The 53354-nt window shown below is 49.4% G+C and carries 55 protein-coding genes, 1 tRNA gene and 1 riboswitch; of the genes, 15 read left to right on the top strand and 41 right to left on the bottom strand.

Annotated features, from left to right (window positions below):
* Nucleotides 1-216: 216 nt before the first annotated feature.
* From FYJ51_RS09080 to FYJ51_RS09040, 9 genes are all read right to left on the bottom strand, one after another.
* Complete coding sequence (locus tag FYJ51_RS09080) at nucleotides 217-1584, bottom strand: M56 family metallopeptidase (RefSeq protein ID WP_154505118.1); 1368 nt, start codon at nucleotides 1582-1584, stop codon at nucleotides 217-219.
* Nucleotides 1574-1948: a BlaI/MecI/CopY family transcriptional regulator gene (locus FYJ51_RS09075; RefSeq protein ID WP_154505116.1), complete on the bottom strand. Its 375-nt coding sequence runs from the start codon at nucleotides 1946-1948 to the stop codon at nucleotides 1574-1576. Before FYJ51_RS09075 ends, FYJ51_RS09080 begins: the two co-directional genes overlap by 11 nt.
* 134 nt (nucleotides 1949-2082) lie before the next feature.
* Complete coding sequence (gene rpsR, locus FYJ51_RS09070; RefSeq protein WP_105302767.1) at nucleotides 2083-2313, bottom strand: 30S ribosomal protein S18; 231 nt, start codon at nucleotides 2311-2313, stop codon at nucleotides 2083-2085.
* A gap of 21 nt (nucleotides 2314-2334) precedes the next feature.
* Nucleotides 2335-2865: a single-stranded DNA-binding protein gene (ssb, locus tag FYJ51_RS09065; RefSeq protein ID WP_154505114.1), complete on the bottom strand. Its 531-nt coding sequence runs from the start codon at nucleotides 2863-2865 to the stop codon at nucleotides 2335-2337.
* The gene (gene rpsF / locus FYJ51_RS09060; protein WP_154505112.1) at nucleotides 2865-3188 is read right to left on the bottom strand and encodes a 30S ribosomal protein S6; all 324 of its coding nucleotides are present in this window, start codon (nucleotides 3186-3188) and stop codon (nucleotides 2865-2867) included. Before rpsF ends, ssb begins: the two co-directional genes overlap by 1 nt.
* A gap of 213 nt (nucleotides 3189-3401) precedes the next feature.
* Nucleotides 3402-3857, bottom strand: a complete 456-nt coding sequence (locus FYJ51_RS09055) for a GyrI-like domain-containing protein (protein WP_154505110.1) — start codon at nucleotides 3855-3857, stop codon at nucleotides 3402-3404.
* A 2-nt stretch (nucleotides 3858-3859) separates the two neighbouring features.
* Nucleotides 3860-4123 carry a DUF1653 domain-containing protein gene (locus FYJ51_RS09050; protein ID WP_154505108.1) on the bottom strand — a complete coding sequence of 88 codons (264 nt, stop codon included), beginning with the start codon at nucleotides 4121-4123 and terminating at the stop codon, nucleotides 3860-3862.
* Nucleotides 4120-5289, bottom strand: a complete 1170-nt coding sequence (locus FYJ51_RS09045; RefSeq protein WP_154505106.1) for a pyridoxal phosphate-dependent aminotransferase — start codon at nucleotides 5287-5289, stop codon at nucleotides 4120-4122. The genes FYJ51_RS09050 and FYJ51_RS09045 overlap by 4 nt, the downstream gene beginning before the upstream one ends.
* Complete coding sequence (locus tag FYJ51_RS09040; RefSeq protein WP_154505104.1) at nucleotides 5282-5770, bottom strand: Lrp/AsnC family transcriptional regulator; 489 nt, start codon at nucleotides 5768-5770, stop codon at nucleotides 5282-5284. Before FYJ51_RS09040 ends, FYJ51_RS09045 begins: the two co-directional genes overlap by 8 nt.
* Nucleotides 5771-5929: 159 nt before the next feature.
* On the opposite strand from FYJ51_RS09040, the gene FYJ51_RS09035 reads away from it, so the two are divergent.
* Nucleotides 5930-6769 carry a patatin-like phospholipase family protein gene (locus tag FYJ51_RS09035; protein ID WP_154505102.1) on the top strand — a complete coding sequence of 280 codons (840 nt, stop codon included), beginning with the start codon at nucleotides 5930-5932 and terminating at the stop codon, nucleotides 6767-6769.
* 95 nt (nucleotides 6770-6864) lie between these two features.
* Here the strand turns inward: FYJ51_RS09035 and FYJ51_RS09030 are convergent, their stop codons facing one another.
* The 9 genes from FYJ51_RS09030 to FYJ51_RS08990 form a co-directional block, all read right to left on the bottom strand.
* Nucleotides 6865-7539: an ABC transporter ATP-binding protein gene (locus FYJ51_RS09030; protein WP_154505100.1), complete on the bottom strand. Its 675-nt coding sequence runs from the start codon at nucleotides 7537-7539 to the stop codon at nucleotides 6865-6867.
* 9 nt (nucleotides 7540-7548) lie between these two features.
* Complete coding sequence (locus tag FYJ51_RS09025; RefSeq protein WP_235897266.1) at nucleotides 7549-9108, bottom strand: ABC transporter permease; 1560 nt, start codon at nucleotides 9106-9108, stop codon at nucleotides 7549-7551.
* A 32-nt stretch (nucleotides 9109-9140) separates the two neighbouring features.
* Nucleotides 9141-11033 (bottom strand): Stk1 family PASTA domain-containing Ser/Thr kinase, encoded by a 1893-nt coding sequence (locus tag FYJ51_RS09020; protein ID WP_154505098.1) that lies wholly within the window; start codon nucleotides 11031-11033, stop codon nucleotides 9141-9143.
* Between the two features lie 165 nt (nucleotides 11034-11198).
* Nucleotides 11199-13175 carry an excinuclease ABC subunit UvrB gene (gene uvrB, locus FYJ51_RS09015; RefSeq protein WP_154505096.1) on the bottom strand — a complete coding sequence of 659 codons (1977 nt, stop codon included), beginning with the start codon at nucleotides 13173-13175 and terminating at the stop codon, nucleotides 11199-11201.
* Complete coding sequence (locus FYJ51_RS09010) at nucleotides 13168-14703, bottom strand: S41 family peptidase (RefSeq protein ID WP_105302758.1); 1536 nt, start codon at nucleotides 14701-14703, stop codon at nucleotides 13168-13170. Before FYJ51_RS09010 ends, uvrB begins: the two co-directional genes overlap by 8 nt.
* Nucleotides 14704-14810: 107 nt before the next feature.
* Entirely contained in the window at nucleotides 14811-16253 is a 1443-nt protein-coding gene (locus FYJ51_RS09005; RefSeq protein WP_154505094.1) for a murein hydrolase activator EnvC family protein, read from the bottom strand.
* Nucleotides 16253-17161 carry a permease-like cell division protein FtsX gene (gene ftsX / locus FYJ51_RS09000; RefSeq protein ID WP_154505092.1) on the bottom strand — a complete coding sequence of 303 codons (909 nt, stop codon included), beginning with the start codon at nucleotides 17159-17161 and terminating at the stop codon, nucleotides 16253-16255. Before ftsX ends, FYJ51_RS09005 begins: the two co-directional genes overlap by 1 nt.
* Nucleotides 17151-17843, bottom strand: coding sequence for a cell division ATP-binding protein FtsE (gene ftsE / locus FYJ51_RS08995; RefSeq protein ID WP_154505090.1), 693 nt, complete (start codon nucleotides 17841-17843; stop codon nucleotides 17151-17153). The genes ftsX and ftsE overlap by 11 nt, the downstream gene beginning before the upstream one ends.
* A 64-nt stretch (nucleotides 17844-17907) precedes the next feature.
* Nucleotides 17908-18771 (bottom strand): YitT family protein, encoded by an 864-nt coding sequence (locus FYJ51_RS08990; RefSeq protein WP_239928516.1) that lies wholly within the window; start codon nucleotides 18769-18771, stop codon nucleotides 17908-17910.
* A gap of 67 nt (nucleotides 18772-18838) precedes the next feature.
* On the opposite strand from FYJ51_RS08990, the gene FYJ51_RS08985 reads away from it, so the two are divergent.
* Nucleotides 18839-19306 carry a VanZ family protein gene (locus tag FYJ51_RS08985; protein ID WP_154505088.1) on the top strand — a complete coding sequence of 156 codons (468 nt, stop codon included), beginning with the start codon at nucleotides 18839-18841 and terminating at the stop codon, nucleotides 19304-19306.
* 80 nt (nucleotides 19307-19386) lie between these two features.
* Here the strand turns inward: FYJ51_RS08985 and ahpC are convergent, their stop codons facing one another.
* Complete coding sequence (gene ahpC / locus FYJ51_RS08980) at nucleotides 19387-19950, bottom strand: alkyl hydroperoxide reductase subunit C (protein WP_105302751.1); 564 nt, start codon at nucleotides 19948-19950, stop codon at nucleotides 19387-19389.
* 36 nt (nucleotides 19951-19986) lie between these two features.
* Complete coding sequence (locus FYJ51_RS08975; RefSeq protein ID WP_154505086.1) at nucleotides 19987-20430, bottom strand: Dps family protein; 444 nt, start codon at nucleotides 20428-20430, stop codon at nucleotides 19987-19989.
* 245 nt (nucleotides 20431-20675) lie between these two features.
* Between FYJ51_RS08975 and FYJ51_RS08970 the strand changes: the two genes are divergently transcribed.
* The gene (locus tag FYJ51_RS08970) at nucleotides 20676-21539 is read left to right on the top strand and encodes an AraC family transcriptional regulator (protein WP_205946270.1); all 864 of its coding nucleotides are present in this window, start codon (nucleotides 20676-20678) and stop codon (nucleotides 21537-21539) included.
* Nucleotides 21540-21671: 132 nt separating this feature from the next.
* Here the strand turns inward: FYJ51_RS08970 and ybaK are convergent, their stop codons facing one another.
* Genes ybaK through FYJ51_RS08950 form a run of 4 tightly spaced genes read right to left on the bottom strand, consistent with a single transcriptional unit; the run spans nucleotide 21672 to nucleotide 24979 of the window.
* Entirely contained in the window at nucleotides 21672-22163 is a 492-nt protein-coding gene (gene ybaK, locus FYJ51_RS08965) for a Cys-tRNA(Pro) deacylase (RefSeq protein WP_105302749.1), read from the bottom strand.
* Nucleotides 22164-22198: 35 nt separating this feature from the next.
* Nucleotides 22199-22999, bottom strand: a complete 801-nt coding sequence (locus FYJ51_RS08960; protein WP_154505082.1) for an ABC transporter ATP-binding protein — start codon at nucleotides 22997-22999, stop codon at nucleotides 22199-22201.
* A complete protein-coding gene (locus tag FYJ51_RS08955) occupies nucleotides 22993-23901 on the bottom strand; it encodes an ABC transporter permease (RefSeq protein WP_105302747.1) in 909 nt (302 codons plus the stop codon). Before FYJ51_RS08955 ends, FYJ51_RS08960 begins: the two co-directional genes overlap by 7 nt.
* Nucleotides 23902-23914: 13 nt before the next feature.
* Nucleotides 23915-24979 carry an ABC transporter substrate-binding protein gene (locus FYJ51_RS08950; RefSeq protein ID WP_205946269.1) on the bottom strand — a complete coding sequence of 355 codons (1065 nt, stop codon included), beginning with the start codon at nucleotides 24977-24979 and terminating at the stop codon, nucleotides 23915-23917.
* 586 nt (nucleotides 24980-25565) lie between these two features.
* Between FYJ51_RS08950 and mtnA the strand changes: the two genes are divergently transcribed.
* The gene (gene mtnA, locus FYJ51_RS08945; RefSeq protein WP_205946268.1) at nucleotides 25566-26636 is read left to right on the top strand and encodes an S-methyl-5-thioribose-1-phosphate isomerase; all 1071 of its coding nucleotides are present in this window, start codon (nucleotides 25566-25568) and stop codon (nucleotides 26634-26636) included.
* Between the two features lie 19 nt (nucleotides 26637-26655).
* On the top strand, nucleotides 26656-27387 hold the full coding sequence (gene deoD / locus FYJ51_RS08940) for a purine-nucleoside phosphorylase (protein ID WP_105302745.1): 732 nt from the start codon (nucleotides 26656-26658) through the stop codon (nucleotides 27385-27387).
* A gap of 164 nt (nucleotides 27388-27551) precedes the next feature.
* Here the strand turns inward: deoD and FYJ51_RS08935 are convergent, their stop codons facing one another.
* Genes FYJ51_RS08935 through FYJ51_RS08915 form a run of 5 tightly spaced genes read right to left on the bottom strand, consistent with a single transcriptional unit; the run spans nucleotide 27552 to nucleotide 30607 of the window.
* Nucleotides 27552-27980 carry an arsenate reductase/protein-tyrosine-phosphatase family protein gene (locus FYJ51_RS08935; RefSeq protein WP_154505078.1) on the bottom strand — a complete coding sequence of 143 codons (429 nt, stop codon included), beginning with the start codon at nucleotides 27978-27980 and terminating at the stop codon, nucleotides 27552-27554.
* A complete protein-coding gene (locus tag FYJ51_RS08930; protein ID WP_105302743.1) occupies nucleotides 27977-28204 on the bottom strand; it encodes a thioredoxin family protein in 228 nt (75 codons plus the stop codon). Before FYJ51_RS08930 ends, FYJ51_RS08935 begins: the two co-directional genes overlap by 4 nt.
* Before the next feature lie 4 nt (nucleotides 28205-28208).
* Nucleotides 28209-29267, bottom strand: a complete 1059-nt coding sequence (arsB, locus tag FYJ51_RS08925) for an ACR3 family arsenite efflux transporter (RefSeq protein WP_154505076.1) — start codon at nucleotides 29265-29267, stop codon at nucleotides 28209-28211.
* Nucleotides 29264-29596: an ArsR/SmtB family transcription factor gene (locus FYJ51_RS08920; RefSeq protein WP_154505074.1), complete on the bottom strand. Its 333-nt coding sequence runs from the start codon at nucleotides 29594-29596 to the stop codon at nucleotides 29264-29266. The genes arsB and FYJ51_RS08920 overlap by 4 nt, the downstream gene beginning before the upstream one ends.
* 12 nt (nucleotides 29597-29608) lie before the next feature.
* Nucleotides 29609-30607, bottom strand: coding sequence for a permease (locus tag FYJ51_RS08915; protein ID WP_154505072.1), 999 nt, complete (start codon nucleotides 30605-30607; stop codon nucleotides 29609-29611).
* A gap of 115 nt (nucleotides 30608-30722) precedes the next feature.
* On the opposite strand from FYJ51_RS08915, the gene FYJ51_RS08910 reads away from it, so the two are divergent.
* The 3 genes from FYJ51_RS08910 to pflB all read left to right on the top strand — a co-directional run bounded on the left by FYJ51_RS08910 (nucleotide 30723) and on the right by pflB (nucleotide 34579).
* Nucleotides 30723-31439: a Crp/Fnr family transcriptional regulator gene (locus FYJ51_RS08910; protein ID WP_154505070.1), complete on the top strand. Its 717-nt coding sequence runs from the start codon at nucleotides 30723-30725 to the stop codon at nucleotides 31437-31439.
* 99 nt (nucleotides 31440-31538) lie between these two features.
* Nucleotides 31539-32318 carry a pyruvate formate-lyase-activating protein gene (pflA, locus tag FYJ51_RS08905; RefSeq protein ID WP_154505068.1) on the top strand — a complete coding sequence of 260 codons (780 nt, stop codon included), beginning with the start codon at nucleotides 31539-31541 and terminating at the stop codon, nucleotides 32316-32318.
* A complete protein-coding gene (gene pflB / locus FYJ51_RS08900) occupies nucleotides 32315-34579 on the top strand; it encodes a formate C-acetyltransferase (RefSeq protein ID WP_154505066.1) in 2265 nt (754 codons plus the stop codon). Before pflA ends, pflB begins: the two co-directional genes overlap by 4 nt.
* A gap of 453 nt (nucleotides 34580-35032) precedes the next feature.
* On the opposite strand, the gene FYJ51_RS08895 is transcribed toward pflB, so the two are convergent.
* Entirely contained in the window at nucleotides 35033-36160 is a 1128-nt protein-coding gene (locus FYJ51_RS08895; protein ID WP_154505064.1) for an IS110 family RNA-guided transposase, read from the bottom strand.
* Between the two features lie 166 nt (nucleotides 36161-36326).
* Between FYJ51_RS08895 and FYJ51_RS08890 the strand changes: the two genes are divergently transcribed.
* Nucleotides 36327-37100, top strand: coding sequence for an AzlC family ABC transporter permease (locus FYJ51_RS08890; RefSeq protein WP_154505062.1), 774 nt, complete (start codon nucleotides 36327-36329; stop codon nucleotides 37098-37100).
* A complete protein-coding gene (locus FYJ51_RS08885; protein WP_205946267.1) occupies nucleotides 37097-37444 on the top strand; it encodes a branched-chain amino acid transporter permease in 348 nt (115 codons plus the stop codon). The genes FYJ51_RS08890 and FYJ51_RS08885 overlap by 4 nt, the downstream gene beginning before the upstream one ends.
* Nucleotides 37445-37529: 85 nt before the next feature.
* On the opposite strand, the gene FYJ51_RS08880 is transcribed toward FYJ51_RS08885, so the two are convergent.
* Nucleotides 37530-38567 carry a 3-deoxy-7-phosphoheptulonate synthase gene (locus FYJ51_RS08880; protein WP_154505060.1) on the bottom strand — a complete coding sequence of 346 codons (1038 nt, stop codon included), beginning with the start codon at nucleotides 38565-38567 and terminating at the stop codon, nucleotides 37530-37532.
* A gap of 166 nt (nucleotides 38568-38733) precedes the next feature.
* Here FYJ51_RS08880 and hydE point away from each other — a divergent pair, with 166 nt between their 5' ends.
* Entirely contained in the window at nucleotides 38734-39792 is a 1059-nt protein-coding gene (gene hydE, locus FYJ51_RS08875; protein ID WP_154505058.1) for a [FeFe] hydrogenase H-cluster radical SAM maturase HydE, read from the top strand.
* Nucleotides 39793-39895: 103 nt separating this feature from the next.
* Here the strand turns inward: hydE and ccsA are convergent, their stop codons facing one another.
* From ccsA to FYJ51_RS08840, 8 genes are all read right to left on the bottom strand, one after another.
* Nucleotides 39896-40681, bottom strand: coding sequence for a cytochrome c biogenesis protein CcsA (gene ccsA / locus FYJ51_RS08870; RefSeq protein WP_154505056.1), 786 nt, complete (start codon nucleotides 40679-40681; stop codon nucleotides 39896-39898).
* Complete coding sequence (locus FYJ51_RS08865) at nucleotides 40681-41931, bottom strand: cytochrome c biogenesis protein ResB (RefSeq protein WP_154505054.1); 1251 nt, start codon at nucleotides 41929-41931, stop codon at nucleotides 40681-40683. The genes ccsA and FYJ51_RS08865 overlap by 1 nt, the downstream gene beginning before the upstream one ends.
* A 106-nt stretch (nucleotides 41932-42037) precedes the next feature.
* Entirely contained in the window at nucleotides 42038-42385 is a 348-nt protein-coding gene (locus tag FYJ51_RS13740) for a group II intron maturase-specific domain-containing protein (RefSeq protein WP_235897267.1), read from the bottom strand.
* Nucleotides 42386-42447: 62 nt separating this feature from the next.
* Nucleotides 42448-43314 carry a group II intron reverse transcriptase/maturase gene (gene ltrA, locus FYJ51_RS08860; RefSeq protein WP_235897265.1) on the bottom strand — a complete coding sequence of 289 codons (867 nt, stop codon included), beginning with the start codon at nucleotides 43312-43314 and terminating at the stop codon, nucleotides 42448-42450.
* A gap of 565 nt (nucleotides 43315-43879) precedes the next feature.
* Nucleotides 43880-45169, bottom strand: a complete 1290-nt coding sequence (locus FYJ51_RS08855; protein WP_154505052.1) for an ammonia-forming cytochrome c nitrite reductase subunit c552 — start codon at nucleotides 45167-45169, stop codon at nucleotides 43880-43882.
* A 441-nt stretch (nucleotides 45170-45610) separates the two neighbouring features.
* Nucleotides 45611-45991 carry a hypothetical protein gene (locus FYJ51_RS08850; protein ID WP_154505050.1) on the bottom strand — a complete coding sequence of 127 codons (381 nt, stop codon included), beginning with the start codon at nucleotides 45989-45991 and terminating at the stop codon, nucleotides 45611-45613.
* 221 nt (nucleotides 45992-46212) lie between these two features.
* A complete protein-coding gene (locus FYJ51_RS08845; protein ID WP_105302729.1) occupies nucleotides 46213-46659 on the bottom strand; it encodes a GatB/YqeY domain-containing protein in 447 nt (148 codons plus the stop codon).
* Between the two features lie 2 nt (nucleotides 46660-46661).
* Complete coding sequence (locus FYJ51_RS08840) at nucleotides 46662-47885, bottom strand: FAD-dependent oxidoreductase (protein ID WP_154505048.1); 1224 nt, start codon at nucleotides 47883-47885, stop codon at nucleotides 46662-46664.
* A 319-nt stretch (nucleotides 47886-48204) separates the two neighbouring features.
* Here FYJ51_RS08840 and rpoE point away from each other — a divergent pair, with 319 nt between their 5' ends.
* Nucleotides 48205-48561: a DNA-directed RNA polymerase subunit delta gene (rpoE, locus tag FYJ51_RS08835; RefSeq protein ID WP_167836428.1), complete on the top strand. Its 357-nt coding sequence runs from the start codon at nucleotides 48205-48207 to the stop codon at nucleotides 48559-48561.
* Between the two features lie 79 nt (nucleotides 48562-48640).
* On the opposite strand, the gene FYJ51_RS08830 is transcribed toward rpoE, so the two are convergent.
* Complete coding sequence (locus tag FYJ51_RS08830; RefSeq protein WP_154505046.1) at nucleotides 48641-50005, bottom strand: NCS2 family permease; 1365 nt, start codon at nucleotides 50003-50005, stop codon at nucleotides 48641-48643.
* 78 nt (nucleotides 50006-50083) lie between these two features.
* A riboswitch (purine riboswitch) is annotated at nucleotides 50084-50183 on the bottom strand.
* A 70-nt stretch (nucleotides 50184-50253) separates the two neighbouring features.
* On the opposite strand from FYJ51_RS08830, the gene FYJ51_RS08825 reads away from it, so the two are divergent.
* The 3 genes from FYJ51_RS08825 to FYJ51_RS08815 all read left to right on the top strand — a co-directional run bounded on the left by FYJ51_RS08825 (nucleotide 50254) and on the right by FYJ51_RS08815 (nucleotide 52432).
* Entirely contained in the window at nucleotides 50254-51564 is a 1311-nt protein-coding gene (locus FYJ51_RS08825) for an ATP-grasp domain-containing protein (RefSeq protein WP_105302725.1), read from the top strand.
* The gene (locus FYJ51_RS08820) at nucleotides 51561-52316 is read left to right on the top strand and encodes an esterase family protein (protein ID WP_105302724.1); all 756 of its coding nucleotides are present in this window, start codon (nucleotides 51561-51563) and stop codon (nucleotides 52314-52316) included. Before FYJ51_RS08825 ends, FYJ51_RS08820 begins: the two co-directional genes overlap by 4 nt.
* A gap of 36 nt (nucleotides 52317-52352) precedes the next feature.
* Nucleotides 52353-52432 (top strand) — tRNA-Leu (locus FYJ51_RS08815).
* Nucleotides 52433-52671: 239 nt separating this feature from the next.
* Here the strand turns inward: FYJ51_RS08815 and FYJ51_RS08810 are convergent.
* A complete protein-coding gene (locus FYJ51_RS08810) occupies nucleotides 52672-53178 on the bottom strand; it encodes a hypothetical protein (RefSeq protein ID WP_154505044.1) in 507 nt (168 codons plus the stop codon).
* Between the last annotated feature and the right edge of the window lie 176 nt (nucleotides 53179-53354).

Below are 53354 nucleotides of genomic sequence, written 5' to 3'. Positions count from 1 at the left end.
ATCATTTCAGGCAGAAAATCCATAGAAAAGAGACCGGAATTACTTCAGAACCGGTCTCTCACTATTCCTTGTCACACACAGCTTGCGATAACTTCGTAAAACTTGCGTTCAGTTTTTCAATTCACCAGTTTCTCCAACAAAACCGACAATTTACAAATCATTTTCCTAGTAAGCAGTTCCGAAAACTAGCAACATTCTATTTTTCTATCCACTTAGTCATGAAGCCGGAATCAGATTCCGGTAGGAATCATAGACTGTCTGCTTTTCCAACGCAGTCAGTTTCTTTCCATAGGAATCCGGGGCAACCGATTCATATCGGACCAATTCTCCATTCTCTACCCATGCGGCCACCGGCATGGAGATAAGGCCTCTGGGATCTCCAGCCGGCCCGAGGTCATTACAGAGCTGATACCAATTCTGCATGAAATAAGAATCATCCGGGGCTAGGTCAATGAGTTTCTTATCATCCAGATATAGAACTGTGAGTCCCTGGTCTGCGGCAACCTGATTGAGAACCGGTACCGTCCCCTGGCAATATTCCAGATCCGGTCTTCCGATGTAAATCAAGCCAGTTTCCTGATTCTCAAAGAACTCGAGCAGCCCGTTGATATCCACTTCATTGAACTGATTTCTTCTGGCCCCGATTTCCCGATATGCAGACATATCTGCAGTCCCGGCAGGAACTGAAGCAGCAGGATTAGAAGCACATGCCGCAGTGCAGAGCACCACGATCAATGCGGCGGAAACTGCAATCCATTTTTCAGAACGGTGTTCATACTTCAGAACATGAATAATTCTGTTCTTTGAATCTTCCATGGAGAAGGAAGTTCTTCCCTGGCCTGCAGATGTTTCATTTCCAGCCGCAAAGCGAAGCAGAAGCTCTGCATAAGCCGGCGGCGTAACAGTACTATGCGAAAGAACATACTCATCGCAGCGGCTCTCCAGATCTTCGCTCATCAGCCGGAAAGCGATCCATACCATCGGATTGAACCAGTGCAGAATCACTGCCAGCCAGAAGAGAAGTTTAAACAATGGATCCAGATTCCGGATATGACAGCGCTCATGCAGAAGGATGGTTCCCTTCTCTTCTTCCGTAAGCCCGGAAGGAATATAAATCACCGGCTTGAGGATGCCATGCAGGAAAGGAGAAGAAATTGTCAGATCTTCCACGACATTCTCCTGATCTGCAGGCGGCAGTCTGCTCACCAGTTTCACTTCAGAAAGAATCGAATAACAAAGCAGCAATACTACCCCGACGATCCAGATGATGCTGACAATCCGGAAAAAGGAGATTCCCTGGGAAGAAACCGCAGACTCCGGAAGATCTACATAGTTGACCATCGAAGTATTCCCGCTCCCGGAGGGAAGCGTCATGGTTTCTGCAGGCGTGAAAGCAACCGCAGAAACCGGGCTCTTCCAGGAAAACGGACAGAGCAGCCGGAATAATACCGGAACCCAGAGGAAAACCGACCAGACCCGGCGTGATTTTCTGAGCAGAGCTCTTGCGCCAATCACCACAGCAATCGTCAATGAAGCAGTAATAGACATATTGAGGATGCAGCGAAACAGCACATCAACCATCATGTTCCTCCTTCCCCGGATAATCGGAAATCAGTTTCTTCAGTTCTTTCACTTCAGCTTCCGTCAAAGTATTTGCACGCATGAACGAAGTCAGGAATAGCGGAAGAGATCCGGAAAAATCATCCTGGATCACTTCCGAAGCCATCTCATCCAGATACTTCTGTCTGGAAATTGTCATCTCCAGACAGTGATCCAGAGACAAGAGCAGTTTCTTCTGACTCATTCTGCGGATCAGGGTGAATACGGTAGACTTCTTCCATCCAAACTTTTCAGCGCATAGACGAACAGTCTCCATAGAAGAAATCCCCGGATGTTCCCAGACAATCTCCGCAATCTTGATCTCTGCATTGCTTAATGAATGATTCATGGCGATACCCCTTCAGGTTTACTTAAGTAGCTCAAACTTAGAATAAATAACTATGCGTTCTATGTCAAGGTCTACTTGTGTAAATCTACGAAACACAAAAAACCAGACCTTGTTCAGGCCTGGCGATTGATTGGTCAGTCTCCGACGTATGGCAGCAGAGCCATCTGACGAGCACGCTTTACAGCGACAGCAAGCTGACGCTGATACTTAGCGCTGGTTCCCGTGACCCGACGCGGAATGATCTTGCCGTTGGCGGAAACGAACTTCTTCAGAAGCTCAACATCCTTATAGTCGATATAGGTGATGTTATTCTTGGTGAAATAGCATACCTTGCGGCCACCCATTCTCTGTTTCTTGAATGCCATGGTTTACTCTCCTTCTTTTTTTCAGAAAGGCAGATCGTCACTCGAAATATCGAGACTCGGACCTGTGTTGAAGCCATCCGAAGCGGACGGCTGCGCACCAGTATCGGCAGATCCATGGTTCATTCCGCCAGCGTACGGATCCTGCGGCTCGTTACCGTAGTTTCCGTATCCGTAGCTGCCGGAATCACTTCTGGACTGGCTTGCATTCTTTGACTCCAGGAGCTGCACACGTTCGCAGACTACTTCTGTGACGTATACCTTTCTTCCATCCTGAGCGGTATAGTTCCGCGTCTGAATAGAACCCTGGATTCCTACGAGCGAGCCCTTATGTGCATAACTTCCTAAGAAGTCCGCCTGCTGTCTCCATGCCACGCAGCTGATGAAATCAGCAGACGGCTGCTGCTGACCATTCTGATTCCCATTCTGAGAAGAGAATCTGCGATCGCAGGCAACCGTGAACGTAGCAACAGACAGACCGGACTGGGTCTTCCGCACTTCTGCATCTCTGGTCAGCCTCCCGACCAGAACGACACTGTTGATGCTGCCGGCCATTACTTAGCCTCCTTGGCAGCAGTTTTGTTTTCTTTTACTTCATCCATGTTGACGATCAGGAAACGCACAACGTTCGGATTGATACGCATCAGACGATCAAATTCCTTGACGCCGGCATTGTCTGCCTCAAAGTTCACTACGACGTAGTAACCTTTGGTCATATCGTCAATACGGTATGCGAAATCCCGCATGCCCCATTCGTTAACATTAACGACCTTGCCACCTTCTCTGGTGATAATTCCGTTAAGGCTTTCGATGAGAGCAGCGCGCTTGTCGTCCTCGACACCCGCATTGATGATGTACATGACTTCGTACTTGCTCATTCTAGCACCTCCTTCTGGACTAATGGCCTATACAGGCAAGGAGCAGATTAAAAAATCTAACTCACGGAGAGAATCATAACAGGTTCATGAAACTTCTGCAATCCTAATTTTTCAGGCAATCGGAGATTCTACGAACAGCCATGTTTCCATGCCTCGTTCTGAGTGTTCAGAGAAAGAAATCCGGTGAAGCAATGCTGATTTACCGAAAGCAGTTCATTTCTTCTGAAGAGGCAGCCAAAGCTCGCAGTAATACTGGCTCATATCCTCGACTGGCGGCATGTACATTTCCAGCATCAGACTCCCATTGGTCGGAAGATCCTTCTGATGTGCAGGCACCCAGCTGTTCCATACCTCGGAATTCACCTTCTGCAGCGAATCAGGCAGAGCCCCATGGACTGGGAAAATCACCCAGTCAGAAGAAGGAATCTCGGCTGCCTCCAGCTCATCATCCAGCTTCATCCAGGGCAGATAGACATCTGCGATCATATAGTGCATATGATCTTCGTGCATCATGCAGACGCCGAACATGCCCTTCAACTGCAGAGGATTCTTTCTGCGGCTGAAATCCTTCCAGAACTCCGGGCACACTGCATTGCACTGATCATACGGAATATCCATCCCGTATCCGATTACCGTAAATGCCTTTTTTGCATCAATCCAGCTCTCCATCTTTATCTGCCAGTATATTTTTCAAACCGGTATCTCTGCTTGATCTCCGGATATTTCTCATGATCCACTTCACTCAGAAACATTGCGAGGGGTCTTGCATAAAGTCTGCAGTCTCCGTAAAGGGCCTGGTAGATCATCAGCTTTTCTCCGGTTTCTGTCTGCTCTGCAACGCCCATGATCCGATACAGATAGGTCGAGCCTTCCGGGTGAAGCTCGCGCTTGAAATGCTTCACGATCTCTCCCGGCACAAACGAACGCTCTGTCATAACCCGAACTGCTTCAGGAAATTCTGGATATGCGCACAAGCCGACTTCAGTTCCTCCAGGCTGTATGCATACGAGATCCGGACAAATCCTTCTCCGCTCGGACCGAACGCATTGCCAGGAATCACGCAGACTTTTTCTTCCTGCAGCAGACGCACGCAGAAGTCATAGCTGGAAAGCCCGGTCGGCGTGATGTTCGCGAATACGTAGAACGCACCTTCCGGCATCGGCGTATGCAGGCCCATCTTGTTCAGCTGGCTGACCAGAAAGTTTCTTCTTGCCTTGAAGGACTCGCAATGCATCTCGATGTCATGATCAGAACGTTTCGAGATGGCTTCGATGGCCGCAAACTGCGCTGGGGTCGCCGGTCCCATCGTCGTGTACTGATGGATGGTCGTCATGGCATTGATCATCTCTTTGCTTGCAAGCGCATAGCCAAGCCTCCATCCGGTCATGGAATATGCCTTGGAGAAGCCCGAGACGATCATCATCTGGTCACGCATATCTTCGAATCTGGCCATGGAATACCGCTCGCCGCCATAGGTCAGTTCGAGATAGATCTCATCATTCAGAGTATAGATATGATGCTTCTTCAGGATCGGCACGATCTTCTCATAGTCAGCCTTCTCCATGATTCCGCCAGTCGGATTGCATGGATAGTTCAGAATGATCATCTTTGTCTTGTCGCTGATGCAGGCTTCCAGTGCCTCCGGAGTGACCTTGAATCCTTCGCTCTCCTTGAGCTTCAGATAGACCGGAACTCCTCCGGCCAGAAGAACAGCCGGCTCATATGCAATATAGCCAGGATCCAGAACGATGCACTCATCACCCGGATTCAGCACACAGCGGCAGGCAAGATCAATTGCTTCTGAGGCACCGCATGTTACCAGGACATTCTCGATCTCATAGCCTTCTGTCCCGAATCTTCTGCGGTAGTATTCCGGAATCCCTTTTCTTAACTGCTCCAGACCCTTGGAAGGCGGATAATACGTACGTCCTTTCTCAATGGCATAGATTCCTTCTTCACTGATATGCCACGGAGTCGGAAAATCCGGCTCACCGACTGACAGTGAAATGACACCCGGAGTCTGTCTTGCCAGGGAAAAGAATTTCCAGAGCAGCGATTCCGGCATGTCTTTGACTCGATCACTCAGATAGCTCTCACTCATGGACGATCTGCCTTTCATCCTTCAGCTGTTCTTCTTCCATCCTCATGCCTTCTACCTTGTATTTCTTCAGCATGAAGCAGGTCACCGTAGAAGTAACCCCTTCAATCGGAGCCAGCTTCTGTCCGACGAAATCACCGATCTCCCGCATCGTCTTGCCTTCGATCGTCACGAGGAATTCTGATTTCCCGCTCATGAGATAAAGACTCGTCACCTCATCAAAACGGGCAATGCGCTCGGCAATGGCATCATAGCCTACATCGCGCTCCGGCTTTGCGCTGACTTCAATGACGGCGCTGCAGCGCTCATCATTCGTCTTGTCCCAGTTGATCACCGTATGATAACCGCAGATTACCTTATTCTTTTCCAGCCGCTCTTTGGTCCGCAGAACATTCGCTTCCGTCTCATTTAATGCATCTGCAAGATCTGCAGCCGAAATCCGCGGATCATTTTCAAGCAGGTGCAGCATTGCCAGTTCATCCATAAAAAAGTCCTCCATCCGGATAATGCCTTTATTCTAGCATTCTCCCCTATGAAGAAACAGGAGAATTGATTTCAGGGTGCGCCTATACAGATCAGAACGAATGGAGTTTCCCTATTCCCGGATCAGATGATAGAATCCTTTCGAAAGAGGGGATTTCCGATGAACGGAATTGTTGACGTAGGGGGCGGCGAACGCGGCATCTTCGGGGCAGGCATCTTTGACTGGTGCCTGGACCATGGAGTCACGTTTGATTATCTCATTGGTGTTTCAGCAGGCAGTGCCAATGAAGCATCCTTCCTGGCCGGCCAGAAAGGAAGAAACTATCAGTTCTATACCAATTACAGTTTCCGGAAAGACTACATGAGCTTCCGAAACATGATCACCAAAGGAAGCTACATCGATCTGGAATACATCTACGGCGATGCTCTGACCAATTCAGCCGGCGAAAACCCGCTGAACTTCGGAGCAATCATGGACAGCGGAAAGACTTTCCGCATCGTAGCCACAGATGCCTTAACTGGCAAGCCGGTATACTTTGATTCTCATGACATGGTCCAGGACGACTATGGAGCCATTAAGTCAAGCAGCTGTGTTCCCGTTGCCTCAAAGCCTTATGCATGGAGAGGAGGGCTCTACTTCGATGGAGGACTCTCAGATCCGATTCCATTCCAGAAGGCACTGGATGCAGGGTGCGAGAAAGTCATCATCATTCTCACCAGGCCAAGACACTACTACCGGAAATCTGACAAAGATCAGAAGTTTGCATTCTTCATGAAGAAATGGCCGATGGCGGCGGATGCCCTGAAGAAGCGGGCAGAGACTTACAACCGCGAGCTTGATGAGGCCATCAATCTGGAACGGCAAGGAAAGATCCTGATCCTGGCCCCCGACAGCATCGAGGGCATGGACACCCTGACCAAGGACAAGCAGAAGATCATCGATCTCTACCGCAAAGGACAGAAAGAAGCTGAGAAGATTCCTGCATTTCTGAATCGCTGATTTCATGCATGCATGAACATTCCTGCAGAAAAAGAGAAGCTCTGTATCTGAGCGAGTAATTTACCAGTCAGAACAAAGCTTCTTTTCTTTTTTATTTACAGATCCTGAAGAACTCCGTTCTTCAGCAGCACTCTGTGATCGCTGAGCTTGGAGACTTCATTGGAGTGCGTTACTGCGATAATCGTCTTTCCGTATTTCTCGCTGAGCATCTGGAACAGCTTGATGATCTCCTGCTCGGTCTCCGTATCCAGGTTTCCAGTCGGCTCATCCGCAAAGATCAGATCCACGTTTGCCGCAATGGCTCTGGCAATCGCAATTCGCTGCTGTTCTCCGCCGGAAAGATGCGTGACAAGCCGATCTGCCTTGGTATTGGCAATGCCTACCATGTTCAGCAAGGCATATGCCATGTCTTTATGGTTCCCCGGAATATCATTATCCGTCTCCGTCATCGCCACCAGAATATTCTCAAGTCCCGTCAGATACGTGATCAGATTATAGGACTGGAACACGACGCCGATCTTGTTGCGGCGGTATTTATAGAGCCCCATCTGATCGATATCTTCATCTTGATAGTAGACATGTCCGCTTTCCTGCTTGTCCAGTCCTGCCATGATCGAAAGCAGAGTGGTCTTTCCGGATCCGGAAGGACCTAGGATCGTATAGAAGGTTCCTTCTTCAAAGCTGTAGGAAAGCTTCTTCAGGATCTCACGCTTGTAGCCGCCGTCAATGTAGCCATAGCAGAGATCTTCCAGTTTCAGTATCGTTCCCATAGTGCCCTCCTAGTTCTGCTCTAACAGAATCTGCTTCGGATTCAGACGCATGATCATGAAGGAAGGAATAATGATTGCAATTAGCACAACTCCCGTTCCAAGCAGATAGATCTTGCCGATCAGAAGCGGAGAAACTGAAACATGATACTGAGAAAGCAGATCTTCTTGGGTCACTTCCGTGAAATAATCGGTGCTGTCGCTGAAGTAATAGCCGCCATCATTGTCATCCGTCTCATACTGGGCATCCGAAGCAGTCTGATAATTCAGTACGGTCTCGCCGACCTTGCCGGCAAGCAGAGAACCAGATACCGAGGCAAGCCCGAATCCGATGACTGCAATCACGAACAGCTCCGCGAACAGCTGCAGCACGACCTTGGCCTTTGATACGCCGATCGATAAGAGCACGCCGATCTCGTATTCCCGCGTCTTCAGAGTCAGCGCGGTAACCAGAGAAATGATCACGACCGCATTGACGACCACGATCCAGACCACGATATTGGCAAAGAAGCTCAGGGTATCCAGAGGTCTTGCCATCTTCTTGAAGGTCTCATTGTTCGCATTGAGAATCGTATAAGGTGCCAGGCCGCTGCTATGGTCTTCCACGAACTGATCGACATGGAGCGGGTCATCGAGCAGATAGACGACCTTGGTCGGAACACTTGCGGAAGCTTTCAGGTCATCAAGATTGATTCCATCATAGTATTCCGGATGAACCTTTACCTGGATATCCATCAGTTTTTCAGTGTAAGCCGCATAGCTCGTCATCGGCATCAGCACGATATTCTTCGGTGATTCATACGGAGACATCCATTTATAATTCTCTGAGCTCGGATCCACATCATTCTTCGTGGTATAGATGCCGCAGATTTCCAGTTCCAGATTCAGATCATCCGCGCTCACGCCGCCATTGATGTAGTCCTGCTGCGAATAGGTATCCATCGTCGTCAGAGTAATCGTATCTCCGACCTTCAGATTATTCTGATCGGCAAGTTCCTGTGTGATCAGAACAACATTCTTCGCATCATCGATATCACTCTGTGTGAACATATTCCCGGAAACCACCTGGAACGTTCCTTCCGCCAGCTCGATCATGTTCGGATACATGTTCGCATAGATCATGATATTCGGATCTTTGTACTCTACCGTGTTGCCATTCTCATCGGTATAGGTAGAAATTCCCCGGTTCTCCTCGTTGCCGACCGGCACATTGTCAAATCCGACGCTGTAGGCAGTTGTATTGACCATGTAGTTGAACGCAATGACCCGCTCATCCTTGGACAGTTCCTGAGCAACTGCAGCATCAATGGTCGGTGAATTCTGATAAGCCTGATTGATCTCATCTTCATCCGTCAGCGTATTGATATAGCTGTAATAGCTATCATAATCGACTTCATAGCTCACGACAGCCCGCATGGATTTTCTGGTCAGGATCTTCGCATTTTCAGCCGCTTCCGAAATGCCAAGACCGAGAATCACCAGATTCCCGATCAGGAAGAACGTGATCATCAGAAGTATGGTTTTGGTTGGCTTGCGTCTAACATAAGCCCAGGCGCGTTTCAAAGCATTCAAAGTTCAGACCCTCCCTTCATCTCTGAAATGGTTCAGATTCCATGCGTATAAATTGTAATTACCTGCCCAGTCCGTACGGAAACACCGAAAGAACTCTCATCATTATAATGGAAGCTTCCATCAGGAAACTGAACCTTTATTGTGGCACCTTTATGTGTCTGGCTCCATTCTGAATCTGCATTGAAGTTATCATCATCCACTGCTTCAGTTTCATATGAAATCGCATTCGAATTGCAGAAATTCTCGAGTGTGGAAAGATCACTGATTACCTCAGGCGTAATGTTTGCACTGTTTATGATAATTGTAGTGCCTCCGCCAGACGAACTTCCGCCTCCTTCATTTCCACTGTCCGGAATAACCGTTGGCGTCGGGGTTGCGACGGTCTTCGGTCCAGTCGATACCTGATATGCAATGCGTGCATTCAGAGACAGCGGACGATCACAGCCATTGCCAGCACTGCTGGTTCCATAGCTGCAGGAATATTTGACAATCTGTCCTGGCGTCGGGAATTCATCGCTGGTCGTCGGCTGAAAGTCAGCTCCATATTCGCCAGCCTGGATGTTCGCTCCTTTGGAATTCACATCATCTACCCATGCTTTAAGTTCCAGATAATCCTTGCCAAGCCACTGGCGGCTGTTAGTCTGCAGGATCGGAAGATACAGAGACACCGTCAGTTCCAGAACCGTGCCGCTGTCTACGACAGAACCGGCATCGATGGACTGGGAGATGACAGAACCTGCGGGCGCATCATTATAGATAGACTTGGTGACTACCGTGACATCATTGTTCTTATCCGCAGTCCATGCATCAAGCTGTTCCTTCGTATAGCCCACCAGATTCGGAACGGTCACACCTTTGCCTTTGGAAACCACAAAGGTGATCGTCCCGCCTTCTTCCAGGGACTGACCAGCCTCCGGGGACTGGGAAATGACTAATCCGGAATCCACCTTGTCAGAATAAGTCTCCTGCTTGTTGACGGTAAGCTTCTTGGACGCAGCCCAGCCGTTCGCTCCTGCGAATTCCTTATTCACCCAGCTCTCGACCGTAACCTGTCCAGCCGGCGCAGCACCTTTGGAACAGATGATATTCAAGGTCGTTCCCCTGGTAAAGGAAGATTCATCCGCATTCTTCAGATCATAGGAAATCACTGCACCGCTTTCCACTGTCGTGCTGTACTGTGTGGTAACCTTGGTCTTCAGAAGCTTATTTTCATTGATCCAGTCTGTGATCTCGCTCTGAGTCATATTCCTGATATCCGGAAATGCCACAGCCTCATCCGGATCCGGTCCAAGCGAGAGCGTGAAGGTCACCGGCGTATCCTTGCGGATCTTTGTCCCAGCCGGGACACTCTGAGAAAGAATCAGGTCTTTATCTACATCCATGCTGTATTCCGGCGTAGCAGTTGCGACAACCCCGGCGTCCATCTTGTTCTGCTTTGCCCACGTGGAAACCGCATTGAGATCCTTGCCGGTAAAATCCTGCATCACGATATGCGGAGCAAACCCGAACCAGTAGACCAGGAATACGACTGCTGCGACAGCAATCCCAATCAATGCCTTTCCTCCAGCTGAGAGATGCCGCTTCGGCTTCTCGACCTTCACCCGCTCTTCTTCGGCGAAGGAATCCGGAGAATCCGGATCGCCATACGCTTCTTGCGCATCAAAATCGGTATTCTCATTCAGCGCATCCGAAAACGTCTTCAGCGTCTTCGGCTCTTCCATCTTCACCGTTTCATCGAGGTCCGTTTCCCGCTTTTTCTTTGTCACCGGCGCCGAATAATCTTCTTCCCGGTCGTACTCTGTTTCTTTTACCGCACGCTTCTTCGGGACAAAATCATCTACGGTATCTATTTTCACATTTCGGCCGTGCTTCTTTGCGTCTACTTCTTTTGCAAGCTCAGCCATGAAATCTTTTTTCTCTGCCATGTATCTTTCCCTCTGTTTGTTCTATTTTATGATGCGGCCGATTCTGCCGCAACTCAGCAAAGCCTGGTCAAGAAAAGCTGAATTTCTCGGAAAAAGGCTTATTCAAGCGTTTTTTTCTGCAATTCAGCTTCCGGATCTTAAACGAAATTTAAGAAAGCACCAGGCTCAGTCTTCTGCTTTCAGCTCGAAGATCATATCGCGCAGCTCAGCTGCCCGTTCGAAGTCGAGGGACTTGGCTGCTTCCTTCATCTCTGCTTCCATATCAGCAATCAGAGATTCCTTGTCCTTCTTCCCGAGCTTGTTCTTCTTTTTCAGGTACTTCGCGGCCATTTCCTTGGTTTCCTTGCCGCGGATCGCTTCCTCGACCGGCTTGATGACCGTCTTAGGGGTGATGCCATGTTCTTTGTTATACGCTTCCTGGATGGCACGTCTGCGGTTTGTTTCATCAATCGCATGTTTCATGGAATCGGTCATGACATCCCCGTACATGATGACTTCACCATTCGCATTGCGGGCTGCCCGGCCGATCGTCTGAATCAAGGAACGTTCCGAACGCAGGAAGCCTTCCTTGTCCGCATCGAGAATGCAGACAAGCGATACTTCCGGAATATCAAGACCCTCTCTTAACAGGTTGATGCCGACAATCACATCGATCTTTCCAAGTCTGAGATTCCTGATCACTTCCGAACGCTCCAGCGTCTTGGTCTCATGGTGGAGATACGCAACCTTATAGGAACGATCTTTCAGATACTGCGTCAGGTCTTCTGCCATCCGAACAGTCAATGTCGTGATGAGCACACGCTCATTGCGGGCAACGCGCGCATCAATCTGATCGCAGATATCATCCACCTGTCCCCTGGTCGGCTTTACGGTGATCTTCGGATCCAGCAGTCCGGTCGGACGGATGATCTGCTCCACCACTTCATGATTCACATGATCCAGTTCATAATCACCAGGCGTAGCACTGCAGTAAATCACCTGATTGATCATGGACTCCCATTCATCAAACTTCATCGGCCTGTTTTCCAGAGCCGAAGGAAGCCGGAACCCATAATCGACCAGTACCTGCTTGCGCTGATGATCGCCATTGTACATGCCCCGTACCTGCGGCAGAGACACATGCGACTCATCCACGAACAGCAGGAAGTCTTTCGGAAAATAATCAAACAGATTCCATGGCCGCTGGCCAGGAACTCTGCCATCAATATGCATCGAATAGTTCTCAATGCCGGAGCAGTATCCATTCTCTCGCAGTGCTTCCAGATCAAATCTCGTTCTTTGCTCCAGACGCTCTGCTTCCAGAAGCTTGCCTTCTGACTTGAAGTACTTCAGCCGTTCTTCCAGCTCTGCCTCAATATCATTGCAGGCCCGCTCCATCGTCTCCTTGGAGCGCGCATAGCCCGAAGCCGGGAAGATATTGTAGAACTGATAAGCCTGCTGGGTATGACCCGTGACCGGGTCTACTTCGGCAATCCGGTCAATCTCATCTCCGAACATCTCGATGCGGATATTGAACTGATCCGTATAGCTCGGCGTGACCTCAATGACATCTCCCCTGACCCGCAAGGTTCCGCGCAGCTGGTCCTGATCATTGCGGCGGTACTGCAGATTGATGAACTTGCGCAGCAGGGTATTTCGATCATAGGTCTCTCCGACCCGGATCGTGAAGAACATATCCTTGTACTGCTTCGGATCCGATGCTGCATAGATGCAGGCAACCGATGCCACGACGATCGTATCTCTGCGCTCGAGCAGGGAGTTCAGCGCAGACTCGCGGAACATATCAAGTTCTTCATTGATTGCCGCAGTCTTCTCGATATACATATCGGTCTTCGGCATATAGGCCTCCGGCTGATAGTAATCGAAGTTGGAGACAAAGTATTCAACCCGGTTATGCGGAAACAGTTCCTTGAACTCGCTGTACAGCTGTCCTGCCAGGGTCTTGTTATGGGAAAAGACCAGAGTCGGACGATTGACTCTGGCAATCACATTTGCCATCGTGAAGGTCTTGCCGGTTCCGGTAGCACCTTCCAGCACCTGTTCTTTCTTTCCTTCTTTCAGCCCCTCGACCAGCCGATCAATTGCCTGCGGCTGATCTCCAGTCGGCTTGAAAGGCGATACGAGTTCAAACTGATCAGCCATTGAGAATCTCCTTTGCCCTTGCCAGCTGCGGATCATGGTCTTCATTCGTCTGCCAGTCCAGCACGACTGCGGAAATCAGTCCTTCATAAAGATCCTTGTTCAGAACACCGGTTTCTTCCATGTCCTGATCCTGCTGATACTTCAGAATCGCATTCTGCGTCGATTCATCAAAATACCCATCCGTCCGATCGACATCGTATCCAAGATACTGCAGCAGCATCTGTGCTTCCTTCGTATAATCAGAAACCGAATCCAGCGCATACGAATCGCCTTCATCCATTGCCGTATAGCTTGTATACAGCACCTCCGGAAGCTTCACTTCCTCATCCGGAGCGATGCCGGTGCCATTGACCCAGACTCCCTCTGGAGACATCCATTTCGAATCCGTATATTTCAGAGCGCTGCCATCATCGAAATACTTCGTGATCTGCACGGTGCCTTTGCCATAGGTCGTCTCGCCGACAATGGTCACATCATCTCTTTGTTCCTTCATGGCCAGCGTGAATGCTTCAGCAGCTGATGCCGTATTGCCATTCACTAACAGTACAATCGGACCGAAGGACGTGTACTGACCCTGATCCGTATACGTCTTGACCACCGTGCCATCCGAATACTCCCGCTGCAGGATCAGCGTATTCTCCGGCAGAAAATAGCTCAGAACCCCTTTCAGGGCATCGAGATATCCGCCCCCGTCATCTCTTAAGTCAATGATCAGGCTGGTCACGCTATTTTCTTCAAACTCATCGAGATAGGACTTCAGTTCATCCGCAGTTCCTTCCCCGAACTGCAGAATCTGCAGATAGCCATATCCCTCATCCGTGATCTTTCCATCTATCGTATTGGAAACCTCTGCCCGGGTGATCTCCATCGTGACCAGATCATCCCCGCGCTTGAATACCATCGTGACCTTGGTATTCTCTTCGCCCTGCACCAGGGCGACAATCTCATCGGAAGTCATGCCTTCCACTTTCGTGCCATCCACGGAATAGATGATATCTCCCGCCTGCACGCCAGCTGATTCTGCCGGAGAATTGCGGATGACCTTTGTGACCAGCGGAATGCCGTTGCTGTTGGTGAACTGCACACCGATCCCGACAAAGTTCCGGTTGATCGACTGCGTGAACTGCGTGATTTCATCTGCAGACATGTATTCCGTATGCAGATCTTCGTCATTGGTCGTGATGCCCTTCAATGCCTGATCCGTGAGTCTCGTATCCAGATCCTCAATTGAATCCGCAAAGAACCAGCTGTTCTCCATCAGGTTCATGACCACATTGATCTTCTCTGAAGAATCTGCCTTCCCAGCCGTGGAAAGAAGCGATCTCAGGCCAGTCGTATTGGGCAGCGGAATCAGACTGCCAAGCAGCCACCCGATCAGGAACACTGCAATCGAAAGGACCAGAAGCCATGTCTTCAATGTCTTATTCTGCTTCTTCAGTTTCTTATTTTCTGCCTGATCATTCTTCGGATGTTTCTCCGTCGATAAGTGCATGATCTCAGGCTCTTTCTCGTTCTTTTCTTCTCCCATGACGTTCCTCACACTGTTCCTATTCTATACTTTCCCCTCGGACGGAGAAAAGCAGAATGAACGATCCCGAAAAACAAAGTACCGGAATTCCCGGTACCCTGATGAATTTATCCGCCGAACACCGATTCCGGCTTCACGCGGCATGGTGCGCCGACTCCGTTCTCACATAGACGGTTGAGCGCCGCTGTACCCCAGCCGCAGCCGAAGGCCAGATCGCCATTCCAGTTCTGCGCATAGCTTGCAAACTGATCTGCGCTGCCAAGATAGAACACTTCAATATGGCAATGCGGTCCCGTGCTGTTGCCCGAAGAACCAAGCAGACCGATCTGCTGACCAGCTGTGACAATGGTTCCCTTGGCAAGCGGAGAACCCGCCAGGAGATGCAGATACTTGATCGCATACAGATTACCATTGACCTTCGTCAATAGATAAACCTGGTTGCCGCCGCCCCAGCTGCCGCCGTATTGCGATCCGCATCCATTGCCGAGATTGCCGTATCCGCAGCCATTTGCGCTGTTGATCACGACGCCATTGCCGACTGCCACAACCGAAGAACCAAGTGCCCCTGAGAAGTCCGCACCTAAATGCACACCGCCGCTGGCATAGTGCCACGTGCCGGCATTCGGATTGATCGAAACACCCGGAACCGGATACGTCCAGCCAGCCGAAGCAGCCACTTCGCTGAGGGCCTGGGAAATCTCTGCCATCTGCGCACGGATTGCCTCGATATCTGCCGCAATCCGGTTGCCCTCTGCTTCGAGATCAGCACTCTGCTGCTGATACTCTTCTTCAACTACCTGAGCCTGATACTTCAATGTCAGGATCTGGTTCTGCTTATTCACGACTTCCTGCTTGGCCGCATCGAGATCTGCTTTCTGCTGCTCCAGATCCGCTTTATCAGAATCAAGCTGAGCCTTATCCGTATTCAGCTGATCGATCTGGTCGGCCAGGTCTTCCATCGTCTTATTGTCATATTCCGTGATTGCGCTGAGACCATTGGCAATCCGGACAAGCTCATCAAACGTCTTCGCGCCCATCAGCACATCAAGATACTGATTCAGGCGCATCGTCTGCTGCTGATACGCCATGCGCTCCTTGATCTTGCTTTCAGCCTGATCAATTTCTTCCTGATTAGCCTCAATTTCTGCTTCCAGCTTTTCGATCTCTGCTTCCTTGACCGCAATCTGGCCATTCATATCCGCAATCTGCGCATTCAGCGTGGCAATATCATCATTCAGTGCATCTGCCTGATTCTGATAATCCTGAACCAGCGACGCATAATAGGTAATATTCTCTGCAATCTCAGCCCGCTGACTTTCAATCTCCTTGATCCGGTCAGATAGCTCTGAGCTGTGTTCGGACTGATACTGCAGGTATGCCGCGCAGGCCGTCTGATGCTCAGAACCGGAACTCGTGCACAGATCTCCCCAGTATTCCGTATCCGAATACGGATGATCCGGATCTCCGCTGTCTTCCCCCTCTGCCAGTACTGTCAGCGGCATATCCATCACCAGCCATGCCGAAAGCAGTATTCTGAACAGTTTCTTCATCAGCGCTTCCACCTCAGATACTTCGTCACGGAGAAGAACGAACCGATGAGACCGACAATCATACCAATCAGTAACAGAGCCACATTGACCTGCCAGATCAGATTATCCGGCGGAATCAGCGAGAACATCTGCGTGATCACATATCCCCCGGTGAACTGATACAGATACCGATAGCCGTAATACGTCAGCACCATCGGCACAATCGAGCCAAGCGCTCCGATGATGATACCTTCCACCACAAACGGGGAACGGATGAAGTTATTCGTTGCACCGACATTGCGCATGATCGCAATCTCATCCGCCCGGGCAAGAATCGTGAGCTTGATCGTATTCTGGATTAAGAAGATTGCCAGAATAGATAGTGCTAATGCCAGAATCAGTCCGCCATAGCGAATCGTCCTCAGCACGCTGACCAGCTGGGTCGCACTCATGCCGCCGAAGTTGACGGCCGAGACACCTTCAATCTGAGAAATCTGATCCGCAACTTCCTGGAGCTTCGTGCCATCGCTGATCTCAACATAGAACGCATCATGGAACGGATTCTCATCGCCTTCAAACGGGGTCATGATCTCCCTGGTCTTCTCATCCGTGAAGTTATCCTGATAATACTGATATTCCTGATCCTTCGTGTAATACGTCACGCTCGTCACTTCCGGAATATCCTGGATCGCCAGGCTGATCCGGTCTTCCTGATCGGCAGACTCATAGTCATAGTCCACCATGACCGAGATCTGAATCGACTGTTCCAGTCCGGAAGTCAGCTGATTCATATTCACGGTGAACAGCATGAACAGACTGATGATCACCAATGTAATTGTAACCGCAGAAGCCGCAGAGAAAGACATCGCTCCATGTCTGCCAACCCCGCGGAATCCTTCCTTGATCGGGCGGAAGATTCTACTGATCATGCTGAACATACCCTCCTTCCGCAAGGTCTGCGACAATATGGCCATGTTCCAGAACAACCGTGCGCTTGCGGTACTTGTTCACGATCGTGAGATCATGCGTAACCATCAAGATCGTTGTCCCGTATTCCCGGTTGATCTTGGCAAGCAAGCCCATGATTTCATCGGACATCGCCGGATCCAGATTTCCGGTCGGCTCATCTGCAATCAGCACTTTCGGCCTGTTTGCAATCGCCCGGGCAATCGCCACACGCTGCTGCTGGCCGCCGGACAGCTCATGCGGGAAACTGTTTCCCTTGTCATCCAGTCCGACCAGGTTCATGACTGACCGCACTCTGCGCCGGATCAGCCTCTTATCCATATTAATGACTTCCAGGGCATACGAAATATTCTCGAATACCGTCTTCGTCVGCAATAATCTGAAGTCCTGGAATACGACTCCGATATTGCGTCGGTAGATCGGAACCTTCGAATGCCGGAGCTTTCCGACATCGATGCCGACCACCCGGACCGTTCCTTTGGTCGGAATTTCTTCTCCGTCCAGCAACTTGATCAGCGTGGACTTGCCGGAACCAGTCGGTCCGATGATATAGACGAATTCGCCCTGGTCAACTTTGAGATTGATATCATAAAGCGCATTTACGCCGTTTTTATATTTCTTGTAGACATGCGAGCACTCGATCATCCGTCCTCCTCCTGTCGAAAGATGTCAATTCATTATAAGGCAGGACCATGCTCTGCGCAAAGAATCACAGGTGGAAACTTGGATACGTGAATCCCTCTCCATGCATGTCCGTCGCATCCGTCGTGATCACGAACGCTTTCTTATCATACTGATTGATAATCTCCAGCAGCTTGGAATACTGCTGATGAGAAACCACGCATAGGAGCACAACCCGATCATCTCCCTGATATGTCCCCTTGGCATTGAAGATCGTCGAGCCTCTTTCCAGCTCATCCGAAATTGCCTGGGAAATTTCCTTCCAGTGATCGCTGATGATCTGCACAGATTTGGAAACCGTACCTTCGCCATAGCTCAGGACCCGGTTGATTGCCCACGAAGTCGCAAATACCGAAACAAGACCGATCAGAACCGCACTGAGTCCATACGTGAACCAGCCCAGCAGTACCGTCAGTCCATCCGTAATCAATACTAACGTGCTGACCGGAATATCGGTAAATTTATGCACGATCAGCGGCGGCACATCCATGCCGCCCGTGCTTGCTCCGGTCCGCATGACCAGACCTACCCCGATGCCGCCAAGCAGGCCAGCGTAGAAAGAAGCTAATACCGGATCGATTTCCGGAATCGGAACTACTCTGGCGAGCAGGCTGTTGAATACCGGATAGCATAAGGAAGAAAGGAACGTCTTCAGAAAAAACTCCCGTCCCAGCGTCAGGGATCCCACTTCCAGAAGCACCAAGGTCAGAATATTGGCAATCAGAGTCGGCGACATCCGGGTCAGCGGCTGCACCGCAACGGCAATACCAGCAACCCCTCCCGAAAGAATATCAAAAGGCAGGATGAACATTTCTACGGAAAGACACAGCAGAAACGTCCCTGCGACGACGAGTACGATATCCTTGATTTCCTTGCGAGCCGGCTTCTTCACGACTTCAGATTATAACATGGGCATGTAAACTGTGGTATCATACGGGAACACCTGAAGGAGGGAGAACTTGAAACCTAGAAAACACTGGTGGATCTGGATACTGGTCGGCATTTACATCTGGCTGATCTTCCGCAATTCTCTGATGGTCGCTTCAGTCAGCGATGCGTTTTCTTCCAGAGTCACGCATGAACTGATGAATATCCTCCAGCATTTCGGTCTCTATGCCGATTTCAGCACGTTCCATCACTATGTGCGCAAGCTTGCTCACTTCACGGAGTTCGCCGGCCTTGGTTTTCTGGTCGTTCTTGCCATGCACATCTGCCCGCTGTTTCATCACCGATCGCTGAACTTTCTGCTGTTTCTGTTCTCGGTTCCGTTTGCGGACGAGATGATTCAGCTCCATGTGGCTGGCAGAAGCAGCCAGTTCACGGATATGCTGATTGACTGCAGCGGCTGTCTCTTCGGAGGCTTTCTCTGCTATGTGCTGTTTCTGATCCTGAAAGATCTGTTTCATCACCAGAAGCACCAATCATGAGCGAAAAAGGAATGCATTGTCCTGATTTCAGGATTCTGCATTCCTTTTCCTTATAGGGAAGTGGTTCTCTGAAAGAGCACTCAGATCGCGCCGACGAGATCAATGCCCGGCTTCAGGGTCTTAGCACCCGGTCTCCACTTTGCAGGGCATACCTCATTGCCATTCTCACGGACAAACTGGCAAGCCTCTACCTTGCGGAGCAGTTCATCCGCATTTCTGCCGACACTGCCGCAGCTGACTTCATAGGAAACGATCTTTCCATCCGGATCGATGATGAAGGTTCCTCTTTCAGCCAGACCATCTGCTTCAATCAGGACCTCGAAGTCCCTGGCAAGAGCCTGCGTCGGATCGCCGATCATCGGGAATGTGATCTTGGAGATCGCTTCAGAGTGATCATGCCATGCCTTGTGCACGAAGTGCGTGTCACAGGAAACGGAATAGACTTCGCAGCCGATCTTCTTGAACTCTTCATAGTTGTTCTGAAGATCTTCCAGCTCGGTCGGGCAGACAAATGTGAAGTCAGCCGGATAGAAGAAGAATACGCTCCACTTTCCGAGCAGATCATCCTTCGTTACGGTCTTGAATGTTTCATCGGCATAAGCCTGTACGCTGAACGGTGATACTTCTTTGTTGATTAAAGACATGTTTTTCCTCTCTCTTTCTATCATCGCACTGACTTCTCAAGCCATCAGGGACTGGGAAATCATCCAGATTGCTTTGCTGAAGGACTCAATCAGGTCGTCCATCTTCGCGGATACCAGAGCATTTCCTTCTTCTTCAGCTGTGCTCTTAACACCTTCTGCAAGCTTTTCCAGCAGTGCGTAGTCATCTCTGACCTTCGGGAGCAGATCATCTGCCTTGATATAGACACCCTCTGCTTCCGAAACTTTCGAAAGTTCCAGGAATTCCTTCAGGGTGGATACCGGAGCGCCGCCGATCATCAGCAGCGTCTCTGCGACTTCATCAATCTCTTCGCTGACTTCATCGTAATAAGATTCCAGCTGTGCATGGACTGTGAAGAATGCATGTCCCTTCACATACCAGTGGTAGGACTGAAGCTTGTGGTAGAACACTTCGAGACTGCTGAGCAGCTCATTCATAGATACATTCAATTCGTTTTTCATTTCTTATATCTCCTTCCAGGAACTTTATCTGTTCCTTTGTTGTCTTGTGACATTTACATAATATTCTCCGCAGGAACTTGTTAATAGCAAATTAGAACCAATTTTATTGCATTATTTACCTGATTATAAGATCCACAACTGACTATTAGTATAATCAACAAGATTTCATGAGTATTTTTAGGTTATTTTCGTAATTTTATTGCATTTTCTTTTGCGTTTCTATGTTTTCGTGTCAGAATATAAATATGAAAAAGAATGCAGAAGAAAACTACTCCTTCGGGAACCTTCCGGTTTTCCTGGAGAACAAAGAAATATGCTCTGCTGATCCTCATCAGGAATTGGCTCACTGGCACGATATGCTGGAACTGATTCAGGTAGAGAGCGGCGAGATGCACTGCCATGTCAATGACTCGGACTTCCTTCTGAAGAAAGGAGATATCTGCATTATCAATCAGGAACAAGTCCATCGAGTCTACAGCACGGAAGAAGAGAAGCCTTGTTCTGCGCACACGCTGACCGTGAACCCGATGATGCTGTCATCCATCCATGATCTCTATAATGAGCTGATTCTGCCGGTCATCAGCGACGGCGACTTCACTCATATCCGCATGAACGGCAGAAACAGCCATGCACGCATGATCTCGGACCTCATGGACGAGCTGAGGCAGCTCGCAGAAGAAAAACCTGCAGGCTATGAGCTGCAGGCATTGGCATATGTTTCCATGATTCTGAGACAGGTCTATCTTGTTCATATGAATGAACCGATCGAACAGGACCATGATGAAGACCTCCGTCTTCAGAAGAAGATGACAACCTATATCTATGAACACTACGCCGACCGCATCGGTCTGAATGACATCGCTTCCTCTGCCGGCATCAGCCGCTCCAAGTGTGCGGCTGTCTTCAGCAAGTATACGGAGACCTCTCCGATTGACTTTCTGAATTCCTATCGTCTTGAGATGTCCGCAGCCATGCTGAAGAATACAAACGATTCAATCTCTTCAATCGCATTTTCCTGCGGCTTCAGCCAGCAGAGCTACTTTAACCGGATGTTCTTGAGAGAATACGGCATGACTCCGAAAGAATACCGGAAGTCTTCGCGTGCATAAGAAGTTACTCGGTTCTGACCGAGTCGGACGGAACCGAGTAATCTGTTCGTGATATCTCCAGAATACAAAAAAGTCTCAGCAAGCCCTTACGGATCTGCTGAGATTTTTGTCTGGCATTCTATTAAGAAAGGATCACTCGTCTCTGGCAATTGCCGCAGTGGTTCCGGAAGTGATCCGGATCAGATCATTCGGGTCAAGTTCTACCTGAGTGCCGATCTTTCCTCCGGATACCAGTACCGTATCAAATAGGATGATCGTCTCATCATAGAAGGTTCTGAACTGCTTCTTCATTCCGATCGGACTGCAGCCGCCATGAATATAGCCGGTGGTCTTCAGAAGATCTTTCTGCGGAATCATCTCCACGCTCTTGACTCCTGCCGCAGCAGCACATGCCTTGAGATCAAGTTTCTGCTTCACCGGAACCACAAATACATAGAAGTTCCTGTCATTGCCTTCCGTGACCAGAGTCTTGAATACCTGATCCGGATCTTCGCCGCATTTCAGAGCTACCGAGACACCGTCAATCTTTCCGTCTTCCACTTCATAGGTATGTTCGGTATACGCAATGTGCTCCGCATCCAGAATGCGCATCACATTGGTTTTCACTTTCTTGTCCTTTGCCATATCAGCCTCCGGAAATGATTATGCATCTCTCCGGTTCAATCGGAAAGCAGAATGCGATCATTATCCAGATCAGTCCCGGATTTTTCCCGGAACATGTGAACCAGTTCCTCAACGGTGAGATGACTCCGTTCTTCTCCCTTCAGATCAAGAAGAATCTTTCCATCTTTCATCATCAGCGTCCGGTTTCCGACTGACAGTGCCTGATGCATGTTATGTGTCACCATCAGACAGGTTGTATGATTCTTCGCAACGGTTTCTTCCGTCAGCTTCATGATCTGCTCTGCCGCCTGGGGATCCAGGGCAGCCGTATGCTCATCGAGCAGCAGCAGTTTCGGCGGAACAATCGTCGCCATCAGAAGCGTCAGCGACTGCCTCTGCCCGCCGGACAAGGTTCCGACCGGAGTATTCATGCGGTCTTCAAGGCCATTGTCTAACAGCTTCAGCTGTTCCCGGAATTCTGCTTCGTCCTTCTTCGAGATTCTGGAAAATGCTCTGGTATGTTCTCCGGCACGCAGATAAGCCAGAGCCAGGTTCTCCTCGATTGTCATATTCGGAGCAGTTCCTTTGAGGGGATCCTGGAACAGTCTGCCGATATATTTCGATCTCCGGTATTCCGGCAGGAACGTGATATTCTCTCCATCCAGAATGATGGAACCGGAGTCTACCAGAAACGTACCGCAGATCGCATTGAATAAGGTGGACTTGCCAGCACCGTTGGATCCGACGATCGTGATGAAATCACCATCGTCTACGGTCAGGCTGAACTGATCCAGTGCCTTCTTCTCATTGACCGTGCCGGGATTGAATGTCTTGGAAATCCGATCGATCTTCAGCATGATCTGCGTCCTTCCTTTCTCGCTCTTGCCGAGATTGCCATGTTGTCCTTGATTGCCGGAGCAGCGATGGCAAGGGCTACGATGATTGCAGTCATGAGCTTCAGACCCTCAATCGGAATGATTCTGGTCTGCAGGACAATGGCATAGATGAAGCGGTAGACGATATTTCCGACCAGACATGCAAGAATGTTTCTCGTCAGGGACTTTCTTCCTTTGATGACGCCTTCGCCGATGATCAGGCAGGCAAGTCCGATGGTGACAATGCCGGTACCGGCATTGATATCCGCACTGCGCTGCAGCTGTCCGGCCAGGCCTCCGGAGAGAGCGGTCAGGCTGTTTGCAATGCAGAGACCGACCGTGATCGTGAAGCGGGGATTGATGGAACTGGCCCGTACCATATCTGGGTTATCGCCGGTTGCACGGATGCTGAGACCGAGTCTGGTCGTCAGGAACCAGCGCAGAACTGCCATGCAAAGGAATGCAATTGCACCGCTGAAGATGATCGTGTACCAGCTGCCGCCGATTCCAGTCTGCCGGAATAAGGAATAGACCGTATCCGACTTCAGCAGGCTGACATTGCTGGACCAGCCCATGGCCATGAGGTTGATGGTATACAGACCGGTATTAGTCACAATACCGGCAAGAATCGACGGAACCCCGAGCCTGGTCTGCAGAAATGCCGTCACAAAGCCGGCGCACGCCCCGGCCGCAAGGGCCAGGAAGAGACCGGCAAACGGATGCCCGTTCGCAGCCGAGCTGACGCAAACCGCCATCCCGAGCACGAAGCAGCCATCCGTTGTAAGATCCGCAATATTCAGAATGCGATAGCTCAGGAACAGGGCCAGGGCTACCAGAGAGTAGATGCACCCGAGTTCCAGTGCAGTCTGAATGATGTGAAGCATGCCTTTTCCTCCGTCAGTCTTCTGTTGTAGTTACCTCAACGATTTCTCCGAAATCACTGAACATCGAATAGTCTGCGTTCAGAGTTGCTGCAGTCTCCGTGTTGACCGTGATGATTCCGCCCGGCATCACTTCATAAGACTGGTAGTAATCGCCGAGCGATTCCATGCCTTCGGTCATTGCCTTGAAGGCAAGATCTGCTGTCTCTGTGCCAAGATCCGTGTAGTTGACACCGCAGGTAGCGAATGCACCATTGCGGACAAAGGAATCAGCACCGGTATAGTGAGGGATGCCAGCTTCCGCAAGCGTCGGAGCAATTGCAAGTTCTGCTGCCATGACTACATTATCCGTCGGGGTGAAGACAGCGTCTACACCATCAGCGACCAGCGAGGAAACAGCCTGGATGACTTCATCATTCGTATTGCCGGTTGCTTCGACATATTCGATTCCCTTTTCATCCAGATAAGCCTTAGCTTCTTCAATCGGCTTCACGGAGTTCGTCTCAGACTTCGAATAGAGCAGGCCGATCTTCTTCGCATCCGGGTTCTGGGCAAAGATCATATCCATGATCTGGGTGGTATTCAATGCATCAGAAGTACCAGATACATAATCGATGCCAGTGAGTTCTGCACTGTCTGGATCAGAGATTGCCGCGAAGATGACCGGAGTCTTGGTTTCTTCTGCAGCAGCGGTCATGGTCTGAGCCGCCAGGGTTGCAATCGGAATGATGCAGTCAACGCCATCCGCGATAACCTGAGACCCAATCTGCTGAAGCGTGGTCTGATCATTCTGTCCGGAATATACATCGCCATATTCAATCGTCACGCCATTTTCTTCAGCAAGCTTATCGAGCTCTGCAGTGATCGCATTTGCAATCTCATCGAGGGATGCATGGTCAAGCTGTTTGACGACTGCGACTTTATATGTCTTAGGCTCTGCAGAAGAAGCAGCAGTTTCTGCGGCTGCGGATGCCGCAGCGGCTGTGCTTGCAGTGGCAGCGGCAGATCCGCTGCTGCATGCCGCCAGGCTTCCTGCCATCAGTGCTGCTAATGCGGTCTTCATCATTGCTGTGTACTTCATATTTCTTTCCTCATCTTTCCTTCGTCTGAGCGGCAGATGTGCAGCTGCCTTGCCGGAGCAGCTGTTTAAGAAAAAAAAGACTCTCGTCCCTATATGGGACAGGAGTCTTTGACAACTTCTGCGATACCACCCAACTTGATGTCTATACCTGACATCCTCTCGCTTACGTACCATCATACGCATCTGATTGATAACGGGATCGAATCCCGTCCTTCGTACTCGGAACTTGCGTTCCTTTCAGTCGGCCCTCATGGAGTCCATTCCTTCAGCTTCCGCCTGTTCCGATTCCACCACCCGGAACTCTCTTCGAAGTTTCAGTCTGAGCTACTCGTCTCCGTCTTCGGTTTCTTGGTATACCCGTATTTTCCGCATTCCGATTCCTGAAGTCAACATGGATTTTCTTCTTTTTCCAGAAAATCTGACACTCTTACATTGATTCTGTGAAAATATTTTCACCTAATTTCTGATTCTTCTGAATCCGAATGCCTGCCTGGCAAACAGATATTATGGCGTTTCTGTCGCGTTTCCTTCATTGACCCTTTCTGATCCCGGTCCTAGAATGAATTCAGTAAAAGGAGATTTGAACATGGAAATCAGTGATGCTGTGCGTAACGATGAAGTCGTAAGACTCTCAGAAGATGAACGCAVCGTGATCATACTGGATCAGACCCAGCTTCCTAATCGCACCATAGACCTCACCCTGACGAACGAACAGGAGATGTGGGATGCCATCAAGCTGCTGCAGGTCAGAGGGGCACCAGTCATCGGCGTCTTTGCAGGATATGCCATGTATGTACTTGCCCTCAATGATCCTTCTGACAGCTATGAATCCTTCTCTGAAGCATTCCATCGTCAGAAAGAATATCTGAATACGTCCCGTCCCACTGCCGTCAATCTGTCCTGGGCTCTGAATCGTCAGGAAGCACTGGTCAGAGAAAATGCAGACAAATCCGTATCTGAGATCGTTTCGCTGCTGAAGAAAGAAGCGCTTGCCATTCATCAGGAACAGCTTGATATCACGAAGAAGCTGGCAGAATACAGTCTTACCCTGATCAAAGATGGCGATGGTCTATTGACTCATTGCAATGCCGGAAGACTGGCATGCCTTGGTTACGGAACCGCAACAGCTCCGATGTATCTGGCTCATGAGAAAGGCTGGAATATCCATGTCTATTCCGATGAAACAAGACCGCTGCTGCAGGGTGCTCGCCTCACTTCTTATGAACTGGCAAAAGCAGGCGTAGACGTCACAGCCATATGCGACAATATGGCAAGCATCGTCATGAAGCAGGGAAAGATCAGTGCGGTATTCGTCGGCTGCGACCGGGTTGCGGCTAATGGCGACTTTGCCAACAAGATCGGAACAAGCGGCGTAGCCATTCTTGCCAAGCATTACGGCATTCCGTTCTATACGGTAGCCCCTTCTTCCACGATTGATTTCAATACACCGACCGGCAATGATATCAGGATCGAGCAACGTGATCCGGATGAAATCCGTTCCATGTGGTACAAGGAACCGATGGTACTTCCGGAAGTGAAGTGCTACAACCCGGCATTTGATGTCACCGATCATGAACTGCTCACCGCAATCATCACCGAACGCGGGATTGTCTATCCGCCATTTGATATGAATATGAAGAAACTGTTCCAGGACTGAACAAGAAAAGGAGAACGAAATGACAGTTTACAAGGAAAGTATCAGTGCCTGCATCGGACAGAAGGCAGAGATTGCCAAGGTTGTCCTGATGCCGGGTGATCCGCTCCGCGCCAAGAAGGTAGCAGACACCTACCTCAGCGACGTGGTCTGCTTCAATGATGTGCGCAACATGCTCGGCTATACCGGAACCTATAAGGGAAAGAAGATTTCCGTTATGGGGCATGGCATGGGTATCCCTTCTGTCGGTCTCTATACGCATGAGCTCTTCACGCAGTTCGGGGTCGAATCGATCATTCGCATCGGCTCTGCTGGTGCACTGGCAATGGATGTCAATACTTCTGATATCGTCATCGCCGAAGCATGCACGACAAACTCCAACTACGGCAATCAGTACGGCATCGGTCAGTTCGCTCCATGTGCAGACTTCGACCTGCTCGAGACTGCAGTGAATAAAGCAAGAGCTAAGGGATGCAACTTCAAGGTCGGAAAGATCTTCAGCTCTGACTTCTTCTACAATCCGAAAGCAGGAGAGATCAATGAGAAGCTCAGAGACTATGGACATCTGGCAATCGAGATGGAGTCTGCCGGTCTTTATTGGGAGGCTGCTGTCAACCGCAAGCGTGCGCTGACTATTCTTTCCATCAGCGATCACCTGTTCAAGAAACAGGCACTTACCTCTGAACAGATTCGTGATTCCTTCACAGACATGATGGAGATCGCTCTGGATACTGCCTGGGAATTTGCGGAATAAGCATAGGAAGCCGGAAGGCTTCTTTTTTAATCGGCCGTGAAAACCCATGAGCCTCAGCTATCAGGTTAAAGGCCGCTGTGATCGCATCAAAGGCTTTACAGCTCGCATGAGCCGCCACTAAATCAAACTTTTCAAGAATCCCACGTGCTTTATCCGTGGAAGTGTCAACGCTTTTCGTTACGATACTCCTGCAGAAGCGGAGATTCCTGCAGAAGATGCTGCAGCTCTTTCTGAATTTTGGCAATCGATCTGAGAAACGCCTCATCCTCCATTCCGGACGGATCCAGGATTTCCCAGGCATAGCGTTCCCGGCAGGGAAGATTCGGACATTGCACGCCGCAGCCCATCGTTACCACTATATCGATTGCAGGAAGTTCAGATAGCATCTTGGGATACTGGCCGGCATGAATCAGATCAATTCCGAACATTTCCTTCATCAGCCGTATCGCATCCGGATTGATTCCGCCGGAAATATTGGTTCCGGCAGAGCAGCTGTCCAGAACCTCGGGAGCCATCTGTCTTGCCAGTGCTTCCGCAATCTGGCTGCGGCAGGAATTATGCACGCAGATAAAAGCAATCCTCGGTTTGTTCATAGCAAGGCTTCTATTTCCTTCGCACTCAGGACTCTGCCGGCAGACACGGTCTTTCCGTCGATCATCAGCGCAGGCGTGCTCATGATTCCATAAGACGCAATGCGTGCGAAGTCGGTAATGTACTCAATCTCGGCATCGATTCCTTTCTGAGCCGCTGCAGCTTTCGCATTTGCAAGCAATGTCTCGCACTTGCGGCAGCCTCCTCCCAGTACTTTGATATTCATCGGTTTATCTTCCTCCTTCCGAATTGATTGGAAACCAGCTCCTGGTCCCATTTGCAATCTTTACCAGTGTCAGCATCACCGGCACTTCTGTAAGCACTCCGACTGTCGCCGCCAGCGCTGCCGGACTTGCTGTTCCGAACAGCGCAATCGCAACCGCTACAGCAAGCTCAAAGAAATTGGATGCTCCGATCATTCCAGCAGGCGCAGCGATATCAAACGGAAGCCTGGCCACCCAGGAAGCACCATAAGCAAGGAAAAAGATCAGGAACGTCTGCAGGATCAGCGGCACTGCGATCAGTACGATATGCAGCGGATTGCTGAGAATCACTTCTGCCTGTGAAGCAAAAATCAGAATCAGCGTCAGGAGCAGACCAATGGTGGATGCTGAATCAAACCGGTGAAGGAATACCTGTTCCAGATATTCCTTCCCCTTCTTTTTCATCACTCTGACCCGAGTCAGAAAGCCTGCACCGAGCGGTATGACCACAAACAGGAAGGTGCTGAGGAACAGCGTGCTATAAGGAACCGATACTTCCGAAACCCCGAGCAGGAACTTTACGATCGGCACAAATGCAGCCAGAATGATCAGATCATTTGTTGCGACCTGCACGACTGTATAGGCAGGATTTCCATCGGTCAGCCTGCTCCAGACAAAGACCATGGCAGTACACGGTGCCGCTCCAAGCAGCACCATACCAGCAAGATACTGTCCGGCCAGTTCCCGTGGAATCAGGCTGCCGAACACTCCGAAAAGAAACAAGCGGGCAAGGCCATACATGGTAAAAGGCTTGATCAGCCAGTTTGTCACCCAGGTAATCAATAATCCTTTCGGATTCCTGCCTGCTTCACGGATGCTCTGAAAATCCACCTTGATCATCATCGGATAGATCATGATCCAGATCAGGACCGCGATCGGAAGAGATATTCCCGCAATCTGCATCCTGCCAAGGGCCCTTGGAACACCAGGCAGAAAATGTCCGATGACGACGCCAAGCACCATGCAGAACAGCACCCACCAGGAAAGATGCCGCTGAAAATTGCTGATTCCTTCTTGTTTTTTCATTTATTCTTCTTTCTAATGCCTGCATCTGAGCAGGCTGCTGCTTTCTGACTGCAGGACGGCCCGCAGTTCAGACGATCAATATAGTTCCGGAATGCGATCAGCGTATCGCAATTCAGAGCATAATAAGTGTTCTTCCATTCTTTTCTTGTTCTGACAAGACCGCACTCTGCCAGGATCTTCATATGATGTGAAAGAGTCGGCTGGGTAATCTGAAAATGCTCCAGAATCCGGCAGGCGCATAATTCCCCATCTGTCAGCAATTCCACGATCCGGATCCGGATCGGATCACCAAGGGCTTTGCAGATCATTGCGGCATCCGCTGCATTCATACGCTTCTCCTTTCATAAAAACATGGACTGCATCAGATTGAATCCATATCCAACCAGGATGATCCCGAGGACGCATAGTACCAGAAAGACCGCCAGCAGTTTCGGCTTTACTGCCTTGCGCAGCAAGATCAATGATGGCAGGCTCAGGGTCGTAACCGCCATCATGAAGCTCAGCACCGTGCCAAGCTGCGCACCCTTGGAAAGCAATGCTTCGGCCACTGGGATGGTTCCGAAGATATCCGCATACATCGGAACTCCCGCCAGCGTGGCAATGATTACGCTGAATGAATTCCCACTTCCCAGCACCTTCTCAATTGCCTGCTGAGGAATCCAGTTATGAATTGCGGCTCCGATCCCGACACCTGCCAGAATATACGGAAACACTTTCCGGAACGTGAAAGTCATCTGTTCTTCTGCGTACTGAATACGCTCCTTCACATTCAGCGTCTTCAGATTTCCGTAAGACGAAGCCCGGGCATTGCGCACCAGGTCTTCGATCTGATCCTCCAGATGCATATGCTCGATGATCGTTCCTGCTGCAATTGCGATCAGCAATCCTGCAATCACATAGACAAGCGCGATCCTGGTTCCGAATATTCCCATCAGGAGAACCAGACTGCCGAGATCCACCATAGGCGAAGAAATCAGGAATGAGAACGTCACCCCAATCGGCAGACCAGCACTGGTGAACCCCATGAAGATCGGAATCGAAGAACAGGAGCAGAATGGAGTTACCGTTCCAAGCAGAGCTCCGATGCAGTTTGCCTGGATGCCATGGAAACGGCCCATGATCTTCTGACTGCGTTCAGGCGGAAAATAGCTTTGAATCAGAGAGATCAGAAAGATCAGAATACAGAGCAGCAGCGAGATCTTGATCACATCGTAGAGAAAGAACTGAATGCTCGCCGCAAATCTATCAGAAAGATCTGCCCCCATTGCGGCAAGCATTTTCCCGATCAGACAATTCAGCCAATGCATCCCGAAGATCTCATTCTGAATGAATTCACCCATATATGTCCCTTCATCACATTGATGTTCATCTATCTGAATAATACTCATCACATTCGTGAATGTCAATCTGATTATCCATCTACCTCATAGCCAGAAACTCTGCTAGGATGGAATCATGAAAGATCATTGTTCCGCCGGTTCCTGCCCCTACCGCAAAGATGATACGCTCTGCACGTCAAAAATCCGTCTGTTCCGCTCTTTGCCCGTCGAAGCCCAGGAACAGCTGATTGCACATTCCATTCCTAGCGCCCATCCTAAAGGCACTATTCTGCTCCAGGAAGGGCAGCAGATCGACTCCATCCTCATCATCCGCAAAGGCAGGCTGAAGACATGCCGTCTGGAAGCGAATGGCGAAGAACACGTGCTGGACATTCTTCATGATGGTCAGGCAATCTGGCATGACATGTTTCTGAAAGACCCGGTCTATCACTATTCCGTTGTATGTCTGACTGATGTCTCGATCTGCGAGATCAGACGGGAAGAATTCCTGGAACTGCTGAAACAGCAGCCGGAGACGGCAATGAGTCTCATTCAGATGCTGAGCACAGAACTTGCCGAAGCAAAGGAAAAGATTCTGCTCCTTTCCATCCGGGATCCGGAAGTCCGGCTGGCAGGCTTCCTGCTAGACCGTGATACGCGCTGCATCGGCCCCTATATCAGCATGCGCCTGGACGATATCGCCGCTTCGATCAGCCTGCGGCCGGAAACGGTATCGAGAAACATTACGAAACTGGAAAAGAAAGGTCTGATCAGACGAATCGGCCAGGGAAAGATCCAGGTCATCGACCGGCCTACGCTTCAGCTTCTGTTTCAGAGTTCATCCGGAGAATAATGCTTCAAATTTGATTTCAATCAAGGAACACAGCACCCGCTGCGCGTATTCTCTCTCTTGTGAGAAGAAACCGCAGCGGGTTTCTTTCGGAGGAATGACATGATTCAGGGAAGAATACATTCCGTGGAAAGCTTCGGTTCTGCAGATGGGCCAGGCGTGAGGTTTCTGATCTTTCTGAAGGGCTGCAGCCTCCGGTGCCGGTACTGTCATAATCCGGATACCTGGAGTCCCGACAGCAAGGATCTGCGCACTGCCGATGAACTGCTCGATCAGGCAGAACGATACCGTCCTTACTGGGGAAAAGAAGGCGGCATCACCGTGAGCGGCGGCGAGCCATTGCTCCAGATTGATTTCCTGATTGATCTCTTCCGCAAGGCAAAGCAGAGAAACATCTCAACGTGCATCGATACTGCCGGTCAGCCTTTTGCCAGAACGGAACCATTCTTCAGCAAGTTTGAGGAGCTCATGGAATACACCGATCTATTGCTGGTGGATATCAAGCACATCGATCCTCTCCAGCATCGTCTGTTAACCGGAAGATCGAATGAGAACATCCTGGACATGCTGAAGTATCTCGATGAGATTCAGAAACCAGTCTGGATCCGGCATGTATTAGTGCCAGGCATCACAGATGATGATACATGGCTGTATCAGACCAGGGCATTCCTTTCTTCTCTTCACAACGTAGAGCGGATTGATGTGCTGCCCTATCACACCCTGGGCATTCATAAATATGAAGCCCTCGGAATTCCTTACTCGCTGAATGGAGTAAATCCTCCAACCAGAGAACGCATTGAAAACGCAGAGAGGATTCTGAATGGCCGGCAGACCATCATGAATCCCGATCAGAACTATACAGAAAGAAGGCATACCTTATGAGCAATGCATGGAGATCATTTCAGGGAACACACTGGAAGAATGACGTCAATGTCCGCGACTTCATTCAGAACAATTACAAGCCATATGACGGAGATGAATCCTTCCTCAAAGGACCGACTGAACGCACAGACAAGCTCTGGGCTAAAGTACAGGAACTGCAGAAAGAAGAACGCGCAAAAAACGGCGTCCTCGACTGCGAGACGGAAGTTGTCTCCGGTCTGACTGCCTACGGACCAGGCTATATCGATGAGTCCATGAAAGACCTGGAACAGGTCGTAGGACTGCAGACTGATAAACCGCTCAAGCGTGCCTTCATGCCATATGGCGGCATCAAGATGGCAGAAGAAGCAGCTGAGACTTATGGCTATCATGTGAATGAGAAGTTCCACAAGATCTTCACTGAATACCACAAGACCCATAACCAGGGTGTCTTCGATGCCTATACCCCTGAGATGAAGGCAGCGCGTCACAGTCACATCATCACCGGTCTTCCAGATACCTATGGCCGAGGCAGAATTGTCGGCGACTACCGCCGCGTTGCCCTGTATGGCATCGATTTTCTGATCCGCGAGAAGCAGAACGATTTTGCCAACTGCGGCGATGGTACGATGACTGATGACATCATCCGTCAGAGAGAAGAACTGGCCGATCAGATCAGAGCTCTGAAAGACATGAAGAAGATGGCAGAGATCTACGGCTTCGATATTTCCAAGCCAGCTGAAAATGCCAAGGAAGCAATACAGTGGCTGTACTTCGGATATCTGGCTGCTATCAAGACGCAGAATGGCGCTGCCATGTCGGTCGGCAGAATTTCCACCTTCCTTGATATCTATATTCAGAGAGATCTGGACGAAGGAGCGCTCACGGAAGAAGAAGCACAGGAACTCATCGACCATCTTGTTCTGAAGTTCCGCATGGTCAAGTTTGCCCGTATTCCAAGCTACAACGCGCTGTTCTCCGGCGATCCGGTATGGGCAACCCTGGAAGTTGCAGGACTTGGCATGGATGGCCGGTCCATGGTCACGAAGAATGACTTCCGTTTCCTGCATACCCTGGAAAACATGGGTCCTGCTCCGGAACCGAACCTGACCGTTCTCTACAGTTCCCGTCTGCCGGCTTCTTTCCGGAAATATGCGGCAAAGATCTCGATCCGCACGTCTTCGATCCAGTATGAGAATGATGATGTCATGCGGCCGATCTGGGGTGATGATTACAGCATCTGCTGCTGCGTCAGCGCCACCGAAACCGGCAAGGAGATGCAGTTCTTCGGAGCCCGGGCAAATCTTGCCAAGTGCCTCTTATATGCGATCAATGGCGGCAAGGACGAGAAATTCCTGGACAAGAATGGAAATCATATGCAGGTCGVACCGGAATATGCCCCGATTACTTCTGAATACCTCGATTATGACGAAGTGATGCATAAGTATGATCTGATGATGGACTGGCTGGCAGGGCTCTATGTCAACATTCTGAACCTGATCCAGTACATGCATGACAAGTACTATTACGAAGCAGCAGAGATGGCACTGATTGATACGGATGTACGCCGCACCTTCGCAACCGGTATTGCCGGATTCTCTCATGTCGTCGATTCCCTTTCCGCCATCAAGTATGCAAAAGTCAGAGTCATCCGTGATGAATCAGGTCTGGCCGTGGACTACAAAGTTGAAGGAGACTTCCCGCGCTATGGCAACGATGATGAACGAGCCGATGAGATTGCAGTCTGGCTGCTGAAGACCTTCATCACGAAGATCCGGAAACACCACACCTACCGCAACAGCGAAGCAACAACTTCCATTCTCACGATCACCAGCAATGTCGTCTATGGCAAGGCTACCGGTGCGCTGCCGGATGGAAGAGCGGCATATGAACCTTTCTCTCCAGGTGCAAACCCTGCATACGGAGCAGAGAAGAACGGACTGCTCGCTTCCCTCAACAGTGTCGCGAAGCTTCCGTATGAATATGCCCTTGATGGCATCTCCAATACGCAGACGATCAGCCCTTCTGCATTAGGCAATGATGAAGATCAGCGCACGGCAAATCTCGTGAATGTCCTGGATGGCTACTTCAATCAGGGAGCCCATCATCTCAATGTCAATGTCTTCGGCATTGAGAAACTCAAGGATGCCATGGAACATCCGGAGAAACCGGAATATGCAAACTTCACGATCCGGGTATCCGGCTATGCCGTCAAGTTCATCGATCTGACGAGAGAGCAGCAGCTCGATGTCATCGCAAGAAACGCTCATCAGAATCTGTGAGTACCTTACTGGCGCAGTTCGCTGCGCCTTTTCTTTTCCATAGACATCCCCATATTGCAGGGCTGTTATGTAAAAGCCAATGTCAAGTGTTAGTTTCTGATTTGTATCATTTTCCCTTTGCTGTTGAAGGCATGAGGAAAGAGTCTCGGATTTTCAACAGTTCGCGGTATTTAGCCATTCTGTTATACGTGTATCAGGGACAAATGCTCTCCCACCCCACAGGCCAATGGTTTCGCCGCCAGCTCTGCTTTCTATAATCGTGGATCACCAAGGAACAGTGCCATCATAAACGGGTCGCAGATAGCTGAACCGTCCAGTTCAAATCCGAGCTGCTCCTTCCTGATGCCTTCAAGCTAATTCTGATCTTCCTCTTTGTTTTTAGGTCATTCAATGATTTCCTGATCTGAAGTGCTCAACGCAAGTCTTGACTGCCTGACAATCGATAGAATCATTTTAAGCAAGAACAGTATGAATATTGCCTGTCATCATTCCCCATATAAAGCATGCCAGCTCACGTGCTATGGCTACCGTTGCTTTGTTATGGTTCTTTCGATTGTGAAGCACAAGACGCATGTATCTCTTCCGGAGGCGTTCATTCGCTCTGTCCGCATATGCAATGACTTCAGGAGCGTTGCCTTCCTGCCGCTTCTTCAGTGCTTCACTTTTGCCAGATGATGCCCTTGAGAAAGATTGTGCACATTCGACAAGTAGTTTTCTCAAAAAGGTGTTTCCCTGCTTGGTTATTCCCGTTTGGTTCTGATCCCCGCTGCTGCTGAGTTCTCCTGCAACCAGACCCAGAAACGCTGCAAAGTTCTTTGCTTTAACGAATCTGGTGAAATCTCCGATTTCTACAATCACAGCCAGTGCAGTCAGCACTTTCACTGACTTAAAGCAGATCAGCTTATGAACTGCTTCCCGGTATTTATCCGATTCAGCGATTTCTTCAATGCGCTTGTTCATCTGCTCAATGCGATCAGAAACTGTTTCATATGACAGCAGGTAAGAATCCAGCGTTTCCTTGTTAACTCCCTCCAGAGAAAGCTCCTTGAGCCATTTCATGTGCTTCTTTGTCCAGTAATTCTTACCATCCGTAAATTTATATCCGTGTCTGGTAGTAAAGGCACAGATCTGCTGTTTGATCACTTTGAGCTGCTTCTTGTGATCCTGCTGCATACGGATGAAATCACGTACTGATTCATCTTCTTCATCGGGGGTATAGACTTCGCTGTATTCATGATTCTTCAGCGATCTGGCAATCGCTTCAGCATCCCGCTTGTCTGTTTTCTTCCTGCGCCGTCTGTTGATTTCTGTTCCGGTAATCGAAGCAGGGGCAAGGATCTTTACGGTAAGACCCTTCTCCTCAAGATCACGCTTCAGTTTAAACCCGAGGCAGCCCGCTTCATATCCGACAATGATCTCTGTATCATTTCCAATCTTTTTCCTGATCCCCTTGCAGTAGTTTACGATGTTGGAAACAGAAGGAGAATAGGCGTTGGTGTTCACAGGTGCTGCTGATCCTTCAAGATAAGTTGAGAGAGTGTAGTTTGTAGTGTGTGCATCAATTCCAACGTATGCTATCATGTAAAGGCCTTCCTTTCTTGGATGAGGCAACTTCCCCCATCTTTTTAATTAAGCCAATAACAAGTATGCGGGATGATCCTCGAACACACAAGTTAATGGAGGGCTTTTACATATTGTCTAAAATGATCGCAATGCGGATCTTCTGCAGATATAGGAAAAGAAACCTATGCGCGAACTGAAAGAAGCATTTCCGAAAACGATCCCTGTGCTTGCAGGGTATATCTTTCTCGGCATCACTTACGGAATCCTTGCCGTAACCAGCGGCCTGCCCGCCTGGGTACCGGTGCTCACTGCTCTTGTCGTCTATACCGGATCAATGGAATTCCTGCTTGTCAGCATTCTCTTAGCGCCATTCAATCCATTCTCCGTGCTTGCGACCACACTGATGGTCGGCGCCAGACATATCTTCTACGGACTTGCGATGCTGTCAAAATACCGCGGAACCGGAAAAGCGAAGTTCTATCTGATCTACACGACCAGCGATGAAACCTTTGCCCTGAATTGCGATGCGAAGATTCCGGAAAGAATGGATAAGACAAAGCATTACTTCTGGGTCTCATTCCTGGATCAGATGTACTGGGTTGCAGGATCTGCCCTGGGTGCTTTCTTCGGCAGCTATATCACGGTCAGCACCGAAGGTCTCGACTTCGTGATGACCGCAATGTTCATCTGCATCTTCCTGAGCCAGTGGCTAAGAGACCGTGATCTCCTCATTCAGAAATACAGGAAGAAGATTCCATGGAAACAGATTCTTCTCGCTCATGCCGGAGAAATCACTGGCGTGCTGGCGTCATTATTGTGTCTGTTGATCTTCGGATCTGAGAAGTTCATCATTCCTTCGATGATTCTGATCCTTGTCATTCTTGCATGTACGAGAAAGCAGGTAGAGCCATTCACCGATGATCTGAACAAAGCACAGACAGGAGGCGATCAGGCATGATCATGACATCAGCCCAGGCAGTGATCACCGTTGTGATCGTCATTGCCGGAACCATCTTCACAAGATTCATCTCCTATATTGCCTTCCCGGAAGGAAAGCAGATTCCTTCCTTCATCGTGTATCTCGGCAAAGTTCTCGGTCCAGCTGTATTTGGTCTGCTGGTCGTGTACTGTTTCCGGAATACGGATCTGTTCACTTCGTTTTCTGATGGCGGAACCCATGGCATCCCGGAACTTTCTGGCCTCCTGGTTACTTCCGGCATTTTCTGCAGGAGCCGCAGCATGATGGTGGCAATGGCAGCCGGAACTGCCGTCTATATGGTTCTGGTCCAGGTGGTATTCTGATTCGATCCAGACCGCAGACATTCCTGATGCCTGCGGTTTTCTTTCTTCCGAAAAGAAAAGGCCGCATTCCGCGGTCTCATTCTGTTCAGTCAGCGAGTTCTGCAAGCTCGTAGATGAGCTTCTCGCTCTTCTCCCAGCCAAGGCATGGGTCGGTGATGGATTTGCCGTATTCGCTGTCTTCCGGCTTCTGACAGCCATCTACGAGATAGCTTTCAATCATCAGTCCTTTGACGATGTGATGAATGTCTTCAGAAACTTTGCAGCTATGAAGCACATCCTTGGCAATCCGGATCTGCTCCATATAGTTCTTGTTGGAATTGGAGTGGTTGCAGTCTACGATCAGCGCCGGATTCTGCAGATCCCGTTTATGATACTCCTCGATCAGATTCATGATGTCTTCATAATGATAGTTCGGAAGATTTCTGCCGAAGCGATCCACATAACCGCGCAGGATTGCATGAGCCATCGGATTTCCCGTGGTGCGTACTGCCCAGCCGCGGTAGACAAAACTCTGCGGAGACTGGGCTGCCGTGATGGCATTCATCATGACGGAAATATCGCCGCCCGTCGGATTCTTCATCCCGGCCGGAATGCCGATGCCGGAGGCAGTCATACGATGCTGCTGGTCTTCGACAGAGCGAGCTCCTACTGCAACATAGCTGAGCAGATCTGAAAGATACCGGTGATTTTCGGGGTAAAGCATTTCTTCTGCAGTCGTGAATCCCGTTTCTTTCACGACTCTTGTATGAAGTTCACGGATGGCGATGATACCTGCCAGCATGTCTTCTTTCTTATGCGGATCCGGCTGATGCAGCATGCCTTTATATCCGATGCCCTTAGTCCGTGGCTTATTCGTATAGACACGCGGAATCATGAAGATCTTGTCTTTCACTTTTTCCTGAACTGCAGCAAGTCTGGTCATATAGTCCAGCACTGCATCTTCGCGGTCTGCGGAACATGGCCCGATGATCAGCAGCAGCCTGTGGTCTTTTCCAGTGAAAATATCTTCAACCTGCCGATCCCGTTCTTCCTTGATCCGATGAATCTCATCACTGAGCGGGAACTGCTTCTTCAGTTCTTCTGGGGTCGGAAGTTCCTGGATATACTGCATGTGTTTTTCCATTTTGCATTTCTCCTGATACGCGCAACATTATAGCAGTTCTTCCCATTCCTGTGACTAGAAGCACTTATCTCTCATTTCACATTTCTTGTTTTCGGATGACTATCATAGGATAATAAACAGCGGATCACCACAGACAGATAATCATCATAGAAAGCAAGTGATTTCCATGGATCGTCAGAAAGAATTAATTGAAAAACTGAATGCAGAAGGCATGCTCACCAGGGAAGAATTCCGGGAGCTGATTGAAGGCAGAACAGAAGAAAGCTACGAGCTTCTCTCTTCTCTTGCCCGCTCAAGAGCACAAGCCGTATTCGGAGATAAAGTATATCTGCGCGGCATCATCGAATTCAGCAATTACTGCCGCTGCGACTGCAGATACTGCGGCATCCGCCATTCCAATGAAAATGCAGAACGCTACCGCATGAGCCCGGAAGAAATCATTGCCTGTGCTTCGCTCGGGCATGAAGTGGGATTCCGTACTTTTGTGCTGCAGAGCGGCGAGGATCTCTGGTATACCGATGACATTCTCTGCGATCTCATTCAGACTCTGAAAGAGAAGTTCCCGGACAGCGCCATCACCTTATCGATCGGGGAAAAGAGCAGAGAATCGTATCAGAGATATTACGATGCCGGTGCTGACCGGTATCTGCTGAGGCATGAGACTGCTTCGTTCTCTCTGTACCGGAAGCTTCATCCGGAAGCACAGACCCTTCTGAATCGTATGAGATGCCTCTTGGATCTGAAGGAAATCGGCTATCAGGTTGGTGCCGGCATGATGATCGGTGCACCTGGTCAGACAACTGATGATCTCCTGAATGATCTCTTCTTCATGAAGGAACTGCAGCCTGATATGATCGGAATCGGTCCGTTCATTCCTCATAAAGACACGCCATTCCGGGATGAACCAGCAGGCAGCACAGAACTCACCTTATTCATGCTCGGTGTTCTGAGACTGATGTTCCCGGAAGTGCTGCTGCCGGCAACGACTGCTCTAGGCACTGTCGATCCGCGAGGCCGTGAAAAAGGAGTTATGGCCGGCGCCAATGTCGTGATGCCAAACCTTTCTCCGGTAGAAAACCGGAAGAAATATCTTCTCTATGACAACAAGATCTGCCTCAGCGATGATGCGCTGAAGTGCGCAGGCTGCATGTCCGGCAGAATCCATGGCCTTGGCTATGAGGTGGAAATATGCCGCGGCGATGCGCCGAGGCTCTGGAAGAAGTAATCACAGCAAAGAAACGCGAAGAGCGGCAGAGTGCGATAATGATGACATCACGCTTCTGCCGCTCATTTCTTTTTCCGTTAATCGTAAGTTTATGCCGAAGGCATCAGCTGTAGGAATGCAGACCTGGCATCAGGGTATTTACTCCGATGAAGGTAAACAGAACAACCGGTATCGCAATGATGGCGTACCAAGCCATGAATACGCCCTTCTTCTTTTTTGATAGGCGCAGATGCAGATAGATGGAATAGAGAATCCACGTGATCAGTGCCCAGACTTCTTTCGGATCCCAGGTCCAGAATGCCGACCAGGCTTCTTCGGCCCATACTGCCCCGATCAGGATCGTTACAGTCAGCAGCAATAGTCCGATAGCGATCAGACGATAGGCGAAGTAATCAATTTCCTCCAGTCTTTCGTCATCAGGACTCTTTTTATGAATGAGAAGATAACGGATTCCGGATGCACCTGCAAGCATAAATGATGCGTAAGCAAATGCTGCAGAGCCGATATGAATGCCGAACCAGATGGATCTCAAAGCCGGCATCAATTCCGTAATCTCTCTCGGCTGCATGGCCGCATATAGCAGGATCGCCCAGGTCATGAAGATACCAGGCGTCGTGATCCAGTCTGCATGGATGGTGTAATGCATGATAATGAGGATCAGCGCAATGCCCCACGAGAACGTTGCGGCAAATTCAAACTGATTGGACATCGGCAGCCGACCTGCCCGGATCCCGCGGATGACCAGGTATACCGTTGCCAGCACTGCCCCTGCCATAAACAGATACCAGGCGATCTTCTTAAGCTTTTCTTTCTTCCAGACACCTGCAATGAACTGCAGGACGAGACTGATGAAATAAGTGATCAGCCCGGCAAAAAATAAGTAGTCCATTATTTTCTCCTGTTCTTTAACGCCATGCGTATCATCATCCTGACATCTTCCGGTTTATTTCCGTAAATGTGATAGCCATCCTCATAGATGCCAACCAGTACCGGCTGGAAAAGGAAAGTCAGCACGAATCCGATCGTCATGATCAGGAACGACAGTATGAGCAGCAGCGATATGATCCGGCTGCTCTTCTTGATGCGAAGTCCCGGATATTCCGTCGGATCTTCAAAATGGAAATGAAGACCGCCGGCTTCGATATCATCCCCCGGGAAGGCAAGCATCGGGGTCATCTTCAGATCATCATTCTCATTGCTTTCTTCGTCGTTGTATTCCACAAGATTGAAGGTATAGACCGGATTCGGATATGATCCGGTAACCGACGTAGTCAGAGAGAAGTCATCCCCATCCTGCTCAAAGTCCGGATACAGGGCATTGAAGTAGATACCCGTATGTCCATCCTTGGAAAGAAATACGTTGTCTTCCAGATAGATGTGATCTTCATTCCCATCATCGTCTGTGACGGTTACCGAGCCGATCGTTCCATAAGTCTGCTGGTATACCTTATAATCCCCCAGTGCCACAGGATGGTTGACAGAAGTCTCCCTGAGACTGCTTGATGTGCCATCGGGAAGAGTAACCTCGATTGTGCTGCGATAATCCAGATCGCCAGTTTGATCTTCGATATGGAATGAATCTACATAAATCTGTGTACCATCATCCATGGTAATTGAATCTTTCGGCATGCAGGTCTGATCGATAACCGTCGGCGTATACATTGCCATGGCAAAGAAGATCACCGTCAGAAGAATACCAAGATGCGTAATGAACGTACCATACCGGCCGATCCGGTTCTTCTCATAGACCTTGACACCAGCTATTTCGGTCTTATGGCAATGATGCTTTTCCAAGGTATCTTCAATCAGTGCCAGTTCTTCCTGAGGTGCAGTCACATCAGCTTTGCCCAAGGACACAGCACTGATTTCTTTCTCCGGATCAATGCGGCGCCACCTGAGCACTGAACACATGGCAAGATTGATACAGAGGAGTACGACTAGCACAACAAAATACCAGCTTGTAAACACATGGTTCAGCTGCAGTTTCAGCAGAATCCCATACCAGGAATAATTGCGCACATAATACATTGCTTCTTCACCCTGGGGGATGACGCTTCCGGCAATGGAGATCAATGCGATCAGACCTAAAAGGATCAGACCGAACTTCATGGATCTGAAAAAACTGAGAACTTTCTTCATAGTCTCTCTCTTTTTTTAATCGAGTAGGAGGAATCCCATCCAGATGATGAGAATTCCGACCTCTCACACCACCGTACGTGCCGTTCGGCATACGGCGGTTCAAAACTTAACAACATGCGATATGCACTGACGCATACTGGTCTGCTAGCGATAGCAGACCCTTTTTGGCTAGTATGGGCTTCGTAACTGTGCGTGCCATGATTGGGCTTGACGCGACGCGCGCGTATCCCTTGCGGCTGTTCGACCACATATAGGCCCTCTCTTCCGGCACTCCCAGCTTCCTTAGACCCCAGCGTCTTCTCTGTGGCGTCTTCCATTGTTTCCATATGCAGATTCTTATTCGCATCCGCAGCCATCCGTCGACAGTCTCCATCCAGTTCTTCATGTCAGCTATCCGGAAGTAATTGACCCATCCACGTATGATCGGATTGATCTTTCTAATTCTCTCCTCCATCGACATTGGCTCGCTTCTGCTTGTTGCTGCTTTTAGTTTCTGCTTCAGCTTTTCGATCGACTTCAGGTGTGGTTTCGGTTTCCAGCCATTCTTGTTGTAAAGAAACTATAGCCGAGATATTTCATCTCATTCGGCCGGCATACCTTTGTTTTTGTTGCGTTCACCTGCACCTTCAGGTGTTTCTCAAGCCAGTTGACAACCGATTTCATCACCCGGTTAGCGGCCACTTCACTATGCACGCAGATAATGACATCGTCCGCATACCTCGTGTATCGCAGTCCGCGTCTTTCCAGTTCCTTATCGAACTGGTTCAAGTAGATGTTTGCGAGCAGTGGGCTAAGGTTGCCTCCCTGCGGAGTTCCCCTGTCGGTTGCCTGAAAGACTCCCTCCACCATTACTCCACTCTGCAGTATTTTCCGTATGAGCGATTCTGTGTCCGGATCGTGGATTACATGATGTACCAAAATCATCAGTATGTCCTGGTTGACGTTATCGAAAAACTTGGAAAGGTCCATATCAACGATCCAGTCATAGCCATCGTTCATGTACTCAAGCGCTTTGATGATTGCGTTTTCACACCGTCTTCCCGGTCTGAACCCGTAACTTGTCTCCGAGAATTCTTTCTCGAAGATCGGGCTCAGCACCTGATAGACCGCCTGTTGAATCCAGCGATCTTTCACACTTGGAATTCCAAGGTCCCGTTTACTTCCGTCCGGTTTCGGTATCTGGACTCTTCGGACCGGGAGTGGTTTGTACTTTCTGTTTCTTATTTTGTCACAGATTTCCTTCCCGGACTCCTGAATGAATTCGTCCAGTTCCTCCGCCTTCATTCCGTCAACTCCGCAGGATCCTCTGTTTCTCTTGACCGCTTTTCGGGCCGCATCAAGATTTTCTTCACTTAGGATTTCCTCCATGAGCTTCGTTGCCATGTTGTGACTTTCCTCCTTCCTTTCGCGCATCGGATTTCCATCCTTAAGAGCCTTTTTAGCTCAACACGGGATGTTATGAGATTTCCGACTACGACAATGAAAACTTGTAAGTCTCGTTTTGTTCAGCCCTTCGGCGTTTCCACCTACTATGGCTTCTGCTGACTTCTCATGATTCGTTGTTACTACGCTTTCGCTGCGCGGCGTTCTCCGCCTCACGTATGCGTTCATGAGACCTCCCGGGGTAAGACCCGCATCCTTTCCTCCATACATCTGCCGCATTTACATCCTTCAGTTTCTTCCCGCCAAGCTATTGGGTTTATGTTGTTTCGCACACTCGCCCTACTTCGGACTGCCTCATGCGATTCGTGTTCCTCAGACCGGAGGTTTGCCTATGCCTTCTTTCAGATTCCACCTCACGATGGACACCCTTGGCGTTCGGCTAGTGGTTGGCGTTGGCAGACATCGCCCCCACAGTGGACTTTCACCACCAAGATACGTGCCATGCCCGGCACACGAAAAAATACCACCCACCTGTGCGGATGGTATTTTCTGATGCGTTTCAGATTCAGAACTTGGCAAGTGCCTGGTCAACCAGTTCTTCTGCCTTATCCAGCGTTTCTTTGGTCAAAGCGCTGTTATGGACACCTTCACTGTTTTCAACAAAGACAAAGTCCCAGTAGAACTGTGCATCACGATAGAGTGAACGAACAGTATCAAGATCTTCATCCGACATGGTTCCATTGTTAACAGCATCTGTCAGCTTCTCATCGAGCTGAACCAGCTTCTGGCCGATCTCGGTTTCCCGTGTCGTTGTTTCATCCTGAATTTCCTTGACCTTTGCCTTCAGAGCATCAAGGTCCGAATGGCACTGAGCACATGTGCTGTTCATGATCGTATCGCTCTGTAACGGTGAGATCCAGTAATGACTTGTATAGGCTGTGCCATCTGCCGCCGTTTCCTTGGCCATATGGCAATCCGCACAAGTCAGATCGAAGGATTTATGAATGCTTCCTTCTCCATAGTAAGTCTCAAACTCTGGATGCTGAGCCTTCAGCTTGCGCGTGCCTGTGGATTCATCCACCCAGTCAGCAAACTGATTGCCTTCTGTATCTTTCACTGAATTCTCATAAGCCAGAATGTCTTCCGGATTCATCGTATCCAGACCATGATAGCCAAGCGTTGTCGCCTTGGTTTCCGGATCGAAATAATACTCCGTATGACACTGAGCACAGGAGAGATCCGCAGCCGGCACCGTATTCAGGTCATCCCCGAGCGCATCTGCCAGATAACCATGGGTCACATACATCTCACCCGGTGTATTCTCATGGCAGTGGAAACATCCGAAGGGATCCTGTACTTCACTCTTGAAGTCATCAAAAGCCATAGCATAAGCACTGTCGCCTTCGTTCAGCACCTTAGCAGTGAAATCTGATGTCTTGCAGGTAAAGCAGTTTGCAAGCTTATGCGGTCTACCTGTGGCATAGAGATCATCAATATCGTAAGTATGACCTCTGGCACTGCCATAAGAGATCGCAAAGCCATAGCCTTCATACAATGTCTTGAGGTAAGGCGACTGTTCAAGATAGTCAACCACCTCATCATTCTCATTATTCTGCATGAAAGTCTCATATTCGTTGGTAAATTCAGAAGACCAGTCATCTGCCTTCGTTACCGTGATGCCCGTACCAGTTTCGGCGATCTTGGCGCCAAGAACAACTTCTGTTTTTGCAGGTTCTTCCCGCTGTACGCCCGCCGTGACTGTTTCTGGTTTATTATTTCTCCCGATCAGACCAAGACATATGGCAACGACGAATAATCCGGCTGCTGGCAGTTCACCTTTCCATTTGCTGTCCATAATAATCTCCTTTTGTCTGAGACAATTACCTATTGTTATTTTATTGACATCCGCGGTACTGCGTCAATTGGAAAATGACCATTTTTTCACAGCAGAGCAGCAGGATGGTCCAGCCGTCCTTCTCTTGCCGGCATCTATTTCCCAGTGAAACAATCCGGATCAGATTCCTTCAATTCTGAATGCTTCAGCGGCTGTTCTCCGCGTTTTCTCGTATACCGCCTTTTTAGAAAATGCAGATTGCTGCACATCTGTAAACCAGCAATGCAGAAACAATTACCTCAGGAAAAACTTGCCAGCAAGTTTGAATACCAGCACAGAATTCAGATCAGGTTTAATGCGTTTATATACTTTCTCAGATTCAGATCTTTTACTAACAAATGAAAAACCGGCTGATCTGATCCGAGCGTAAGCTTCAGATCAGATCATTACCGGTGTTTAAAATCAATGCTTCTTCAGTATCATTCCCGCTCCGACAGCAACAATCAGAGAACCCATCAGTTTCATCATTGTGCCGAACGGGCTGAATGAATCTGCTGTATTCGGAACCTGTTTAGCAGGAACGACATGTGTCGAAGAAGTCTTTCCTGCGATATTTGTCTGAACCGTCTTCGCTTCTCCGGAAGCTTTGTCCGGCTTGGAAGTTGCCTTAGAAGCTTCTGTAAATACATACAGAGGATTAGCAGCGTCAGACTTGTCGATATTCAGCGTGAATCCATCACCTGCTGAAATATCAAAGTCAGCATTCTCGGAAGACACATTTACCTTGAAGCTGGTCTTCTTCCTGACAACTGCAGAGAGCTTATTAGCTGAACTGATTCTCACAGTGCCGCCTTCGCTCACATGATCAACTGCTTCCTAGTTATCCTTCATGAAACAGCCCTGGCCTTCAAGGTCATTGCATAACACGCATTTAACTAATACGAAAACAAGAATAATCCTTATATTAATAGAGACTGTCCATCTGAATCAGAAGATTTCTTCATTCTGCATCTTTGTGCGTTCATTTCGGGCATAATGAAAGGAGCTTTCGCTCCTTCCTCTGTTCACTTCAGAATGGTTCCGAGAACCTTGTTCACGGTCTTTCCGTCAGTCTGGCCTTTGTACTTTGCCATCATTTCCTTCATGACCGGCCCCTGATTCTTCTTGATCGGATCAAGACCCTTCTCCTGCAGAATCGATTCGATTGCTGCCTTGATCTCATCTTCACTCATCTGCTTTGGAAGATAGCTTTCCAGAAGAGCAATCTTCTTGTTGGTCTCTTCCAGAACATCCGTACGATCTGCAGGAGTCTCTGCCAGAGTCTCTCTGGTCTGCTTCAGTTCCTTCTGCACATAGGCAAGCTCTTCTTCCTTTGTCAGAGTCTTGCCGCCCTCTTTTTCTGCCAGGGCAATACTGCTGATCAGAAGACTCAGAACGCCTTTTTTCAGAGTGTCATGATTCTTCATTGCCATCATGTTCTCTTTGCGAAGCTGTGTAAGTAACTCTCCCATTTTTATTCCTTCTTTCCCATTAAAGCAGAATCAATTGCCATAGCACTCTTCTTAGCTGTGGCAGCTGCTTCTACTACTGTTTTAGCACCAAGTCTCAGATCACCGGCAGTCCATACCTTATCCAGGCTGGTCTTTCCGTCGTCGTCAGTCTTCAGGTAATGCCATTCATTCAGTTCCGGCAGCGTGTCTCCGAATACGGAAAGATCGATCGTTTCACCTGCGGCGACCAGCAGCGTATCACACGGAACCTCATGATCGGTATCCGGCAGGATCTTCGTCACGACTTTGCCGTTCTCATCGGTGACATTCTCGCACTTGCGGAAAATGACAGAATGATCTCTCACTTCAACCGGTGCTTCAAATACTGAAAACTGAACCCCTTCGTTCTTTGCCTCTTCTACTTCAAGAGGATTCGCAGGCATGTTGGCAAACGTCTTGCGGTAATAGACCCAGGTGTCTTTTCCGAAACGCTTTGCAGTCCGGCATGCATCCATGGCGACATTGCCGCCGCCGATGACAATGATGTGCTCTCCTAGATCTTCCGGCTTCGGATCCTTGAGCCAGCCGATTGCATGCATCACATGCGGAAGATCCTCTCCCGGAATTATCAGGGCTCTCGGCTTCACGGCACCGCTTGCCACGAGCACTGCATCATGATTCTCAGCAAGACTGCTGACCGTCATTTCCGAGCCGATCTTCACGTTCGGATGGAACACGACTCCAAGTTCCTTCAGAATGCGCTCATAGGCATCCGAATACTTCCGATCAAGCCGGAATGGCGGAATGCCATAGCGCAATACCCCTCCTGGGCGGTCATTATCATCATACAGGTCAATCGCATATCCTTTCTGAGCAAGCAGAATCGCAGCCGTCATTCCGGCAGGACCAGCCCCGATCACGGCAGCATTCTTCCCATTCTGCTCAGGCTTTTTTTCATGATGGTTCAGCAGATATGCTTCGCTGATTTCCTGCTCGATTTCATACCAGCGGACAGGGACATTTCTTGCATTGAGCACACAATGACCATAGCAGAACTTCTTCCAGTCACACACTTGAGAAGTAACTGCAGTCATCGGGTTATTCTGAAACAGCACTCTGCCTGCTTCTTCCAGTTTGTCTTCCCGATAATATCTCATGCACTCAGGAACCGGGGTATGGACGGGACAAGCATCCGAACATCTTGGTTTCGGGCAGAGCAGACATCTCATCGCTTCCTGATTCTTCATGATACGTTCTCCCTTCTGCAGGGAACATTATAATACATGTGCTCTTCTTCAGAAGGACCTGCCTGGCAGAAATATACCAGTTCTGAACAGAATGTGATGCATTCCTGTCTGAAGGTGTACCGCAGCGAATACTGAAACTCATCTCAGCAGAATCCATGTTCGTGCACATGGAAAAGACAGTTCCGATTTCCCATTCCATCCAGACGTTAACAATCACGGAATATTGTGCATAAATGCGCGGAAATTAATGCTTGACTCCATACATGTTCGGCGCTATATTTTACGTCGCTGTGAACTAAGGAGGATACTGTACAGATACATGAGCACGAAGAAAACCCTGACGGACTATGCGTTCGATATTCTGTCTGCCGCCGGAAAGTCTGCCGCCTTCAATGATCTGTTCGAAGCTGCCGCGGAAGCTGCGGGAATTCCTGAATCCATGAAGAAGGTCAAGAAGCGCAAGCTTTACGGAGAACTGAATGATGACAGCCGTTTTGTTTCCCTTCCAGGCAACGTCTGGGACCTCAAGAATCGGGTGAAGTTCGAAGACACCCAGCATAATCTCGATTTCGAAGATGACAATGATGATGACGATGATGATATGAGCCTCGAGGATTCTGACGAAGACGAAAAAGAAAATGAGCTCGATGTTCCAGGGGAGCGGATTGAATACTAGACTGCGCTATGCAGTCTTTTTTATAAGCGAAAGGCAGGTGTTTCCACCTGCCTGCATGCAATATTCTGTATCGGTTCTGTCAGATCAGCAGATACTTCAGAACGAAGAGCACTGCCAGCACATACATCAGCGGTGACAGATCCTTGCCCTTGCCAGTCAGGAGATGAATGACTGCGCAGCTGATGATTCCGAATGCGATGCCATCAGAGATGGAATAGGAGAATGCCATCATGGTCATGCAGATGAAGCACGGAATGGCATCCGTCAAATCAGACCAGTTGATCTTCGTGACCTGCTGAACCATCAGGAAGCCGACGACGATGAGTGCCGGTGCTGTTGCAAAGCTCGGAATGGTGAGGAAGAGCGGAGTCAGGAAGAGCGACGCAAGGAACAGAACGCCGACCGTGCAGCTGGTCAGACCGGTTCTGCCGCCTTCGGTGATACCGGAAGAAGATTCCACAAAGGTTGTGATCGTGGAAGTTCCGCAGCATGCACCAGCAACGGTACCGACGGCATCAGCGAGCAGGACGCCCTTGATTTCCGGGAGCTTGCCATCCTTGTCGAGCATGTCTGCCTTGGAAGCACAGCCGATGACGGTTCCGATAGTATCGAAGACATCAACAAACAGGAACGCAATCACAACAGCGAGGAAGTCCAGGAAATGGCTGCCGATGAAGCCGAAGTCAAACTTCATGAACGTGCTGGACATGGAAGCCGGAGCAGAGAAAATCGCAGTCGGGATGACAGAGAAGTAGGAAACTCCATCCGGATGATAGAGACCGGTAAGTTCGCACAGGATTCCAAGTACCCAGGTAATCAGAATGCCATACAGCATATAGCCTTTCTTGCCCTTGATCAGCAGCAATGCTGTAATCACGACGCCGATCATAGCCAGGATGACGGTGATGCCGGCAGTGGTGAAGGTTCCGGTTTCAATAGAAGTCTTGAAGGAGAACAAGCTGACGAGCGTGGAGGAATCCACGATGATGCCGGCATTCTGCAGACCGATGAAGCAGATGAATAAGCCGATGCCGACGGATACAGCAGTCTTCAGAGAGAATGGGATGGCATCGAAAATCTTCTCGCGGACGTCTGCCAGAGACATCAGGATGAAGATGATGCCTTCCACGAGAACTGCCGTCAGGGCTACCTGCCAGGAATAGCCCATTGCCCCGCAGACCGTGTAGGCAAAGTAAGCATTCAAGCCAAGCCCGGCGGAAAGCGCGAATGGCTTGTTGVAAAATGCCGCCATGGCGAAGCAGGCAATTGCTGATGCGACTGCCGTTGCGGTGAGCACGGATCCGGCATCCATTCCGGAAGCACTCAGAATGCTTGGGTTGACAGCCAGGATGTAGACCATCGTCATGAAGGTCGTGATACCGGCGGTCAGTTCAGTCTTCACATTGGTGTGGTTCTCGCTAAGCTTAAATACCTTTTCAAACATGAAAAAATCCCCTTTCTGCCCACATATCAGAAACGAGGAAAAACGGTCTGCATTCTTCCTATCCCCTGAAGAGTGCAGAATAGTCTCTATATCAATCGTAGTCCCGCAGTTATGGCTGCAGGGTAGAGACACTTCCGCCAATCCGAAAGCATATACGATATGTGGATACCCGGGTATTATAGCATGTCTGACAGAAAATCGGTCGGGTGTTCATATTTGTGCTAAAATTTGCCGTACAGGAGGCCGATATGAAAAACTTCGTATTTATTTCTCCGAATTTTCCGAGAACCTACTATCAGTTTCCGAAGGCCTGGAAACAGATAGGCGGCACTTCCTTATGCATCGGAGAAGACCCCTATGACTCTCTTTCAGAAGAACTGAAGGAATCGATGGATGAATATTACCAGGTCAGTTCAATGAAGGATTATGACCAGATGTACCGGGCAGTGGCATGGTTTGCACATAAACACGGCAAGATCGACTGGCTGGAGTCCAACAACGAATTCTGGCTGGAGCAGGACGCTAGACTCCGGACAGACTTCAATATCACGACTGGTGACAAATCCGATTCCGTGATGCGGTTCAAGACCAAGTCCAATATGAAGGCATTCTATGAGAAGGCTGGCGTTCCTACGGCCCGCTGGCATCTGGTCACGACGATCCAGGAAGGCCAGAAGTTCGTGCAGCAGGTCGGCTATCCGGTCATCGTGAAGCCGGACGACGGCGTCGGTGCCAATGCGACCTGGAAGATTTCAAATGATCAGGAGCTGGAAGACTTCTATCATCAGAATCTGCACTGCCAGTACATCATGGAAGAATATGTTCCTGGCTATATCGTGAGTTTTGACGGCATCGCCGATCAGAACAATCAGATCATCTTCAAGACCAGCCACGTATTCCCGGTTGCCATCATGGATATTGTGAATACAAAGGGAGAATGTTTCTACTATAGTGTGAGAGACATTCCGGAAGATCTGGATCAGATGGGAACTGCTGTCATCCATGCCTTCGGAATCAGAGGAAGATTCTTTCATACCGAATATTTCCGGCTCACGGAAGACAAGCCGGGACTCGGAAAGAAAGGCAGTCTCGTCGGCCTGGAAGTTAACATGAGGCCGCCGGGAGGATATACGCCGGACATGATGGACTTTGCCAATGACATCAATGTCTACCGGATCTATGCCAACATGGCAATGTTCAATGAAGGTCTCTACAAGACCGATCGGCCGTATTACTGCGTATATTGCGGTCTGAGAGATTCGGTTGCCTATGAGCATGACAGTGCTGCGGTCTACCGCCAGTACGGGCAGGCTATCTGCATGCATGAACGCATGCCGGGGATCCTCGGATCTGCAATGGGTGATGATGCCTATATTGCGCGTTTCCGCACGATGGAAGAAGTCAATGAATTTGCCAAGTACGTATTTCTCCGCAAAGGCAATGTAGTCTCTCCGGACGAAGCGGCAAATGAGCTGGCTGAGAAAGTCAGCGAACAGGAAGCAGAAAAGGCCAGCACGAAACGGAAAAAGGCTGCAGGGAAAAGCGGAAAGACGGAATGAAGACAGAATATTTCAAGGAATACAGCAATAACCTCGGAAGAGATATGGAGTACAAGGTATACGGCCATGCCGGGAAGCCCGTCCTGGTATTTCCGAGCCAGGATGGCAGATTCTTCGATTATGAGAATCAGGGAATGATTGAAGCAGCCGCTCCGTATATCGATGCCGGAAGAATCCAGATGTTCTGCTGCGACTCCAATGATCAGAACAGCTGGTCCAGCAAGAGCTGGGACAACCGGGCCCGCATTGAGTCTCAGGAAGCCTATGTGCGGTATATCACCGAAGAACTTGTTCCGCGCATCCGCGAGATCAGCACTGCTGCAAATAACGGCAGACAGCCATCAGGCATTCTCACTACCGGATGCTCGATGGGCGGCACGCATGCGCTGAACTTTCTGCTCAGAAGACCGGATCTCTTCTCCGGGTGCATCGCTTTATCGGGTGCTTACAATGCAAGGCTGTTCTTCCCGGATTACTTCGATGATCTGGTCTATGCGAATTCCCCAGTGGATTATATCAACGGGATGCCATATGACCACCCTTATGTGGAGATGTACCGTCACCGCGATATCATCCTCTGCTGCGGCAGAGGAGCCTGGGAACATCCGATGCAGGAAGACAGTGCCCGCATGAAGGAACTGTTCGAGTATAAGAATATTCCTGCATGGGTTGATTTCTGGGGACCGGATGTTGCCCATGACTGGCCATGGTGGCGCAAGCAGCTTCCGTATTATCTGAACTTCGTATGCTGAACAATCTGTCTGCTGGTTGTGTTAAACTATAGGCACGCGCCTATGGCGGAACTGGCAGACGCGAAGGATTTAGGATCCTTTGGGAAACCGTGCAGGTTCAAGTCCTGTTAGGCGCACTGAAAACGGAGAGATTTCGGTCTCTCCGTTTTTCTGACTGCCAGCTATTCTGATGCAGAATCAAATAAGGATCAAATGACGAGCAAATAAGAATATGGCTTATTTAAGCCTTTTTCTTTCATTCTCATCGAAATTATCTCAAGTGAATCAAGTAAAAAGCGCAAAATGTCATGCGCCCGACATAGAAAAGCACAGCTTATCCAGCTGTGCATAAGCGATCCAGCAATAGAAGATATCGTCATTCTTTATGGAATGCCCGGTAGAATGCCTGCATGAACGAGTTCATCACGACATTGACCGGCTCGTTCTGCTTCAGGCATTTTCTGATGCAGTCCTTGAACTCATCCAGATTCATCAGATCGAAATCAAGATCAGCTCGCTCATCCGGGCGCTTATGGAAACGTTCAATGTATTCCAGATACAGATCTGTCAGTTCCTGGTCAATCGGGCCATGGTAATTCCGGAAATCTTCTGGTTTCAGAAGTGCTTCCGTTTCATATCCCTTCTTCAGGTCCACGACCGGAATTGATACCGTTTCCTGCCGGGAAGGAATCTCCACCGCAGCAATCTCAGAAGCCCGGATATTCTGGGAGAAGAAGCCATTGAGCAAGGCAACGGAAAAAGAGTCATCGGATGCGTTCTTCACTTCTTCAGGGTTGGAAATATAACCCGAATGGCGGGAACCATCTTCCGTGACAAGGGTCACAAAGCTCTGCAGATAAGGAATCAGTTCTTCTTTCTTCATATAACCTGAATTATTATAAAGTGCTTGTTCCTAAATTACATCAGCCTTCAATCGAGTAGGAGGATGAGAGCGTGAGCTCTCATCTTTTTTCCTCTCACACCACCGGAGAAGCCGTTCGGCGTCCGGCGGTTCGAAGCACCAACAAATTACATCACTGTTACATGTACCAAGGTAAA

Source organism: Stecheria intestinalis, from assembly GCF_009696165.1.
GTDB lineage: Bacteria > Bacillota_I > Bacilli_A > Erysipelotrichales > Erysipelotrichaceae > Bulleidia > Bulleidia intestinalis.
This window is presented reverse-complemented; position numbering and strand designations above follow the sequence as displayed.

Coding starts and splice junctions, on each gene's coding strand:
- ltrA (WP_235897265.1), bottom strand. CDS start 43,314: ATGGCAACGAAGCTCATGGAGGAAATCCTAAGTGAAGAAAATCTTGAT.
- FYJ51_RS08825 (WP_105302725.1), top strand. CDS start 50,254: ATGAAAAACTTCGTATTTATTTCTCCGAATTTTCCGAGAACCTACTAT.
- FYJ51_RS09045 (WP_154505106.1), bottom strand. CDS start 5,289: ATGAGTGAGAGCTATCTGAGTGATCGAGTCAAAGACATGCCGGAATCG.
- FYJ51_RS08820 (WP_105302724.1), top strand. CDS start 51,561: ATGAAGACAGAATATTTCAAGGAATACAGCAATAACCTCGGAAGAGAT.
- FYJ51_RS09005 (WP_154505094.1), bottom strand. CDS start 16,253: ATGAAGAAACTGTTCAGAATACTGCTTTCGGCATGGCTGGTGATGGAT.
- FYJ51_RS09040 (WP_154505104.1), bottom strand. CDS start 5,770: ATGGATGAACTGGCAATGCTGCACCTGCTTGAAAATGATCCGCGGATT.
- ftsX (WP_154505092.1), bottom strand. CDS start 17,161: ATGATCAGTAGAATCTTCCGCCCGATCAAGGAAGGATTCCGCGGGGTT.
- FYJ51_RS08935 (WP_154505078.1), bottom strand. CDS start 27,980: ATGAACAAACCGAGGATTGCTTTTATCTGCGTGCATAATTCCTGCCGC.
- rpsF (WP_154505112.1), bottom strand. CDS start 3,188: ATGAGCAAGTACGAAGTCATGTACATCATCAATGCGGGTGTCGAGGAC.
- rpoE (WP_167836428.1), top strand. CDS start 48,205: ATGAGCACGAAGAAAACCCTGACGGACTATGCGTTCGATATTCTGTCT.
- FYJ51_RS08840 (WP_154505048.1), bottom strand. CDS start 47,885: ATGAAGAATCAGGAAGCGATGAGATGTCTGCTCTGCCCGAAACCAAGA.
- FYJ51_RS08915 (WP_154505072.1), bottom strand. CDS start 30,607: ATGGGTGAATTCATTCAGAATGAGATCTTCGGGATGCATTGGCTGAAT.
- FYJ51_RS09050 (WP_154505108.1), bottom strand. CDS start 4,123: ATGACAGAGCGTTCGTTTGTGCCGGGAGAGATCGTGAAGCATTTCAAG.
- FYJ51_RS09020 (WP_154505098.1), bottom strand. CDS start 11,033: ATGGCAGAGAAAAAAGATTTCATGGCTGAGCTTGCAAAAGAAGTAGAC.
- pflA (WP_154505068.1), top strand. CDS start 31,539: ATGATTCAGGGAAGAATACATTCCGTGGAAAGCTTCGGTTCTGCAGAT.
- FYJ51_RS09075 (WP_154505116.1), bottom strand. CDS start 1,948: ATGAATCATTCATTAAGCAATGCAGAGATCAAGATTGCGGAGATTGTC.
- FYJ51_RS08890 (WP_154505062.1), top strand. CDS start 36,327: ATGCGCGAACTGAAAGAAGCATTTCCGAAAACGATCCCTGTGCTTGCA.
- FYJ51_RS08865 (WP_154505054.1), bottom strand. CDS start 41,931: ATGAAGAAAGTTCTCAGTTTTTTCAGATCCATGAAGTTCGGTCTGATC.
- FYJ51_RS08855 (WP_154505052.1), bottom strand. CDS start 45,169: ATGGACAGCAAATGGAAAGGTGAACTGCCAGCAGCCGGATTATTCGTC.
- FYJ51_RS09055 (WP_154505110.1), bottom strand. CDS start 3,857: ATGGAGAGCTGGATTGATGCAAAAAAGGCATTTACGGTAATCGGATAC.
- FYJ51_RS13740 (WP_235897267.1), bottom strand. CDS start 42,385: ATGGAGGAGAGAATTAGAAAGATCAATCCGATCATACGTGGATGGGTC.
- FYJ51_RS09030 (WP_154505100.1), bottom strand. CDS start 7,539: ATGGGAACGATACTGAAACTGGAAGATCTCTGCTATGGCTACATTGAC.
- ybaK (WP_105302749.1), bottom strand. CDS start 22,163: ATGGCAAAGGACAAGAAAGTGAAAACCAATGTGATGCGCATTCTGGAT.
- FYJ51_RS08885 (WP_205946267.1), top strand. CDS start 37,097: ATGATCATGACATCAGCCCAGGCAGTGATCACCGTTGTGATCGTCATT.
- FYJ51_RS09035 (WP_154505102.1), top strand. CDS start 5,930: ATGAACGGAATTGTTGACGTAGGGGGCGGCGAACGCGGCATCTTCGGG.
- FYJ51_RS08930 (WP_105302743.1), bottom strand. CDS start 28,204: ATGAATATCAAAGTACTGGGAGGAGGCTGCCGCAAGTGCGAGACATTG.
- hydE (WP_154505058.1), top strand. CDS start 38,734: ATGGATCGTCAGAAAGAATTAATTGAAAAACTGAATGCAGAAGGCATG.
- deoD (WP_105302745.1), top strand. CDS start 26,656: ATGACAGTTTACAAGGAAAGTATCAGTGCCTGCATCGGACAGAAGGCA.
- rpsR (WP_105302767.1), bottom strand. CDS start 2,313: ATGGCATTCAAGAAACAGAGAATGGGTGGCCGCAAGGTATGCTATTTC.
- ahpC (WP_105302751.1), bottom strand. CDS start 19,950: ATGTCTTTAATCAACAAAGAAGTATCACCGTTCAGCGTACAGGCTTAT.
- FYJ51_RS08910 (WP_154505070.1), top strand. CDS start 30,723: ATGAAAGATCATTGTTCCGCCGGTTCCTGCCCCTACCGCAAAGATGAT.
- FYJ51_RS08955 (WP_105302747.1), bottom strand. CDS start 23,901: ATGCTTCACATCATTCAGACTGCACTGGAACTCGGGTGCATCTACTCT.
- FYJ51_RS08975 (WP_154505086.1), bottom strand. CDS start 20,430: ATGAAAAACGAATTGAATGTATCTATGAATGAGCTGCTCAGCAGTCTC.
- uvrB (WP_154505096.1), bottom strand. CDS start 13,175: ATGGCTGATCAGTTTGAACTCGTATCGCCTTTCAAGCCGACTGGAGAT.
- FYJ51_RS08970 (WP_205946270.1), top strand. CDS start 20,676: ATGAAAAAGAATGCAGAAGAAAACTACTCCTTCGGGAACCTTCCGGTT.
- ssb (WP_154505114.1), bottom strand. CDS start 2,865: ATGGCCGGCAGCATCAACAGTGTCGTTCTGGTCGGGAGGCTGACCAGA.
- FYJ51_RS08895 (WP_154505064.1), bottom strand. CDS start 36,160: ATGATAGCATACGTTGGAATTGATGCACACACTACAAACTACACTCTC.
- FYJ51_RS08960 (WP_154505082.1), bottom strand. CDS start 22,999: ATGCTGAAGATCGATCGGATTTCCAAGACATTCAATCCCGGCACGGTC.
- FYJ51_RS08845 (WP_105302729.1), bottom strand. CDS start 46,659: ATGGGAGAGTTACTTACACAGCTTCGCAAAGAGAACATGATGGCAATG.
- arsB (WP_154505076.1), bottom strand. CDS start 29,267: ATGAAAAAACAAGAAGGAATCAGCAATTTTCAGCGGCATCTTTCCTGG.
- ccsA (WP_154505056.1), bottom strand. CDS start 40,681: ATGGACTACTTATTTTTTGCCGGGCTGATCACTTATTTCATCAGTCTC.
- FYJ51_RS08880 (WP_154505060.1), bottom strand. CDS start 38,567: ATGGAAAAACACATGCAGTATATCCAGGAACTTCCGACCCCAGAAGAA.
- FYJ51_RS08810 (WP_154505044.1), bottom strand. CDS start 53,178: ATGAAGAAAGAAGAACTGATTCCTTATCTGCAGAGCTTTGTGACCCTT.
- FYJ51_RS09080 (WP_154505118.1), bottom strand. CDS start 1,584: ATGATGGTTGATGTGCTGTTTCGCTGCATCCTCAATATGTCTATTACT.
- FYJ51_RS09010 (WP_105302758.1), bottom strand. CDS start 14,703: ATGGGAGAAGAAAAGAACGAGAAAGAGCCTGAGATCATGCACTTATCG.
- FYJ51_RS08950 (WP_205946269.1), bottom strand. CDS start 24,979: ATGAAGTACACAGCAATGATGAAGACCGCATTAGCAGCACTGATGGCA.
- FYJ51_RS08920 (WP_154505074.1), bottom strand. CDS start 29,596: ATGAATGCAGCGGATGCCGCAATGATCTGCAAAGCCCTTGGTGATCCG.